The organism is Inquilinus sp. OTU3971, assembly GCF_038440215.1.
On sequence record NZ_JASATH010000021.1, the window covers coordinates 1 to 56079 of the forward strand.

Annotated in this window: 47 protein-coding genes, 1 tRNA gene and 1 riboswitch; of the genes, 24 read left to right on the plus strand and 24 right to left on the minus strand. The window is 69.3% G+C overall.

Going from position 1 to position 56079, the window contains the following annotated elements:
* Positions 1-44: 44 nt before the first annotated feature.
* The 3 genes from glmU to AAHM41_RS07720 form a co-directional block, all read right to left on the minus strand.
* Positions 45-1403, minus strand: coding sequence for a bifunctional UDP-N-acetylglucosamine diphosphorylase/glucosamine-1-phosphate N-acetyltransferase GlmU (gene glmU / locus AAHM41_RS07710; protein WP_342235945.1), 1359 nt, complete (start codon positions 1401-1403; stop codon positions 45-47).
* A 103-nt stretch (positions 1404-1506) separates the two neighbouring features.
* Positions 1507-2346 carry a DUF3108 domain-containing protein gene (locus AAHM41_RS07715; protein ID WP_342235946.1) on the minus strand — a complete coding sequence of 280 codons (840 nt, stop codon included), beginning with the start codon at positions 2344-2346 and terminating at the stop codon, positions 1507-1509.
* A 170-nt stretch (positions 2347-2516) separates the two neighbouring features.
* The gene (locus AAHM41_RS07720) at positions 2517-3494 is read right to left on the minus strand and encodes a class I SAM-dependent methyltransferase (protein WP_342235947.1); all 978 of its coding nucleotides are present in this window, start codon (positions 3492-3494) and stop codon (positions 2517-2519) included.
* 517 nt (positions 3495-4011) lie between these two features.
* Between AAHM41_RS07720 and AAHM41_RS07725 the strand changes: the two genes are divergently transcribed.
* Positions 4012-5064 (plus strand): acyltransferase family protein, encoded by a 1053-nt coding sequence (locus AAHM41_RS07725; protein ID WP_342235948.1) that lies wholly within the window; start codon positions 4012-4014, stop codon positions 5062-5064.
* A gap of 67 nt (positions 5065-5131) precedes the next feature.
* Here the strand turns inward: AAHM41_RS07725 and AAHM41_RS07730 are convergent.
* The 3 genes from AAHM41_RS07730 to AAHM41_RS07740 all read right to left on the minus strand — a co-directional run bounded on the left by AAHM41_RS07730 (position 5132) and on the right by AAHM41_RS07740 (position 7743).
* Positions 5132-5206 (minus strand) — tRNA-Val (locus tag AAHM41_RS07730).
* 80 nt (positions 5207-5286) lie between these two features.
* Positions 5287-6282 carry a tRNA dihydrouridine(20/20a) synthase DusA gene (gene dusA / locus AAHM41_RS07735; protein ID WP_342235949.1) on the minus strand — a complete coding sequence of 332 codons (996 nt, stop codon included), beginning with the start codon at positions 6280-6282 and terminating at the stop codon, positions 5287-5289.
* A gap of 54 nt (positions 6283-6336) precedes the next feature.
* Positions 6337-7743, minus strand: coding sequence for a DEAD/DEAH box helicase (locus AAHM41_RS07740; RefSeq protein WP_342235950.1), 1407 nt, complete (start codon positions 7741-7743; stop codon positions 6337-6339).
* Positions 7744-8107: 364 nt separating this feature from the next.
* Between AAHM41_RS07740 and AAHM41_RS07745 the strand changes: the two genes are divergently transcribed.
* The 6 genes from AAHM41_RS07745 to AAHM41_RS07770 all read left to right on the plus strand — a co-directional run bounded on the left by AAHM41_RS07745 (position 8108) and on the right by AAHM41_RS07770 (position 14687).
* Positions 8108-9022 (plus strand): LysR family transcriptional regulator, encoded by a 915-nt coding sequence (locus AAHM41_RS07745; RefSeq protein ID WP_342235951.1) that lies wholly within the window; start codon positions 8108-8110, stop codon positions 9020-9022.
* Positions 9023-9127: 105 nt separating this feature from the next.
* A complete protein-coding gene (locus tag AAHM41_RS07750; RefSeq protein ID WP_342235952.1) occupies positions 9128-10294 on the plus strand; it encodes an ABC transporter substrate-binding protein in 1167 nt (388 codons plus the stop codon).
* 157 nt (positions 10295-10451) lie between these two features.
* Positions 10452-11483, plus strand: a complete 1032-nt coding sequence (locus tag AAHM41_RS07755; protein WP_342235953.1) for an ABC transporter ATP-binding protein — start codon at positions 10452-10454, stop codon at positions 11481-11483.
* On the plus strand, positions 11480-12427 hold the full coding sequence (locus tag AAHM41_RS07760; RefSeq protein ID WP_342235954.1) for an ABC transporter permease: 948 nt from the start codon (positions 11480-11482) through the stop codon (positions 12425-12427). The genes AAHM41_RS07755 and AAHM41_RS07760 overlap by 4 nt, the downstream gene beginning before the upstream one ends.
* Positions 12417-13247: an ABC transporter permease gene (locus AAHM41_RS07765; RefSeq protein WP_342235955.1), complete on the plus strand. Its 831-nt coding sequence runs from the start codon at positions 12417-12419 to the stop codon at positions 13245-13247. Before AAHM41_RS07760 ends, AAHM41_RS07765 begins: the two co-directional genes overlap by 11 nt.
* Positions 13248-13259: 12 nt before the next feature.
* Positions 13260-14687 (plus strand): gamma-aminobutyraldehyde dehydrogenase, encoded by a 1428-nt coding sequence (locus AAHM41_RS07770; RefSeq protein ID WP_342235956.1) that lies wholly within the window; start codon positions 13260-13262, stop codon positions 14685-14687.
* A gap of 125 nt (positions 14688-14812) precedes the next feature.
* On the opposite strand, the gene AAHM41_RS07775 is transcribed toward AAHM41_RS07770, so the two are convergent.
* The 5 genes from AAHM41_RS07775 to AAHM41_RS07795 are packed head-to-tail and all read right to left on the minus strand — an operon-like array spanning position 14813 to position 18898.
* A complete protein-coding gene (locus AAHM41_RS07775; RefSeq protein ID WP_342235957.1) occupies positions 14813-15520 on the minus strand; it encodes a fumarylacetoacetate hydrolase family protein in 708 nt (235 codons plus the stop codon).
* Positions 15517-16275: an ABC transporter permease gene (locus AAHM41_RS07780; RefSeq protein ID WP_342235958.1), complete on the minus strand. Its 759-nt coding sequence runs from the start codon at positions 16273-16275 to the stop codon at positions 15517-15519. Before AAHM41_RS07780 ends, AAHM41_RS07775 begins: the two co-directional genes overlap by 4 nt.
* Before the next feature lie 6 nt (positions 16276-16281).
* Positions 16282-17097: an ABC transporter ATP-binding protein gene (locus AAHM41_RS07785; RefSeq protein ID WP_342235959.1), complete on the minus strand. Its 816-nt coding sequence runs from the start codon at positions 17095-17097 to the stop codon at positions 16282-16284.
* Positions 17094-17903: an ABC transporter permease gene (locus AAHM41_RS07790; protein ID WP_342235960.1), complete on the minus strand. Its 810-nt coding sequence runs from the start codon at positions 17901-17903 to the stop codon at positions 17094-17096. Before AAHM41_RS07790 ends, AAHM41_RS07785 begins: the two co-directional genes overlap by 4 nt.
* Positions 17900-18898, minus strand: a complete 999-nt coding sequence (locus tag AAHM41_RS07795) for an ABC transporter substrate-binding protein (RefSeq protein WP_342235961.1) — start codon at positions 18896-18898, stop codon at positions 17900-17902. Before AAHM41_RS07795 ends, AAHM41_RS07790 begins: the two co-directional genes overlap by 4 nt.
* Positions 18899-19074: 176 nt before the next feature.
* On the opposite strand from AAHM41_RS07795, the gene AAHM41_RS07800 reads away from it, so the two are divergent.
* Genes AAHM41_RS07800 through AAHM41_RS07810 form a run of 3 tightly spaced genes read left to right on the plus strand, consistent with a single transcriptional unit; the run spans position 19075 to position 21853 of the window.
* Positions 19075-19764: a FadR/GntR family transcriptional regulator gene (locus AAHM41_RS07800; RefSeq protein ID WP_342235962.1), complete on the plus strand. Its 690-nt coding sequence runs from the start codon at positions 19075-19077 to the stop codon at positions 19762-19764.
* Positions 19765-19820: 56 nt separating this feature from the next.
* Positions 19821-21050, plus strand: coding sequence for a TIGR03862 family flavoprotein (locus AAHM41_RS07805; RefSeq protein WP_342235963.1), 1230 nt, complete (start codon positions 19821-19823; stop codon positions 21048-21050).
* Positions 21051-21085: 35 nt separating this feature from the next.
* A complete protein-coding gene (locus AAHM41_RS07810; protein WP_342235964.1) occupies positions 21086-21853 on the plus strand; it encodes an enoyl-CoA hydratase-related protein in 768 nt (255 codons plus the stop codon).
* Positions 21854-21951: 98 nt separating this feature from the next.
* Here AAHM41_RS07810 and AAHM41_RS07815 read toward each other — a convergent pair whose 3' ends face one another.
* Together AAHM41_RS07815 and AAHM41_RS07820 are read right to left on the minus strand one after the other, a co-directional pair.
* Positions 21952-23124, minus strand: a complete 1173-nt coding sequence (locus AAHM41_RS07815; RefSeq protein WP_342235965.1) for a fumarylacetoacetate hydrolase family protein — start codon at positions 23122-23124, stop codon at positions 21952-21954.
* A gap of 147 nt (positions 23125-23271) precedes the next feature.
* Positions 23272-24801 carry a UxaA family hydrolase gene (locus AAHM41_RS07820; RefSeq protein WP_342235966.1) on the minus strand — a complete coding sequence of 510 codons (1530 nt, stop codon included), beginning with the start codon at positions 24799-24801 and terminating at the stop codon, positions 23272-23274.
* A gap of 240 nt (positions 24802-25041) precedes the next feature.
* Here AAHM41_RS07820 and AAHM41_RS07825 point away from each other — a divergent pair, with 240 nt between their 5' ends.
* The 6 genes from AAHM41_RS07825 to AAHM41_RS07850 all read left to right on the plus strand — a co-directional run bounded on the left by AAHM41_RS07825 (position 25042) and on the right by AAHM41_RS07850 (position 31691).
* The gene (locus tag AAHM41_RS07825) at positions 25042-26172 is read left to right on the plus strand and encodes a sugar ABC transporter substrate-binding protein (protein ID WP_342235967.1); all 1131 of its coding nucleotides are present in this window, start codon (positions 25042-25044) and stop codon (positions 26170-26172) included.
* 16 nt (positions 26173-26188) lie between these two features.
* Positions 26189-27739 carry a sugar ABC transporter ATP-binding protein gene (locus AAHM41_RS07830; protein WP_342235968.1) on the plus strand — a complete coding sequence of 517 codons (1551 nt, stop codon included), beginning with the start codon at positions 26189-26191 and terminating at the stop codon, positions 27737-27739.
* Positions 27736-28800, plus strand: coding sequence for an ABC transporter permease (locus tag AAHM41_RS07835; protein WP_342235969.1), 1065 nt, complete (start codon positions 27736-27738; stop codon positions 28798-28800). Before AAHM41_RS07830 ends, AAHM41_RS07835 begins: the two co-directional genes overlap by 4 nt.
* Before the next feature lie 10 nt (positions 28801-28810).
* Positions 28811-29761, plus strand: a complete 951-nt coding sequence (locus AAHM41_RS07840) for an ABC transporter permease (RefSeq protein WP_342235970.1) — start codon at positions 28811-28813, stop codon at positions 29759-29761.
* Positions 29762-29878: 117 nt separating this feature from the next.
* A complete protein-coding gene (locus AAHM41_RS07845; RefSeq protein WP_342235971.1) occupies positions 29879-30799 on the plus strand; it encodes an SMP-30/gluconolactonase/LRE family protein in 921 nt (306 codons plus the stop codon).
* A 13-nt stretch (positions 30800-30812) separates the two neighbouring features.
* Complete coding sequence (locus AAHM41_RS07850; protein WP_342235972.1) at positions 30813-31691, plus strand: DMT family transporter; 879 nt, start codon at positions 30813-30815, stop codon at positions 31689-31691.
* A gap of 3 nt (positions 31692-31694) precedes the next feature.
* Here the strand turns inward: AAHM41_RS07850 and AAHM41_RS07855 are convergent, their stop codons facing one another.
* Positions 31695-32378: a GntR family transcriptional regulator gene (locus AAHM41_RS07855; protein WP_342235973.1), complete on the minus strand. Its 684-nt coding sequence runs from the start codon at positions 32376-32378 to the stop codon at positions 31695-31697.
* A 137-nt stretch (positions 32379-32515) separates the two neighbouring features.
* Between AAHM41_RS07855 and araD the strand changes: the two genes are divergently transcribed.
* From araD to AAHM41_RS07870, 3 genes are read left to right on the plus strand one after another with little or no spacing between them, the layout of a single operon-like run.
* Positions 32516-34258 (plus strand): L-arabinonate dehydratase, encoded by a 1743-nt coding sequence (gene araD, locus AAHM41_RS07860; protein WP_342235974.1) that lies wholly within the window; start codon positions 32516-32518, stop codon positions 34256-34258.
* Between the two features lie 11 nt (positions 34259-34269).
* Positions 34270-35238 (plus strand): SMP-30/gluconolactonase/LRE family protein, encoded by a 969-nt coding sequence (locus AAHM41_RS07865; RefSeq protein WP_342235975.1) that lies wholly within the window; start codon positions 34270-34272, stop codon positions 35236-35238.
* 23 nt (positions 35239-35261) lie between these two features.
* The gene (locus AAHM41_RS07870) at positions 35262-35981 is read left to right on the plus strand and encodes a ribonuclease activity regulator RraA (protein WP_342235976.1); all 720 of its coding nucleotides are present in this window, start codon (positions 35262-35264) and stop codon (positions 35979-35981) included.
* A gap of 119 nt (positions 35982-36100) precedes the next feature.
* On the opposite strand, the gene AAHM41_RS07875 is transcribed toward AAHM41_RS07870, so the two are convergent.
* Positions 36101-37036 carry a 2-hydroxyacid dehydrogenase gene (locus AAHM41_RS07875; RefSeq protein ID WP_342235977.1) on the minus strand — a complete coding sequence of 312 codons (936 nt, stop codon included), beginning with the start codon at positions 37034-37036 and terminating at the stop codon, positions 36101-36103.
* 388 nt (positions 37037-37424) lie between these two features.
* On the opposite strand from AAHM41_RS07875, the gene AAHM41_RS07880 reads away from it, so the two are divergent.
* The 5 genes from AAHM41_RS07880 (at position 37425) to cbiB (ending at position 42656) form a co-directional block, all read left to right on the plus strand.
* Positions 37425-38819, plus strand: a complete 1395-nt coding sequence (locus AAHM41_RS07880; protein ID WP_342235978.1) for a glycosyltransferase family 2 protein — start codon at positions 37425-37427, stop codon at positions 38817-38819.
* A gap of 109 nt (positions 38820-38928) precedes the next feature.
* A complete protein-coding gene (locus AAHM41_RS07885) occupies positions 38929-40038 on the plus strand; it encodes an SPFH domain-containing protein (protein ID WP_342235979.1) in 1110 nt (369 codons plus the stop codon).
* A gap of 9 nt (positions 40039-40047) precedes the next feature.
* The gene (locus AAHM41_RS07890; protein ID WP_342235980.1) at positions 40048-41109 is read left to right on the plus strand and encodes a hypothetical protein; all 1062 of its coding nucleotides are present in this window, start codon (positions 40048-40050) and stop codon (positions 41107-41109) included.
* The gene (locus tag AAHM41_RS07895) at positions 41109-41630 is read left to right on the plus strand and encodes a hypothetical protein (RefSeq protein ID WP_342235981.1); all 522 of its coding nucleotides are present in this window, start codon (positions 41109-41111) and stop codon (positions 41628-41630) included. The genes AAHM41_RS07890 and AAHM41_RS07895 overlap by 1 nt, the downstream gene beginning before the upstream one ends.
* A gap of 57 nt (positions 41631-41687) precedes the next feature.
* Positions 41688-42656: an adenosylcobinamide-phosphate synthase CbiB gene (cbiB, locus tag AAHM41_RS07900; protein ID WP_342235982.1), complete on the plus strand. Its 969-nt coding sequence runs from the start codon at positions 41688-41690 to the stop codon at positions 42654-42656.
* A 78-nt stretch (positions 42657-42734) separates the two neighbouring features.
* Here the strand turns inward: cbiB and AAHM41_RS07905 are convergent, their stop codons facing one another.
* The 9 genes from AAHM41_RS07905 to AAHM41_RS07945 form a co-directional block, all read right to left on the minus strand.
* The gene (locus AAHM41_RS07905; RefSeq protein ID WP_342235983.1) at positions 42735-44204 is read right to left on the minus strand and encodes a cobyric acid synthase; all 1470 of its coding nucleotides are present in this window, start codon (positions 44202-44204) and stop codon (positions 42735-42737) included.
* A gap of 141 nt (positions 44205-44345) precedes the next feature.
* A complete protein-coding gene (gene cobO / locus AAHM41_RS07910; protein WP_342235984.1) occupies positions 44346-44972 on the minus strand; it encodes a cob(I)yrinic acid a,c-diamide adenosyltransferase in 627 nt (208 codons plus the stop codon).
* A complete protein-coding gene (cobN, locus tag AAHM41_RS07915) occupies positions 44969-48889 on the minus strand; it encodes a cobaltochelatase subunit CobN (protein WP_342235985.1) in 3921 nt (1306 codons plus the stop codon). Before cobN ends, cobO begins: the two co-directional genes overlap by 4 nt.
* Positions 48889-49932 carry a cobalamin biosynthesis protein CobW gene (gene cobW / locus AAHM41_RS07920; RefSeq protein WP_342235986.1) on the minus strand — a complete coding sequence of 348 codons (1044 nt, stop codon included), beginning with the start codon at positions 49930-49932 and terminating at the stop codon, positions 48889-48891. Before cobW ends, cobN begins: the two co-directional genes overlap by 1 nt.
* Before the next feature lie 9 nt (positions 49933-49941).
* Entirely contained in the window at positions 49942-50466 is a 525-nt protein-coding gene (gene cobU, locus AAHM41_RS07925) for a bifunctional adenosylcobinamide kinase/adenosylcobinamide-phosphate guanylyltransferase (protein WP_342235987.1), read from the minus strand.
* A gap of 120 nt (positions 50467-50586) precedes the next feature.
* Positions 50587-50794, minus strand: a riboswitch (cobalamin riboswitch).
* Positions 50795-50835: 41 nt separating this feature from the next.
* Positions 50836-52017 (minus strand): acyl-CoA desaturase, encoded by a 1182-nt coding sequence (locus AAHM41_RS07930; RefSeq protein WP_342235988.1) that lies wholly within the window; start codon positions 52015-52017, stop codon positions 50836-50838.
* Between the two features lie 76 nt (positions 52018-52093).
* Positions 52094-53128, minus strand: a complete 1035-nt coding sequence (locus AAHM41_RS07935) for an ABC transporter permease (RefSeq protein WP_342235989.1) — start codon at positions 53126-53128, stop codon at positions 52094-52096.
* A 189-nt stretch (positions 53129-53317) separates the two neighbouring features.
* Positions 53318-54814 carry a sugar ABC transporter ATP-binding protein gene (locus tag AAHM41_RS07940; RefSeq protein ID WP_342235990.1) on the minus strand — a complete coding sequence of 499 codons (1497 nt, stop codon included), beginning with the start codon at positions 54812-54814 and terminating at the stop codon, positions 53318-53320.
* Between the two features lie 164 nt (positions 54815-54978).
* Positions 54979-56004 (minus strand): sugar ABC transporter substrate-binding protein, encoded by a 1026-nt coding sequence (locus AAHM41_RS07945; RefSeq protein WP_342235991.1) that lies wholly within the window; start codon positions 56002-56004, stop codon positions 54979-54981.
* Positions 56005-56079: the final 75 nt, after the last annotated feature.

The following is a 56079-nucleotide window of genomic DNA, read 5'->3' on the forward strand; positions in this document are numbered from 1 at the left end:
AGCGGCGACCGGCTTGGTCCCGACGATGCCGACGATGCCGCACATCAGCCCTTCTCCTGCTCGCGCTTGGCCTTCTCGGCCTTCTTTTTCGCACGGTAGCGCGGCGCCCAGCCAGGCTTGTCCTCCTGCCGGGCGCGGCCGATCGCCAGCGCATCCGGGGCGACGTCGCGGGTGATGACGCTGCCGGCGGCGATGTTGGAGCGGTCGCCGACCGTCACAGGAGCCACCAGCACGGTGTCGGAGCCGACGAAGACCTCCGCCCCGATGCTGGTGCGGAACTTGTTGTAGCCGTCGTAGTTCGAGACGATGGTGCCGGCGCCGATATTGGTCTTCTCGCCGACCGAGACGTCGCCGAGATAGGTCAGGTGGTTGGCCTTGGCGCCGGCGGCGAGGTCGGCCGCCTTCAGCTCGACGAAATTGCCGATATGCGCCCCCTCGCCCACCACCGTGGTCGGGCGCATCCGGGCGAAGGGCCCGATCCGGGCGCCGGAGCGGATCGTCGCCCCCTCGATATGGCAGAAACCCAGGATCTCGACCCCGTCCTCGATCGTCACGCCCCGGCCGAAGAAGGTCGATGGCCCGATCAGCACGTCGCGCCCGAGCTTGGTGTCGACCGAGAGCCAGACGGTCTTCGGGTCGACCAGCGTCGCGCCGCCGAGCATAGCCTGGTGGCGCAGCCGGTCCTGCAGGATGGCCTCGGCATCGGCCAGCTCGACCCGGGAGTTGATGCCCAGCACCTCGGCCGGGTCGCCCTCGACCACGCTGCAGGCCCAGCCGCGGGCCCGCGCCGCCTCGACCGTGTCGGTCAGGAAGAACTCGCCCTTGGCGTTGTTCGGCTTCAGCGCGGCGATCAGCTCCGGCAGGCGGCGGCTGTCGAAGGTCATGATGCCGGCGTTGCACAGGCCGATCCGGCGCTCGGCGTCACTGGCCTCGGAATATTCGACGATGCGGTCGAGGCCGCCGTCGCCGGTCAGCACCAGCCGGCCGTATTGTAGCGGGTCGGCCGGGCGCATGCCGAGCACCACTACCGCCGGGTCCTCGGCGGCGCGGCGGGCCGCGACCAGCCGTTCCAGCGTCGCCGTCGTCAGCAGCGGCGTGTCGCCGAACAGGACGATGACGTCGCCCGCGAAGCCCTCGACCGCCGGCAGCGCCGCGCGCACCGCGTCGCCGGTGCCCTTCTGGTCAGGCTGGACCACGGTCGGGACCGGGGCGACGCTCCTCGCCACCGCCTCCATCCCCGGCCCCACCACCACGGCGATCCGCTCCGGCGCCAGCGCCTGGGCGGCGGCGACCACATGGCCGAGCATCGAGCGGCCGGCGATCTCGTGCATCACCTTGGGGCGGTCGGATTTCATCCGGGTGCCCTTGCCGGCGGCGAGGATGAGGCAGGCGACAGCGCTCACGGGAGCTCCACAATCACGGACCATGTCCAGCGTGGTCTGCCACGGACGCCGCGAAAGCGAAATTCAATTATTGTTGCGACCGGTTACGCCATCCCGGCTGAGATCAGGAGGCACCGACCTGGATCGCGCGGAGATGCACGATGACGCGGCCCCAGGGGGACTCGCTCTGGATCCGCACCGGCACCGCTGGCAATCTGGCGCCGGGGGAGGCCAGCCAGGTGTCGATCACGCGCTGGTCCGGCGCCCGCGAGCTGGGCTGGAGATACTCGGTCGGCCTGGTGCTGCGCCGCTCGTCGCCGAAGTTGAAATCGCCGACCATCGGCGTCAGCGACACGGTGCAGCGCCGGGTCTCGCCGCCATACATCCCCTGCTCCGCCTTCTGCAGCATCACCGTGCCGCCATCGGCCAGATCGGCGCGGTACAGCCGGCGCCCGTCGAACACCGGGACCTGGCCCTGGCAGGCCTCGGCGCCGAGATGCAGGGCCTGCAGGATCGCGACCACGCCGCTCAGCGGATCGACCGCATGGACCAGCTTTTCCGGCGGGATGGTCTGCTCGCGCTTCGGCTTCTTGCTCGGCACGATCTCGACATCCATCCGGCCGCCGCCGAGGAAGGTGATGGTGGTGGTCCTGGCGTCGTCGCCGTTGATCCGCTCGACCACGTTGCGGGCCGGGCGCACCCGGGCGCCGTCCAGCCCGCCGCTCGACTGCACGTTCGAGCGCCAGTCGCTGAAGGTGGCGGCAATGCCGACGACATGGGCCGACAGGTCGACATCATAGCGGTCGCTCGCCAGCGAGACGCCGGAGGTCACCTCCAGCATGCGCACGCCGCCGACATAGACGTCATAGGTCATGCGGGCGCTGGCACCGGCGGCCGCGGCGGGGATTGCCGCGGCCAGGAGAGCGGCCGAGACGGCGATGGCGGTGGTGAGGAGACGGGGCATGCGCGTCTTGTACCTCGCAGCGGCGACGGGGCGCCAGACTGCGAAGAAACTGGGGCGCGATCGCGGCGATAACCAGGGGGCCCGGCCAAGAGCCGGCTCACCTTTCGGCCGAGCCGCGTCTCAGCCGAGGAAATCCGAGGCCTGTTTCGACGCCTTGAACCCCGGAGCCGCTAAAGCCGTCGCATCCAAAACGAGGCCGGCTCCCGTTCGCCGCCATGATAGAGGACGGGGCATGCCTCCTTGAGCTTTTCCGGATGCCGATGCCACAACCAGTTCATCCCGCACAGCACCTCGAATTCCCGGTTGAAGCTTAGAAATGCTTCAAGCAAGTATTGCTCGTTCCACAGCCGGCGTTCCTCCAGAACCCAGTCCGACCGATAATCACGTGGCGTGAAGATGTCGTGGATGTGGACAAAGCATCCCGATGGGATAATTTGAAGCAGATACAGGTATTCATATAAAACGTCGCCTTGCGGCCGAATGACATGTGTTGAGTCGATGAATAAGATGTCGTTCGGCTCCAACTCCTTGAAAATAGCTGGATCGATTGCTTCGACCTTTTCGCGGATGACTTCGACGCCGATCCGCTCCAGCCAGGGTTGCTCATACGGCTCGATGCAGACGTGGCGGCAACGATAGTTGCTGTCGTCCTTGATATTCCGCTCTATGGCCAGCCGCGCCATCAGCGTGGACTGGCCGCTGCCGATCTCGATGAGACGCGCCGGCTTGAAATGCCGAATCATGTTGTAGAGCGTTTCGGAATCGCCGGGGCCGAAGGTGTCGTTGATATAGCCGTAGGCGTCTTCCGCCGTCTTCTCCATCGGGATGGATCGCAGTTCGTCGGCGAAGTGGAATTTCTCCATCAGCGCGAACTGGCCCTGCTCATTGAAGTCTAAGCTGGGAATCACCCGCTCCTGTTCCAAGGGCTGGGTAATATCCGCCTTTGTCACGAACGGCGAATAGTAGTGATGGCGAATCAGGCTGACACCGATCCGGTCCACGAGCCCGCGCGACCGCGGCAGCCGGTGATTGCCTTTGACCAAGGCCCATAGCACAGGCGCGGTCAGCGCCACGACCGGCAGCGCGATCAGGTCGAGCACAGGTCCGGCCCGCTTCAGCATGGTCTTCACACCAGCCACCTTCACCATCACCTCGCCTTCTGATTATTTCCAGTTCTGCGTTTTTACTTTTCACGAGAAAAGCAAGACCGGTTCAATTGCAACAGATTAACTAAGACGGCCGTTGAGGCAAGCCCGGCGACGCCGGTTCGACGAGAAATTCGGATACAACCATGCATGATTGGATTGGATCGAGGCCTTGTCGCCCCAGGGCAGGCCTGTGGCAGTGTGACCCAGGGAGCAGGGGTTCCGGCGCGGGAGGGCGGCGCGGTAGCGTTGTCGAGATGATCGACAGGCGCGGGATCGAGCGGCGGTGGGCAGCGGACGGCTCGAAACGGGACGAACGGAGCCGTCGGGTGTTCGCGGCGAGCGAGGCGCGCGGCCGGCCGCTCACCGATCGTGTCGCCGTGGCGGCAATGATCGGCACGACAACCCCGGCCACAACCGCCATCGTAGCAGTTATCGTTGCGGCGCTCTAAGTACACATTTCTTGACATCGCGTCGCCGATGCATCACTGCCTGTCTATTCCGATATGGGAGAAATTGATTGCTGCTGTCAATTCAAGCATGCAGAGGGATTGCCGCGCTGCTGGTTGTGCTCTACCATTTGAATACGGAGATATTTCATAGACAAAAATACTTTCCCGGCCGACCATTCGGACAGATATTTGATTTCAGCCATGCGGGCGTTGAGTTCTTCTTTGTCCTCAGCGGGTTTATTATTGTCTTCGCTCACGGGCGCGACATCGGTCGTGTCGATCAGCTGGCTCGCTATCTGTGGCGCCGATTCCAGCGCATCTATCCAATCTACTGGGTCGTGCTCGTCGGGGTCGCTTCGATCTATTTCACGGTTCCGTCATTCGGCAAGGGCTACGAAACCGACCCCGTTACAATTCTGTCGTCTTTTACGCTGGTCTATGCGGATGGCAACACCGTCGTCGCGGTGGCCTGGACCCTCTACCACGAGGTCCTGTTCTACGCGGCCTTTGCTGCGCTGATCTGGAACCGGACAGCCGGCCTCGTCCTCTTCGGCGCCTGGGGCGTCGGCATCGTCGTCTTCCATGCCATCTCTCCGGACGCGACATCCTTCATTCGTTTCGTGGCCTCGCCGATGAACTTGCTGTTCCCGCTCGGCATGCTGTCGGCCGTCGTCTACAGATCGGGCGTCAAGCTGCCGGCCGGGACCGTCGCCGCAGTCGGCGCCTTGGTTTTCCTGGCCTGCGGCGCCGCCGAGTTGGTCTACGGTCGCTCGAAGGCCGGACCGCTGCTCTATGGCCTCGGAAGCGCACTGCTGATCGTCGGTCTTGGGCGGCTGGAGGCGACCGCTCGGATCCGCATTCCGAGAATCCTGGTATTCCTCGGTGCGGCGTCCTACTCGATCTACCTGACGCACTTTCCGCTGCTGTCCCTGTTCGGCAAGGTCGCGGTGGCGGCCGGCCTGCGATCGGTGCCGGAGTGGTTGTCGTTCCTGCTGATCGGCGCCGTCACGGTTGCGGTTGGGTGCGCCTTCCATGCCGTCATCGAACGCCCGTTGCTGCGCTGGATCGGGAACATCCGAAAGGCGTCGGGGCCGCATCCGCAGCCGGCGCAGACACGCTGAGCACGGCCAGATCGGTGCTGGTGTCCGGGGAGGCACCGGAAGCGGTGCCGAACTGCTTGAGAAGAAATGGTGGGCGCGACAGGGATTGAACCTGTGACCCCTCCCGTGTGAAGGGAGTGCTCTCCCGCTGAGCTACGCGCCCCCGCGTCGTCGGGGCCGCTTAAGTACGAGGCGGCATCCCGGCTGTCAAGGCCGCAATGCGGCGGCCGGACCGTCTTTTCCTCAGGCCGCCCGGCGCTGCTCGATCGCGGTCTCGACCAGGTCGAGGGCGGCGCGCAGCACCTCCGGCCCCGCCCCCGGGCGATGGGCGTTCTCGGCCAGATGCCGGCGGAACGCACGGGCGCCCGGCACGGCCTGGTACAGGCCGAGGATGTGGCGGGTCATCGACCCCAGCGGCACGCCGCGGGAGCGCATCGCCTCGACATAGGGCAGGAAACCGTCGACCACGTCGCGGCGGCTGCGGACGGGCCGATCCTCGCCGAAGATCCGACGGTCGGCCTCGGCCAGCATCCAGGGGTTCTGATAGGCCTCGCGGCCGATCATCACGCCGTCGAGATGGGCGAGTTGGTCCTCGGCGGCGTCGAGCGAGCCGATGCCGCCGTTGATGGCGATGGTCAGATGCGGGAAATCGCGCTTCAGCCGGTGCACCACCTCGTAGCGCAGCGGCGGGATCTCGCGGTTCTCCTTCGGGCTCAGCCCGCTCAGCCACGCCTTGCGGGCGTGCACGATGAAGGTATCGCAGCCGGTCTCGGCGATGGTGCCGATGAACTCGACCAGCGCTTCGTAGCTGTCGCGGTCGTCGATGCCGATGCGCGACTTGACCGTGACCGGCACGTCGCAGGCGGCGCGCATCGCGGCGACGCAGGCGGCGACGGTCGCAGGTTCCGCCATCAGGCAGGCGCCGAAGCGGCCGGACTGCACCCGGTCGCTCGGGCAGCCGACATTCATGTTGATCTCGGCATAGCCCCAGTCGGCGCCGATCGCCGCGGCGCGGGCCATCGCGTCGGGATCGCTGCCGCCGAGCTGCAGCGCCACCGGCTGCTCGGCCTCGGAGAAGCCGAGGATGCGGTCGCGGTCGCCATGCAGCACCGCCCCGGTCGTCACCATCTCGGTGTACAGCCGGACGCGGCGCGAGACCTGGCGCAGGAAGAACCGGCAATGCCGGTCCGTCCAGTCCATCATCGGCGCCACGGAGAGGCGGTGGGCGTTCGAGGTCATGGCCGCAGTCTAACGAGGAGGACGCCGGGACCGAAGCCCCGGCGCATCCTTTGGTTACCGACCGACGGGCCGGCGGCGCATCGGCGCCGAGCCGCCGTCATTGGCCGGCGCCGCACGGCGGTCGCCACCCTGCTGCGCCGGGCGCTGGCCCTGCCCCTGATGGCCATGCCCATGCGGACGCTGGCCGTGCGGGCCCTGGGGCCGCTGCCCCTGGCCGTGCGGGCGCTGGCCCTGATGGCTTTGCGGGCGCTGCCCCTGGCCCTGCGGCCGGCCGCGATGCTGGCGCGGGGCCGGGCCGGCGCCGCCCTGCCGGAACGGGATGGTGGAGCGATAGGCATGCTCCTCCACCACCGGCACCGGCTGGCGGATCAGCTTCTCGATGTCGCGCAGGAAGGCCCGCTCCTCGACGTCGCAGAACGAGATCGCCATGCCGTCGGCGCCGGCGCGCGCGGTACGGCCGATGCGGTGGACATAGCTCTCCGGCACGTTCGGCAGCTCGAAGTTGATGACATGGGTGACGCCGTCGACATCGATGCCGCGGGCGGCGATGTCGGTGGCGACCAGGACCCGGACCTTGCCGTTGCGGAAGCCCAGCAGGGCCCGCTCGCGCTGGCTCTGCGACTTGTTGCCGTGGATCGCGTCGGCGTTGATGCCGGCCTGGGTCAGCTGCTTGGCGACGCGGTCGGCGCCGTGCTTGGTGCGGGTGAACACCAGGACGCGGCGGATGCTCTCGTCGTCGCGCAGGATCTCGGTGAGCAGGGAGCGCTTGTCGTCCTTCTCGACGAACATGACGCGCTGGTCGATGCGCTCGGCCGTGGTCGCGACCGGCGCGACCTCGACCCGCACCGGGTCGGTCAGCAGGCGGCCGGCCAGGTCGGAGATGTCGGCCGGCATGGTGGCGGAGAAGAACAGGCTCTGGCGCTTCGCGGGGATGGTGGCGACGATCTTCCGGATCGCATGGATGAAGCCCATGTCGAGCATCTGGTCGGCTTCGTCGAGAACGAAGACTTCGAGATCGCTGAGCCGGATGGCGTTCTGGGACATCAGGTCGAGCAGGCGGCCGGGGGTGGCGACCAGGACGTCGACGCCCTGCGCCATGGTGCGGATCTGCGGGCCCATGCCGACGCCGCCGAACACGGTGGTGCGGGTCAGCGGCAGGTGGCGGCCATAGACGCGGAAGCTCTCGGCGATTTGGCTGGCCAGCTCGCGGGTCGGGCTCAGCACCAGCACGCGGCAGCCGCGGCGCGGCGGGGTGCGCCGGTCGGCCATCAGCCGGTGCAGGATCGGCAGGGCGAAGGCGGCGGTCTTGCCGGTGCCGGTCTGGGCGACGCCCAGCAGGTCGCGGCCCTGCATCAGATGGGGGATGGACTGCGCCTGGATCGGCGTCGGGGTCTCGTAGCCTTCAGCCGACAGCGCCTTGAGAAGGAGCGGGTTCAGGCCGAGATCGGTAAAGTTGGTCAAGGGATGCTTTCGGTAACAACGACGCCGGACCACTGGACTCCGGTTCGTGCCGGGGTCGTGGCGATAAGCGCGGGATTGACGATGACGCCCCGCGCGATCTGGGCAGTCGGATGACTTCGATCGGGACCGACAGGACGCATCCCGGAGGGAGCGCTCACGCGATCGGTGGCCGACGGCTGCGTCGTGGACCAAACCACTGCAGCGCCCGGAATGTCGTTGCGCAGTGCACAAAAGTCAAGGCTTACCGCCGATCGCATTCCTGCCCTGCATGGCAAGTCAGGATATTTCGTTCGGTTTTGCCGATCCAAGGCCCCTCCCATCGATTTTTCTTGCAGCCGAGACTCGGGCGCGGGACCGTGACGGCATGAACGTCACCCTGCGCCAGATCGCCTATTTCACCGCGGTGGCGGAGGCCGGCTCGGTCTCCGGCGGCGCCGCGGCGGTCGGCATCTCGCAATCGGCGATCACCGATGCCCTGAAGGCGCTGGAGGAGCAGACCGGCGCCCGGCTGTTCGAACGCCACGCCCGCGGCGTCATCCTGACCTATCCCGGCCACCAGTTCCTGCGCCATGCCCGCACCATCCTGGCGGCGGTGGCCGACGCCCAGAACGCTCTGAAGACGCTGCCCGAGGCGGTGCAGGGCACGCTGCCGCTCGGCGTCACCACCATGGTGTCCGGCTATTTCCTGGCCGACCTGCTGGCCCGGTTCCGGCGGGTGTTCCCGAATGTCACGGTCGAGGTGATCGAGGAAGAGCGGACCTATATCGAGCATCTGATGATCAACGGCGAGATCGCGGTCGCGGTGATGATCGTCTCGACCCTGGACAACCGCGATGCGCTGGAGAGCGAGATTCTGGTCCGCTCGGAGAGCCGGCTGTGGCTGCCGCCGGACCATCGCTTCATGGGGCGCGAGGCGATCCCGCTGGCCGAGATCGTCGACGAGCCGCTGATCGCGCTGGCGGTGGACGAGATCGTCGAGGCCAGCGACCTGTTCTGGCGGGCCGCCGGGCTGATCCCGAAGCGGGTGCTGCGCACGGCGTCGGTCGAGGCCGTGCGCAGCCTGGTGGCGACGGGCACCGGCGTCGCCATCCTGCCCGACATGGCCTACCGCCCCTGGTCGCTGGAAGGCGACCGGATCGAGGCGCGGCCGATCGCCGACTCCCTGCCGACCCTCGATGTCGGCGTGGTCTGGCGCCGCGGCTCGCCGCTCTCGACCCAGGCCGAGACCTTCATCCAGGTGGCGCGCACCCATCCGGCGCCGCGCCTGCGGTCGCTGTAGCCATCGGTTTCTCCGATAGCAAATCAGGATATTTCATATTTCTCGGCGTTCCGGCAACGGACCTACCATTCTTCCCAACAACACGACACCAACGGGGAGACCAATATGGGATCGCAGCTTCGCCGGATGCTCGCCCTGGGCAGCGCCCTCGCCGTGTTCGGCACCACCACTCTTGCCGGTGCGGCGCCGCTGACAGCGGTCGGCGCGGGCGAGGGCCAGGTCGATATCGTCGCCTGGGCCGGCTATATCGAGCGCGGCGACACCGACAAGGCCTATGACTGGGTCACCGGCTTCGAGAAGGAAACCGGCTGCAAGGTCAACGTCAAGACCGCCGGCACCTCGGACGAGATGGTGGCGCTGATGAACGAGGGCGGCTTCGACCTCGTCACCGCCTCCGGCGACGCCAGCCTGCGCCTGATCTACGGAAAGCGCGTGCAGGAGATCAACACCGAGCTGGTCCCAGGCTGGAAGACGATCGACCCGCGGCTGCAGAACGCGCCCTGGTTCACCGTCGACGGCAAGCATTACGGCGTGCCCTATCAGTGGGGCCCGAACGTGCTGGCCTACAACACCGATGTGTTCAAGGAGCCGCCGAAGAGCTGGAGCGTGGTGTTCGAGCCGACCACCCTGCCCGACGGCAAGCCGAACAAGGGCCGGATCGAGGCCTATGACGGGCCGATCTACATCGCCGACGCGGCGCTGTACCTGATGAAGGCGAAGCCCGAGCTGGGGATCAAAGATCCCTATCAATTGAACGAGGAGCAGTACAAGGCCGCGCTCGACCTGCTGCGCGGCCAGCGCCAGCTGGTGATGCGCTACTGGCACGACGCCATGGCCCAGGTCGACGACTTCGTCAACGAGGGCGTCGTCGCCTCCTCGACCTGGCCGTTCCAGGTCAACCTGCTGAAGTCGCAGAACAAGGCGATCGCCAGCGTGATCCCGGAGGAAGGGGCGACGGGCTGGGCCGACACCACCATGCTGCATGTCGACGCGGCGCATCCGAACTGCGCCTACAAATGGCTGCAGCACTCGCTGAACCCCAAGCTGCAGGGCGACCTCGCCGCCTGGTTCGGCTCGGTGCCGGTGGTGCCGGACGCCTGCAAGGGCAACGAGCTGCTCGGCGCCGAGGGCTGCAAGACCAACGGCTTCGACAATTTCGAGAAGATCCACTTCTGGACCACGCCGCGCCAGCAATGCGAGGCGCATCCGGAAGGCTGCGTGCCCTATCTGCGCTGGGCCACGGACTACATCGCCGTCCTGGGCGGGCGTTAGGCTCGCGACACGCCTCTCCATCCTGTCATCGCCGGGCTTGACCCGGCGATCCAGGGGCCATGAAGACCTGCTCTTGCCGCCCTGAGTGCCCGGGTCAAGCCCAGGCATGACAGGAAGGCACAGGGCCGCGCCCTTCATTCATCACCGGGCCGATCCCATGACCGACCGCAGCACTGCCGTCCGCTTCGACCATGTCAGCCGCCATTTCGGGTCGGTGCGGGCGGTGGACGATGTCAGCTTCGAGATCCGCGACGGCGAGTTCTTCTCCATGCTCGGGCCTTCCGGCTCCGGCAAGACCACCTGCCTGCGCCTGATCGCGGGGTTCGAACAGCCGACCGCGGGGCACCTGCTGCTGCACGGGCGCGACGTCTCGGCCACCCCGCCCTATGACCGCGACGTCAACACCGTGTTCCAGGACTACGCCCTGTTCCCGCATATGAGCGTGTGGGAGAACGTGGCCTATGGCCTGATGATCCGGCGCGTGCCGAAGCCGGAGCGGCGGCGTCGCGCCGAGGAGATGCTGGCCATGGTCAAGCTCGGCGATCTCGCCGGGCGGCGGCCGGCCCAGCTGTCGGGCGGCCAGCGCCAACGCGTCGCCCTGGCCCGCGCCCTGGTCAACCGCCCCTCGGTGCTGCTGCTGGACGAGCCGCTCGGCGCCCTCGACCTCAAGCTGCGCGAGGCGATGCAGGAGGAGCTGAAGGCGCTGCAGCGCCAGGTCGGCATCACCTTCGTCTACGTCACCCACGACCAGGGCGAGGCCCTGGCGATGAGCGACCGGGTGGCGGTGTTCAACCGCGGCCGGGTCGAGCAGATCGACACCCCCTCCGCGATCTACGACCGGCCGGCCACCGCCTTCGTCGCCGGCTTCGTCGGCGCCTCCAACATGGTCGACGCCGCCACCGCCGGGAAGCTGATGGGCCAGGCCCAGCCCTTCGCCCTGCGGCCGGAGCGCATCCGCATCCTCGGCGACGGCCAGCCGGCGCCGGCGGATGCGGTCGAGGTGGCCGGCACGGTCGACGGCGTCAGCTTCCTCGGCGCCACCACCCGCTACCGCGTGGCGCTGGCCCCGGGCGGCGCCGTCGACGTGGTCGAGTCCAATCTCGACGCCACGCCTAAGACGCCGGGACAGGCGGTGCGGCTGGCTTGGCGGCGCGACCACGCCCACCCGCTAGAGGGTGTCGCGGCATGACCATGGCCGCTGCCCTCCCCGCCCCCGCGGCGGACGGAATCGGCCGGCGCGCGGCGCGGCTGCTGTACCGCAACGGCTGGCTGCTGCTGGTCCTGCTGCTGACGCCGCCGCTCTTGTGGCTCGGCGTGGTCTATCTCGGCTCGCTGTTCGCCCTGCTGCTGCAGAGCTTCTATTCGGTCGACGGCTTCACCGGGATGATCGTCCCGGAATTCACCCTGTCGACCTATGCCGACCTGCTGACCGCCGCCAATATGGATGTGGTGCTGCGCACCGCGGGGATGGCCACGGCGGTGACGATCCTGTGCGCGCTGATCGGCTTCCCGATTGCCTATTACGCGGCGCGTTACGCCCGCGGCCGGGCCAAGGCGGCCTTCTACATCGCGATCATGCTGCCGCTGTGGTCGAGCTACCTGGTCAAGGTCTATGCCTGGAAGCTGATCCTGGCGCGCGAGGGCGTGGTCACCTGGCTGGCCGCCAAACTGCACCTGACCTGGCTCCTGGACGGCATCCTGGCCCTGCCGGTGGTCGGCGGCGCGTCGCTGTCCAGCGCCTATCTCGGCACCGCCGTGGTCTTCGTCTACATCTGGCTGCCCTACATGATCCTGCCGGTGCAGGCTGCGCTGGAGCGGGTGCCGCGGTCGCTGACCGAGGCCTCGGCCGATCTCGGCGCCCGGCCGTCCCAGACCTTCCGCACCGTGATCCTGCCGCTGGCTTTCCCGGGCGTGGCCGCAGGGTCGATCTTCACCTTCTCGCTGACCCTCGGCGACTACATCATCCCCGGCATCATCGGCTCCTCCCGCCCCTTCATCGGCCAGGTGGTGCTGCAGCTGCAGGGCACCGCCGGCAACGTGCCGCTGGCCGCCGCCTTCACCGTGGTGCCGATCGTGATCATGGCGGTGTACCTGACGGCGGCGAAACGCCTGGGGGCCTTCGATGCGCTCTGACGGCAAAGCCACGGCAGGGACCAGCGCGCCGCTCGGCCTGCGCCTGATGGCCCTCGGCGGCATCCTGTTCCTGCATGTGCCGCTGCTGTTCATCCTGCTCTACGCCTTCTCCAGCGACGAGAAGACCTTCCAGTTCCCGCCGCCAGGCCTGACGCTGCAATGGTTCGCCGTCGCCTGGCTGGACCGGCCGGACATCTGGGCCGCCCTGTGGCTGTCGGTGAAGGTGGCGGCGATGGCGACGCTGCTGGCGATCGTGCTGGGCACCTGCGCCGCCGCCGCGGTCTGGCGCAGCCGCTTCTTCGGCCGGGAATCGCTGTCGCTGCTGATCATCCTGCCGATCGCCCTGCCCGGCATCATCACCGGCATCGCCCTGCGCTCGGCCTATTCGCTGATGGAGATCCCGTTCAGCGTCTGGACCATCGTCATCGGCCACGCCACCTTCTGCATCGTCGTCGTCTACAACAACGTGCTGGCCCGGTTCCGGCGCACCTCCGGCTCGCTGATCGAGGCGTCGATGGATCTCGGCGCCGACGGGTTCCAGACCTTCCGCCATGTGGTGCTGCCGAACATCGCCACGGCGCTCTTGGCCGGCGGCATGCTGGCCTTCGCGCTCAGCTTCGACGAGGTGATCGTCACCACCTTCACCGCCGGGCAGCAGCAAACCCTGCCGATCTGGATGCTGTCCGAGCTGATCAAGCCGCGGCAGCGGCCGGTGACCAATGTCGTCGCCATCATCGTCATCGTGGTGACATTCCTGCCGATCCTCGGCGCCTATTACCTCACCCGCGACACCCACGATTTCTCCGGCTCCGGTAAGTAAGGGAGAGTTTCCATGGACATCGAGCTTCTGATCGACGGCGCCCTGGCGAAGGGCGAAGGCCAGGCCGAGCAGGTGCTGAACCCGGCGACCGGCAAGCTGATCGTCGCGGTGCCGGAGGCCTCGCAGGCCCAGCTCAACGCTGCGGTGGCTGCCGCCTCCCGCGCCTTCGAAAGCTGGTCGCTGACCACCCCGGCCCAGCGCGCCGGCCACCTCCTGAAGCTGGCCGACGCGATCGAGCGCGAAGCCGAGGCCTTCGCCCGGCTGGAATCGCTGAACTGCGGCAAGCCCTATGCCCGGGTGCTGGAAGACGAGCTGCCGGCGATCATCGACACCTTCCGCTTCTTCGCCGGCGCCACGCGCTGCCTGACCGGCTCGGCCGCGGGCGAATACGTCGCCAACCACACCAGCATGATCCGGCGCGACCCGATCGGCGTGGTCGGGTCGATCGCGCCCTGGAACTACCCGTTGATGATGCTGGCCTGGAAGATCGCCCCGGCACTGGCCGCCGGCAACACGGTGGTGATGAAGCCGTCGGAGCAGACGCCGCTGACCGCGCTGAAGCTGGCCCGCACCCTGGGCGAGATCTTCCCCAAGGGCGTGATCAACATCGTCACCGGCCGGGGCGAGACCGTGGGATCCGCCCTGACCGCCCATCCGCAGGTGCGGATGGTGTCGCTGACCGGCGACATCGCCACCGGCCAGAAGGTGCTGCAGGCGGCGGTCAAGAACCTGAAGCGCACCCATCTCGAGCTCGGCGGCAAGGCGCCGGTGCTGGTGTTCGACGATGCCGACCTGGACGCCGTGGTGGCGGGCGTGCGCGCCGGCGGCTTCTACAATGCCGGGCAGGATTGCACCGCCGCCTGCCGCATCTATGCCGGGCCGAAGATCTACGACCGGCTGGTGGCCGACCTGGCCGGCGCCGTCGCCAGCCTGAAATACGGCTCGCCCGATGACGCCGCGACCGAGCTGGGGCCGCTGATCAGCGAGCGCCAGCGCGACCGGGTGGCCAGCTTCGTCGAGCGCGCGGCGGCGCAGAAGCACACCGAGATCGTGACCGGCGGCGGCAAGGCCGAGGGCGACGGCTACTTCTTCAAGCCAACCCTGGTGGCCGGCGCGCTGCAGAGCGACGAGATCGTGCGCAAGGAGGTGTTCGGGCCGGTGGTCTCGGTGACCCGCTTCGACGACCCGGACGCCGCCATCGCCTGGGCCAATGACAGCGACTACGGCCTCGCCTCCTCGGTCTGGACCAGCAATGTGAAGACGGCGCTGAAGACCGCGGCGCGGCTGCAGTATGGCTGCGTCTGGGTGAACGCCCATTTCACCCTGACCAGCGAGATGCCGCATGGCGGGCTGAAGATGTCCGGCTACGGCAAGGACATGTCGATGTACGGCCTCGAGGACTACACCGTCGTCCGCCACGTGATGCTGAATTTCAGCTGACCCCTACTCCCTTTCCTGTCATTGCCGGGCTTGACCCGGCAATCCAGGGCCACCGAGAACCGTTCTGGTCGCCCCTGGATCCTCGGGTCAAGCCCGAGGATGACAGGAAAAGGGCTGTGGGCGCCTTACACCACCGCCACCCGGATCTCGCCGACGCCGTCGACGTGGCCGACCATCTCGTCGCCGCGGACCACCGCCCCGACCCCGGCGGGCGTGCCGGAGAAGATCAGGTCGCCCGGCTGCAGCTCGAACAGGCCGGAGAGGTAGGAGATCATCTCCGGCACCTTCCAGATCATCTGGTTCAGGTCGCCCTCCTGCCGCCGCTGGCCGTTGACGTCGAGCCAGACGGTCCCGGCCGCCGGATGGCCGATCTCGGCGACGGTGCGGATCGGGCCGCAGGGCGCCGAATGCTCGAAGGCCTTGCCGACCTCCCAGGGCCGGCCGAGCTTCTTGGCCTCGCCCTGCAGGTCGCGCCGGGTCATGTCGAGCCCGACGGCATAGCCGTAGACATGGTCGAGCGCGCTCTCGAGCGGGATGTCGCGGCCGCCCGACCTGAGCGCCACCACCAGCTCGACCTCGTGATGCACGTCGGAGGTCGCCGATGGGTAGGGGAAGCGGCCGTCGCTGCGCAGGTTGGACGGGTTCTTCTGGAAGAAGAACGGCGGCTCGCGGTCCGGGTCGTGCCCCATCTCCACCGCATGCGCCGCGTAGTTGCGGCCAACGCAGTAGACGCGATGCACCGGGAACAGCCGGCCGGTGCCGAGCACGGGCAGCGCCGGGACGGGCGGCGGGGCGATGACGAACTCCGGTGTCCCGGGCGTGGCCATATTCATGACTGTCGTACTCCTGCGTAATAGGCGATGCGGTGCTCGAGCCGGGAGACCAGCCCGGAGAGGAGAAGCGCGAAGGCGAAGAGGACCAGGGTCAGGGCCCAGAACTCGGCCATCAGGAAGTTGCGGGAATAGAGCTCGAACAGCGCGCCGAAGCCGATGATCGACACCAGCAGCTGCCCGACCACCACGCCCTTGACGCCGCGGATCAGCCCGACCCGGATGCCGGCCAGGATCTCCGGCAGCGCGGCCAGCAGCAGGATCCGGCTGGCGGTCTGCCAGCGCGTCGCGCCGAAGGAGTGCGCCATCTCCACCAGCGACGGCGGCACGTGCCGGATGCCGGCGCGGGTGTCGAGCGCGATGATCCAGACGGCGAACAGGAAGACCGTGACCACGACGGTCGCGGTGCCCATGCCGAACAGCAGCATGATCACCGGCACCAGCGCCGACAGCGGCGCGCTGACGAACAGGTTGACCCACATGCCGGCGAATTGGTCGACCGCGGTGAAGCGCCCCATCAGCGCGCCGAGCGGCACGCCGACGGCGATGGCGAGCGCCATGCCGAGGGCGAAGCTGACCACCGTGATCAGCGCGGCGTCGAGGAAGCTTTGCGTCGGGACCACGGTGAACAGCGCCGCGACGACCTCGGAGAAGGGCGGGAACAGCAGGACGAGGCCGAGCCGGCCGACGACCTCCCAGACCAGGGCCCAGAGGATCAGCGACGCCATCATCGGGATGCGGTGGCCGAAGACGGTCATGACCCCCTACTCCACATAGCGCCGCAGGCCGCGCCAGATGTCCTCGACCGTGTCGATGTAGACGGGGTCGCGGCGGATCTCGTCGGGCGTGCCCTGGCGCGGAATCTCCGGCACCACGATCTCCGACACCCGGCCGGGCCGCGGCGACAGGAGGACGATGCGATCGGACAGGTAGACCGCCTCCTCGATCGAATGGGTGACGACGATGAAGGTCTTGCGCTCCTCGCGGCACAGCGCCAGCAGGTCCTCCTGGAACTTGCGCCTTGTCTGCTCGTCGACGGCGCTGAACGGCTCGTCCATCAGCAGCACCTCGGCGTCGACCGCTAGCGCCCGGGCCAGGCCGACGCGCTGGCGCATGCCTCCGGACAGCTGGTGCGGATAGCGGTCCTCGAAGCCGGCGAGGCCGACCCGGGCGATGTGGCGGCGGGCCGTGTCCTCGCGCTCCGACTTGTCCACGCCCTTCAGCTCCAGGCCGAAGGCGACGTTGCGCAGCACCGTGGCCCAGGGCATCAGGGCGAAATCCTGGAACACGAAGGCACGGTCCGGGCCCGGCGCGGTGACGGTGCGGCCGCGGACCAGAACCTCGCCGGCGGTCGGCTGCATCAGCCCGGCGATGATCTTGAGAAGGGTGGTCTTGCCGCAGCCGGACGGGCCCAGCAGGCTGGTCAGCTCGCCGGCGCGGAAGGCCAGGGAGACGCCGTCCAGCGCCACCACCTGGGTGCCGTAGCGCTTGACGATGCCACGGACCTCGACCGCGGGCTCGGCCGGTTCCGCCACCTGATGGTCCCGGGGCAACGGCATGGCGGCGCTGCTCTTGCTCATGGCTGTCCTCGTTTTTCCGGCCGGAACAGGGCGACCTCGACCCGCTGCAGCGCCCCCACGGTCACCGCGGCGAAGAGGATGATCGAGGCGATGGTGGCGTACATCTCGGGATAGTCGGCGACCGAGCGATGATAGGTGATCAGGTCGCCGATCCCGGTCGGGGTGATCAGCAGCTCGGCCAGGACCACGCCGATGAAGCCGGCCGAGATGCCGAGCCTGAGGCCGGCGAAGATCATGGGGCTGGCATCCGGGATCACGATCTTGCGCACGATCTGCCGGCGGGTCGCCATGAAGGACCGGGCCATGTCGACCAGCGACGGCCCGACATGGCGCACCGCCTGGTAGCTGTTCAGCACCATCACCGGCAGGGCCAGCATGACCACGGCGACGACCTTGGCGGTCAGGCCGATGCCGTAGACGAAGGTGGTCAGCGGGATCAGCGCCGCCATCGGCGCCGCCTGCATGACGATGAAGATCGGCGCCCCGGCCCATTCCAGGCTGCGGTTCAGCCCCATGGCGACGCCGCAGCCGATCCCGGCGACGGCAGAGATGACGAGGCCGAGCAGCAGCGGCTGCAGCGTGTCGAGATAGGCCGTCGCCAGGCTGCCATCCGCGACCAGCCGCCCGAACGCCGCGACCGTGGCGCTGAACGAGGGCAGCGCGTAGTTGACCGGGATCCGGCCCGCGATCTCCCACCCGCCGCACAAGACGACGATCGAGGCGAGGCGCCAGAACAGCGGGTCGGCGGCCAGGGCGGCGAGGAAGCCGCCCCTCCGCCCGGCTTCGGCGACGGCGGCGCTCGTCACTTCCGGCCGACCTTGTCCAGCGCCTTGTTCAGCGGCGTGAAGGTCCAGAAATCCTCGACCTTGAGCGTGGCCGGGTCGCCCTGCAGCTGGCCGGCGACGGCATAGAAGGCGAAATCGTCCTTCACCGCCGCCTCGCCGCCGCCGTTCAGCGGATACATGCCGGCGGCGACGGAGTCCTGGTAGAAGGGTACGATCTCGGGCTCCAGCTCGGCCGGCAGGTCGGCCAGCAGCTTGTGGGTCTTGCGCAGATCCCCGACGACGGCCGGGTTTGCGGCGATCTCGCGCCAGGTGTTCAGCAGCTCCTCGGCCAGGATGCCGGCGGCTTCGGCATTGGTCTCCAGGAACTCGGTGTTGGCGAAGAGCGCCTCATCGCTGGCGTTGACCTCGCCGACCTCGAGCAGCTTGAACTTGCCGCCGCCCTTCTCCTGCAGCAGCCGCCAGCCGGCGGAGTCGACAATCGTGGCCTTCACCGCGCCCTGCAGCAGGGCGCCGGCGCGGACCTCCGACCCCGGCACGTAGCTGACCTTGCCGTATTTGATGCCGCTGCGCTGGGCCATCAGCATCATGATCGCCTCGGTGCCGGAGCCGCGGGAATGCACCGCCACCTCCTGGCCGTCCAGGTCCTTCCAGTCCTGGTAGAACTCGGTGTTCACCACCGGGTAGAAGCGCAGCGTGCTCATCTGGAAGAACAGCCGGATCGGCGCCCCGACCTTCTGCAGCAGCGCGTAGGGCGTGCCGACGCCGATATCGGCCTGGCCGCTGACCACGGCCTGGGCAGCAATGTCCTCGGATTTGAAGAAGGTCAGCTCGACCGGGACGCCGCGGGCGCGGGTCCGCTCGATCGCGATCAGGAAATTCAGGCTCTCGACCGACGGGATGTCGCCGAAGGCGATCCGGACCGGATCCGCCGCCCTGGCCGACAGCGGCAAGGCCAGCACCAGGGCGAACAGGAGACCGGCGGCGCGGCGGGTGACTCGGGTGGCAAGGCACGGCATGGCTCTCTCCTCCCTTGCATCGGCGGGCTTGCGCGCCCGCGCTTTGACCAATGTCAGGATTATTCTTTAACCAATTAAAGATTGGTTAGCAGCCCGGGAGTTTCCGGTCAATCCTCGACTTGACCGTACCGGCCGGAATTCGCTAAGCCTGAACCAATATGGAAATTGGTTTGACCATGTCACTCGATCAGGACCAAGGCCAGGGGGCCCTCACCCAGCTCCGCGCCTATCTCGCCCAGCAGGCCCTGCCGACCGACGGCAGGCTGCCGCCGGAGCGCGAGCTGTGCGAGACCCTGGGCCTCTCCCGCGGCGAGCTGCGCAAGGGCCTGGCGGCGCTGGAGGCCGAGGGCCAGATCTGGCGCCATGTCGGCAAGGGCACCTTCCTGGGGTCCCGCCCGATCGAGGAGGTCGACGATGCCGCCGCGATCGCGTCGCGCACCTCCCCCGCCGCGGTGATGCGGGCGCGCCTGCTGGTCGAGCCGCAGATCGCGCAGGAGGCGGCGCTGCACGCCTCGGCCGAGGATCTGCGCAAGCTGCGGCTCGTGATCGCCAAGACCCGCACGGCGGAAAGCTGGCGGCACTACGAGACGCTCGACAACCAGCTGCATCGCCTGATCGCCGAGGCGACCCGCAACACCGTGCTGGTGGCGCTGTTCGACCTCTTGAACACGGTGCGGCGGACGGTGGTCTGGGGCCGGCTGCGCGCCGACATCCCCCGGCCGCCGGCCGACCATCACAGCTTCGCCGAGCATGACGCCATCGTCGACGCGATCGCCGAGCGCGACCTGGAGGCGGCGGGCCGCGCCATGCGCCGGCACCTGCGCTCGGTCGAGCGCAAGCTGATCGAGGCGCATCACGACGATTGAGCGGCCGGCGCGGAACAGGACTCGCCAATCCGGCGCAGGCTGCTAGGGTCCGCGCCATGTTGCAAACCATCACCATCATCGGCGGCGGCCCCGCCGGGCTGATCGCGGCGCAACGCCTGGCCGAGGCCGGGCGGCGCGTCACCGTGTACGACCGCATGCCGACGGTCGGGCGGAAGTTCCTGATGGCCGGGCGCGGCGGGCTGAACCTGACCCATTCCGAGCCGCTCGACCGCTTCGTTACCCGCTACGGCGCGGTGCAGGGCTGGATCGAGCCGCTGGTCCGCGCCTTCTCCCCGGACGATCTGCGGGCCTGGAGCCACGACCTCGGCGTGCCGACCTTCGTCGGCTCCAGCGGCCGGGTGTTTCCCGAAAGCCTGAAGGCCTCTCCCCTGCTCCGCGCCTGGCTGGTCCGGCTGGCGCAGCTCGGCGTCGAGGTCCGCACCCGGCACGACTGGATCGGCCTCACCGCCGACAACCGGCCGGTGCTGCGCGGGCTGGAGGGCGAGTTCGAGGCCGGGGCCGACGCCACCATCCTGGCGCTGGGCGGCGCCAGCTGGCCACGGCTGGGCGGCGATGGCGGCTGGGCGCCGATCCTGGCTGCGCGCGGCGTCGCCATCGCGCCGCTGCTTCCGGCCAATGCCGGCGTCGAGATCGCCTGGTCGCCGCATCTGCGCGACCGCTTCGCCGGCACGCCGCTGAAGCGCATCGCCCTGACCTTCGCCGGCCGCACCATGCGCGGCGAGGCGGTGATCGCCGCCACCGGCCTGGAAGGCGGCGCCGTCTATGCGCTCGGGGCCGGGCTGCGCGAGGCGATCGCGCGGGACGGCGGCGCGGTGCTGACGCTCGACCTGCGGCCGGACATGAATGCGGCGGAGATCGCCGACCGGCTGGCCGGCGCGGGCAGCAGCGACAGCGCCCCGAATCGGCTGCGCCGCGCCCTGTCGCTGACCGGCCCGGCCTATTCCCTGTTGCGCGAGGGCTTCGCCGCCGACGCGCTGGCGACGCCGGAGGCCATGGCTGCCGCGATCAAGGCGATCCCGCTGCGTGTCACCGGCCTCCGGCCGCTTGACCGTGCCATCTCCACCGCCGGCGGCATCCGCCTCGACGCCCTGACTCCGGCGCTGGAGCTGAAGGCCCTGCCCGGCGTCTTCGCCTGTGGCGAGATGCTGGACTGGGAGGCGCCGACCGGCGGCTATCTGCTGCAAGGCTGCTTCGCCACCGGCGTCGCCGTGGCCCGGGGGCTGGTTGGGCATCCTGCCTCGACAGAGCCCGGCACAACTGACTAGCCTGCGCCTCTCTCGCATCCTGGAAGGGTAACGCCATGGCCGACCCGGTTTTGACCGGCACCACGGGCCCGGTCGTGACGATCCGGCTCAACCGGCCGGAGAAGAAGAACGCGATCAACCGCGCCATGTACGAGGCGCTGACGGCCGCGCTGCGCGCCGCGGCCACGGCCCGGTCGGTGCGCGTCGTCGTTCTCCGGGGCGGCGACGATTTCTCCGCCGGCAACGACATCGCGGATTTCCTCGCCAGCGGCAAACCGGCCGGGATGCAGCCGGTGCTGGATTTCCTCGATGTCCTGGCCGGCTTTCCCAAGCCGCTGATCGCCGGGGTGCGCGGCGCCGCGATCGGCATCGGCACCACCATGCTGCTGCATTGCGACGTGGTGCTGGCCACGCCCTCGGCCCGGTTCCAGCTGCCCTTCGTCCAGCTCGGGCTGGTGCCGGAAGCCGCCTCCACCCTGCTGCTGCCGGCAGCCGTCGGCCGCCTGAAGGCCGTCTGGTGGCTGCTGACCGGCGAGGGCTTCGACGCCGACGCTGCGTTGTCGGCGGGGCTGATCACCAAGACCGTCGCCGAGACCACGCTCGACGCTGAGCTCAACGCCCTGGCGGCGCGCCTTGCCGCCATGCCCCCGGCCGCTGTCCGCCAGACCAAGGCCCTGCTGCAGGCGCCGCACCGCAACGCCGTGCGCGAGGCCATGACCCGCGAGGTCGAGGCCTTCGGCGCCCAGCTGAAATCCGCCGAGGCCAAGGAGGCCTTCACCGCCTTCATGGAGAAACGGAAGCCGGATTTCAGCCGGTTCGACTAACCACTGACGCAAGGTTGGGTTCGCCTTAACGAACCCAACATCGTGCCAAGGAGACGCCGTGAATGTTGGGTTCGCGAGCCGCGAACCCAACCTACGCTCTACAGCAGCCCGCGCTTCACCAGGCTGGCCATCAGCGCCCGGGCGCCGAAGGTCCAGGGTGCGATCTTGTCGCTGTGGTTCACCCGGTTGACCAGCGTCCCCAGGCTCGGCGTCGAGATGGTGACGATGTCGCCGATCTTGTGGGTGAAGCCCATGCCCGGCGCGTCGCGGTCGTCGGTCGGCGCGAACATGGTGCCTAGGAACAGCACCGCCCCGTCCGGATACTGGTGGTTCGGGCCCAGCATCTGGCCGGCGAGGTCGAGCGGGTCGCGGCTGATCTTGGAGATCGAGCTGTGGCCCTGCAGCGTGTAGCCCTCCGGCCCGTGCACCGCCATCGCCAGGTCGGCCTTGCGGATGTCGTCGATGCCGAAGCCGCCGTCGAACAGCCGGATGAAGGGGCCGATGGCGCAGGAGGCGTTGTTGTCCTTGGCCTTGCCGAGCAGCAGCGCGCTGCGGCCCTCGAGGTCGCGCAGGTTGACGTCGTTGCCCAGCGTCGCGCCCACCACCTTGCCGGTCGGCGCCACCACCAGCACGATCTCGGGCTCGGGGTTGTTCCAGGTCGAGATCGGGAGAATGCCGATCTCGGCGCCGAGGCCGACCGAGGACATCGGCTGGCTCTTGGTGAAGATCTCGGCATCCGGGCCGATGCCGACCTCGAGATACTGCGACCAGGCATTCTGCGACAGCAGTACGTCCTTGATCCGCTGCGCGTCGGCCGAGCCGGGCCGGATCGCGGCCAGGTCGTCGCCGATGATCGAGACGATGCGCTGGCGGATGGCGTCGGCCTTGGTGGCGTCGCCGCGCGCCTGCTCCTCGATCACCCGCTCCAGCATCGAGGCGACGAAGGTGACGCCCGCCGCCTTCACCGCCTGCAGGTCGATCGGCGCCAGCGGCCAAGGCTTCGACGTGTCGCGCGTGGTCTCGTCGGCATTGGCCAGCAGCTCGGCGACGCTGCCGATCACCGCGCCGTCCGCCTTGGCCAGCGCGGCCGGGTCGGCGGCCGAGATCAGGTCGGCGACGGTCGGCGCGGCCCGGGTGATGTCGATCACCTGGCCGCCGCGCAGCGCCACCACCGCCGGCCCCTCGACCCGCGGCAGCCAGACCCGGCCGACCAGCGTGGCGCGGTCGGCATCCGCCGGCAGGCAGGCCGCGACGGAGATGTAGTCCTTCATGGGTGTCCCTTCCCGCTCACACCATTGTCATCACCGGGCTTGACCCGGTGATCCAGAGTCTCTCGAAGACCGCTCCGGCGTCCCCTGGATGCCCGGGTCAAGCCCGGGCATGACAACAGGGGAACAGCCGTCTCCGGCAGCGCGCCGTCACATCACCGCGCCGATCTGCCAGGGCACGAATTCGTTGTCGCCGAAGCCCTGGGCCTCGCTCTTGGTCTGCGCGCCCGAGGCCACGGCCAGGAACATCTCGAAGATGCGGCGGCCGGCCTGCTCGATGGTCTCGTCGCCGTCGATGATGGTGCCGCAGTTGATGTCCATGTCCTCCTCCATGTGCCGGTACATGGTGGAGTTGGTGGCGACCTTGATGCAGGGCGCCGGCTTGAAGCCGGAGACCGAGCCGCGGCCGGTGGTGAAGCAGACGATCTGCGCCCCGCCCGCCACCTGGCCGGTGGCCGAGGCCGGGTCATAACCGGGCGTGTCCATGAACACGAAGCCCTTGGCCGTCATCTGCTCGGCGTATTTGTAGACCTCGACCAGGTTGGTGGTGCCGCCCTTGGCCGCGGCGCCCAGCGACTTCTCCAGGATCGTGGTCAGGCCGCCGCGCTTGTTGCCGGGCGACGGGTTGTTGTTCATCTCGCCGCCGTTGCGGCTGGTATAGCCTTCCCACCACTTGATCCGGGCGATCAGCTTCTCGCCGACCTGGCGGTTGACCGCGCGCCGGGTCAGCAGGTGCTCGGCGCCGTAGATCTCCGGCGTCTCCGACAGCACGGCGCTGCCGCCATGGCGGACGAGGAGGTCGACCGCGGCGCCCAGCGCCGGATTGGCCGAGATGCCGGAATAGCCGTCCGAGCCGCCGCATTGCAGCGCCACCATCAGCTCGCTGGCCGGCACGGTCTCGCGGCGCGCCTTGTCGGCCTCCGGCAGCATCTCCATCACCCTGGCGATGCAGTGGTCGACCGTCTTCCGGGTGCCGCCCAGATTCTGGATGTTCATGGTCTGGAACAACGGCCCGCGCTCGATCTGGTAGGCGTCGAGCAGGAAGTCGATCTGGTTGACCTCGCAGCCCAGGCCGATCATCAGCACACCGGCGAAGTTCGGATTGCGGGCATAGCCCCAGAGCGTGCGCTGCAGGTTGTCATAGCCCTCCCCCGAATCCGCCATGCCGCAGCCGGTCGAATGGGTGATCGCGACCACGCCGTCGACATTCGGGAACTGCTCGAGCACGCCGGAGCGCTCGAAATGCGCGGCGATCATCCGGCTGGTGGTGGCCGAGCAGTTCACCGACGACAGGATGCCGATGTAGTTGCGGGTGCCGACCCGGCCGTTGGCCCGGCGGAAGCCCTGGAAGGTGGCGCGTTCCGCTTCCGGCACATAGTCGGTCGGCTTGGCGTCGGCGCAGAAGGCGTAGTCGCGCTCGAAATCGCCCATGGCGCAGTTCTGGACATGGACATGCTCGCCGGTGCCGATCGCCTCAGTGGCGAAGCCGATGATCTGGTTGTAGCGGCGGATCGGCTCGCCCTGCGCGATCGGGCGGGTCGCCATCTTGTGGCCGGCCGGGATGTGACCGGCGGTGGTCACTCCCTCCTCCGGGATCGGCGTGCCCGGCGTGATGTCGGCGCGGGCGAGGACGACGTTGTCGTCGCGGTTCAGGCGGATGAAGAGGCTGGGGCTGGGCATCGGTTTTGCACGCGTTCTTGGGCTTGCCTGGCGGATCTTGGGCGGCCGCTACTTTACGTCGGACTTTTGGGCCGCGCCATCCTCCTGAAGAGATGGGAACGACGCCAGCCGGAGGGATACCGGCGCATTCAGTCTGATGAATTGACGGTGGAAGAGAATTCAGCGCAACATCGTACCTGAAAGAAATGTCGGACGAGTTTGAATCGTTCGCGGGCACCAGACCCATTCAGGGAGGACCCTATGCTGCTTCACCGTTTCGCCGCGGTCGCCGCGGCTGTCATTCTGTCCACCACGGCCCTGACCGCACCCGCGGCCGCGGCGCCGAAGACGGTGGATGGGCCGGGCTATCTGCCCGGATGCTTCGCGCCCTGGGCCAAGGACACCAAATTCTTCAAATGGGATGCCCGCCCGGGGCCGTACCGCATCGCGCTGGTCAACGGCTTCGTCGGCAACATCTGGCGCATCCAGATGATCCAGACCGCCAAGGCCTACGCCGCCCTGCCGGACGTCGCCAAGGACATCAAGGAGTTCAAGGTCGTCTCCACCGGCACCGACGCGGCGGCGCAGCTCGGCACGATCGAGGACTTCATCAACCAGGGCTTCGACGCCATCGTCACCATCGCGGTCAGCCCGACCGGCTTCGACCGGGTGATCAAGCTGGCCAACCGCAAGAACGTCGTGCTGGTGCCGTTCGACAACGTCCTCGACACCACCGAGGTGATGCAGATCAACGAGGACCAGTGGGAAATGGGGGTGATGTCGGCCAAGTTCCTGATCGACCACATCCCCAATGGCGGCAAGATCCTGGAGGTGCGCGGCCTGCCCGGCAATTCGGTCGACCGCGACCGGCATGAAGGCTTCCAGAAGACGATGAAGGAGGCGGGCAAGCCCTTCGACATCGTCGAGGTGGTCGGCAACTGGGCGCCGGGCGATTCGCAGAAGGCCACCGCCGACGCGCTCGCCGTGCACGGCCATTTCGACGGCATCTTCACCCAGGGCGGGTCGAACGGCACGGTGCAGGCGCTGATCGACGCCAAGCATCCCTTCGTGCCGATGGCCGGCGAGGGCGAGAACCTGTTCCGCCAGCAGATCGCCCAATACCAGGGCCAAGGGCTGAAAGGCCTGTCCTACGGCCAGTCCCCGGCCCTCGTCGCCATCGCCACCAAGGCGGCGATCGCCGCGCTGAAGGGCGAGACGATGCCGCAGATGGTGTCGATCCCGATCCCGGTCGCGGACTACAAGACGCTGAAGGACGGCGAGAACTACTGGTCGGAGCTGACGGTCGACTTCTTCGCGCCGAACGCGTTCGAACCCTGCGGCATCACCTTCACGGCGCCGCAGATCATGGCCCAGAGCGCCGAGAACAAGTAAGGCGGTGGCGTCGGAGATGACCGTCGCCGCGGACACGCCGCCGCTGGTGCGCCTGACCGGGGTCAGCAAGCATTACGGCGGCGTGCACGCTCTGCGCGAGGTGGAGTTCGCGGCCCGGGCCGGGTCGATCCACGGTGTCCTGGGCGAGAACGGGGCCGGCAAGAGCACGCTGATCAAGATCATCGCCGGGGTGGTGCAGCCCAGCGCCGGCGAGATGCTGATCGACGACCGCCCGGCCAGCTTCGCCTCGCCCCAGGCGGCGAACGCGGCCGGCGTCGTCTGCGTGTTCCAGGAGTTGTCGCTGCTGCCGGACCTGTCGGTCGCCGACAACATCTGCATCACCCGGCCGCCACGGCGCCTCGGCCTGATCGACCACCGGGCCCAAAGGCGGCGGGCGGAGGAGCTGCTGGCGCGGATCGGCTGTGCCGACATCGACCCGCGGCTGCCGGTCAAGGCGCTGCCCCTGTCGCGCCGGCAGATGGTCGAGATCGCCAAGGCGCTGGGGCGCGACCCGCGCCTCTTGATCCTCGACGAGGCGACCTCGGCCCTGACGGCGGCGGATGTGGAGAAGGTCTATGCCCTGCTGCACCGGCTGCGCCGGCAGGGGCTGGGGATCCTCTACATTTCCCATCGGATGCCGGAGATCAAGGCGCTGTGCGACACCTGCTCGGTGTTCCGCAACGGCCGGCACATCGACACCTTCCCCTCCGGCGCGCGCAGCGACGACGAGGTGGTGCGGATGCTGATCGGCCGCGAGATCCACAATGTCTACCCGCCGAAGCCGGTCCGGACCGAGGCGCCAGCGCCGGTGCTGGAGACCCGCGGCCTGCGCTGGGGCCAGCGCCTGACGGACATCTCCCTGACCGTCGGCCGCGGCGAGATCGTCGGCCTCGGCGGGCTGGACGGCCAGGGCCAGCGCGAGCTGCTGCTGGCCCTGTTCGGCGTGCTGCGCGGGGTCGAGGGCAGCGTGCTGGTCGACGGCCGGCCGGTGCGGATCGGCAGCCCGAGCAAGGCCAAGAGCGCCGGCATCCGCATGGCGCTGATCCCGGAGGACCGCAAGACCGAAGGGTTGCTGCTGCCGATGTCGGTGGGCGAGAACATCACCCTGGCGGCGCTGGGCGGCATGACCCGGGGCGGCGTCATCGACCGCAAGCGCGAGAGCGACAGCATCGCCCGCATGGTCGAGGCGCTGCGGATCAAGATCGGCTCCGCCGACGCCGCGGTCGGCACCCTGTCCGGCGGCAACCAGCAGAAGGTGGCGATCGCCAAATGGCTGCTGACCGAGGCCCGCATCGTCCTGCTGAACGACCCGACCCGCGGCATCGATGTCGGCACCAAGCAGGAGATCTACCAGCTGCTGCACGATCTCGCCGCGGCCGGCACCTCGATCCTGTTCTACTCGACCGATTATGACGAGCTGATCGGCTGCTGCGACCGGGTGCTGATCCTGTATGGCGGGCGGGTGATCCGGACGTTGGAGGGCGAGGCGATCACCGAGACCAACATCGTGGCCAGCGCCCTCAACCTCGAGACCAATGGCCAAGCGGCGGAGACGATGCCGGCATGACCAACCTGCTCCACCGCCTCTCACGCCAGGGCGGGCTGCTGATCGCCATCGCCCTGTTCGTGCTGTTCTACGGCCTCTACTCCTACCAGCATCCGCGCGGCGGCAGCGCCGACCTGATCGTCCAGAACGCCAACGAGACCCTCACCCTGGCCCTCGTGGCGATGGCCCAGACGGTGCCGGTGCTGCTGGGCGGGCTCGACCTCTCCGTCGGGCCGCTGATGACGATGGTGAACTGCCTGGCCTCGCATCTTCTGACCGGCAGCGGCTGGGAACTGGTCTTCGGCATCGTCCTGTGCCTCTGCGCCGGCCTGCTGGCCGGCTTCGTCAACGGCGCGCTGGTCGTCTATGGCCGGATCCAGCCGATCATCGCCACGCTGGCGACCGGGGCGGTGCTGATCGGCATCGCCCTGTTCCTGCGCCCGACCCCCGGCGGCGCGGTCGACAGCGACCTGTCCTGGGCCGCCACCAACACGCTGTTCGACGTGGCCGACACCTATGGCTGGTGGGGCGGCGACCTGCCCGGCTGGTTCCAGGCGATCCAGTCGATCCCGGTGCCGGTGATCCTGATCGTGCTGGTGGTGCTGCTGGTCTGGCTGCCGTTCAAGAACTCGGTGACCGGGCGCGGCTGCTACGCCATCGGCTCGTCCGAGCAGGCGGCCTTCATGTCCGGCGTCGCCATCGACCGGTCGAAGCTGGCGGCCTTCACCCTGGCCGGGCTGTTCGCCGCGATCGCCGGGATCTACCTGGCGCTGCAGACCGGCAGCGGCAACGCCGACATGCCGATGGCCGGCGGCTACACGCTCAACTCGATCGCCGCGGTGGTGATCGGCGGCACCTCGCTGTTCGGCGGGTCGGGCGGCGCCGTCGCCTCGATCATCGGCGTCATGGTGCTGCGCGCCATCTCCTTCTGCTTCCGCGTGGTGCCGGAGGACAGCATCGTCGGCTTCCTGGCCAACCCGCTGCTGCAACCGCTGTCCGAGGGCATCATCCTGCTGGCCGCGGTCTCGCTGGGCGCCGCCCGGGTGTTCACGGTCAAGAACCGCCTGCAGCTGTTCGGGTAGCGGAGGACCGATGCAAACCTATCTCCGCTCCATCGACCGGCCGATTCTGGTGGCCTGCGGCTTCGTCATCCTGATCCTGGCGGCGGGCACCGCCTACACCGCGATCACCCAGGGCACGGCCACCTTCCTGTCGCCGACCTATCTGCTGCAGCAGCTCAAGGTCGCCTCCTTCCTCGGTGTCGTCGCCGCCGGGATGATGCTGGTGATCCTGATGGGCCATATCGACCTGTCGGTGCCTTGGACCGTCGCCGCCTCGGGGATGCTGGCGACCGCGATCGGCGGGCCCGAGGCGATCCCGGTCGGCCTCGCCGTCGGCGCCCTGGTCGGGCTGTTCAACGGGCTCGGCGTCGCCTTCCTGCGCGTGCCGTCGATGATCTTCACCCTCGGCGTCAACACCGTGCTGCGCGGGCTGATGGTGATGCTGACCGGCGGCTTCTCGCCGACCACCATGGCCACCCCGCCGATGCAGTTCCTGGCCAAGACGGAGGTGCTGGGGATCCCGATGGCGGTGTTCGTCTGGGCCCTGTTGTCGCTCGGCATCGTCTTCCTGCTGACCCGCACGCCGATGGGCCGCTACATCTACGCCATCGGCAACCGCGAATCCGCGGCCTATCTGTCCGGCGTCAACACCCGGCTGGTCATCCTCGGCGCCTTCACTTTGTGCGGGCTGTGCTCGGCCGTGGCCGGCATCCTCCTCTCCGGCTATTCCAGCAAGGCCTATCAGGCGATGGGCGACCCCTATTTGCTGCCCGCCATCGCCGCGGTGGTGATCGGCGGCACCAACATCCTGGGCGGCCAGGGCCGCTATGCCGGCACCGTGGTCGGCACCATCCTGATCGTGCTGCTGCAGAGCGTGCTGTCGGTGATGCAGATGCCGGAGGCCGGGCGGCAGATCATCTACGGCCTGGTGATCATCCTGATGCTGGTGCTGTACGGACGGGGCGGCCGGTCGGCGGCCTGACCGATTTTTCATCCGCCGAATCGTTGACGGCCCTTTCGCCGGGCGCAACACTCCGGCCAGTTATGTCCGATCAATGGGACCGTCCGGGCCAAGCCCGGGCCAAGGGAGGAAACCGGGATGCTCGACCCCTGTTTCGAGGTGCTGGACAAGCGCTTCGCGGGCTATGTCATGGGCAATGTCCATATCGACGTGCTGGCCAGCGACATCGGCCTGCGCTGGTCGGAAGGGCCGGTCTGGTTCGGCGACGGCCGCTACCTGCTGTGGAGCGATATTCCGAACAACCGCATCATGCGCTGGGACGAGACCGACGGCAGCGTCAGCGTCTATCGCAACCCGTCGAACTACACCAACGGCCACACCCGGGACCGCCAGGGCCGCCTGGTGTCCTGCGAGCATGGCGGCCGCCGGGTCAGCCGCACCGAACATGACGGCCGCGTCACCGTCCTGGCCGACAGCCACAACGGCAAGCGGCTGAACTCGCCGAACGACGTGGTGGTGAAGTCGGACGACACGGTGTGGTTCACCGACCCGTCCTACGGCATTCTGTCGGAATACGAAGGCCACCAGTCCGAGCCCGAGCAGGATGGCTGCCACGTCTACCGCTTCGACCCGAAATCGGGGACGCTGAAGGCGATCGCGACCGATTTCGACAAGCCGAACGGCATCGCCTTCTCGCCGGACGAAAAGCTGCTCTATGTCGCCGACACCGGCGCCACCCATACCCCTGACGGACCGAAGCATATCCGCCGCTTCCAGGTCCGCGACGACGGCACGCTGGCCGGCGGCGAGGTCTTCGCCGACTGCACCTTCGGCCTGTTCGACGGCTTCCGCCTGGACCATCACGGCAACATCTGGACCAGCGCCGGCGACGGCGTGCATTGCTACGCTCCGGACGGCGCGCTGATCGGCAAGATCAAGGTGCCGGAGGTGGTAGCCAATGTCTGCTTCGGCGGCGTCAAGAAGAACCGCCTGTTCATCTGCGCCACCACCTCGCTGCGCTCGGTCTACCTGAACACGCGGGGCGTGCAGACGCCCTGACGCCCCGCAGCCCATGACCGCCCTGCCGCGGACCGCGGCCACCCCCGCCGCCGGCATGCTGCTCATGCTGGCGGCGATGGGCAGCTTCACCGCCATGGACACCGTGTCCAAGGTGCTGACCGACGACTACGACCCGGTCCAGGTGACCTGGGCGCGCTACACCTTCCATGCGCTGCCGATGCTGCTGATCGCAGGCCCGGCCAGCATCCGGCGGATGGTGGCGACGACCCGGCCGGCGTTGCAGCTGGCGCGCGCCCTGGCGCTGCTGGCCTCCGCCGTACTTGCGATCGTCGGCTTCAGCCTGATGCCGCTGGCCGACCTGTTCGCGATCAACTTCATCGCACCGCTGCTGGTGATCGTGCTGTCGGTGCTGTTCCTGGGCGAGCATGTCGGCCCGCATCGCTGGGCCGCGGTGGCGGCCGGCTTCATCGGCATGCTGATCATCGTCTGGCCCAGCGGCGACGGCGTCGGGGTCCTCGGCGGCTTGGTCGCCTTCGGGGCGGCGCTGTTCTGGGCGATCGGCTTGGTCGCCACGCGGCGCCTGGACGGCGAGGATCCGCGCACCACCCTGTTCATCACCGCGCTGGTCGGGACGGTGCTGCTGAGCCTGGCGCAGCCCTTCGTCTGGACGCCGCCCGACGCCGCCGGCTGGGGCCTGATGCTGGCCATCGGCCTGCTGGGCCTGCTGTCGCACACCCTGCTGATCGCCGCCTTCGGCCAGGCCCCCGCCTCCACCCTGGCGCCGTTCCAGTACAGCCAGCTGATCTACGGCCTGGTCTTCGGCTGGGTGGTGTTCGGCGACGTGATCGGCGCCCGCCCGCTGCTGGGCTGCGCCGTCATCGTCGCTGCCGGCGCCTATGTCTGGTGGCGCGAGCAGAGGATTCTGGACTGAGTCCTACCCCCTCACATAATCCGGGAAGCGGGCGCGGATCTCGTCGACTTGGGCCAGCGTCCCGGACAAGTGCTGCCGCAGCGCCTCCTCCGCCCGGCCCGCGTCGCCCGCAGCGATCGCATCGAGGATCAGGCCGTGGTCGTCCAGGATCGACTGGGCCTTGCCTGGCGCCGGCAGATGCAGCCGCCGCAACCGGTCGAGATGGCCGCTGCGGTTGCGGATCAGGGCCCACAGGTCCGGCACCTCCGCCGCCTCGCAGAGCTGGCGGTGCAGCGACTGGTCGGTCTCGGCGAAGGCCTCGAAATCCTGGGCGTCGAGCATGCCGCGCTGGCGGGCGATCAGCGCCTGCAGCCGCGGCACGAAGGACCGATCCTCGCGCTGCGCCAGGCTGCGCACCACCTCGAGCTCCACCGACCGGCGCAGGAAATGCGCCTGCCGCGCCGCCGGCAGGTCGATCGGGCTGACCACGGTGGCGTGCTGCGGGAAGATGTCGACCAGCCCCTCCTCCGCCAGGCGCAGCAGGGCGTCACGGATCGGCGTCTGGCTGACCCCGAACTGCGCCATCAGCTCGTTGCGCGCCAGCAACGAGCCCGGCGCCAGGGCCAGCGCGATGATCTGCCCGCGCAGCCGCTCATAGACCTGCGGCGCCGCCTGCCGGGCGCGGTCGAGCGGAATCGCCATGGTCATGTTGCGAAGGATCCTCGTTCGCGTCTCTGCCGACGATGATCATACCCGCCTGGATGCCGGTGCACTAATGCATTAGTGTGGCGACGACCCGAGTCCATCCTGCCCCAGCCACCGATCCCTCCAGACGGCAGCGAGCCATGACCGACACGCCCCGCAAGACGCCCGACACCCTCCGCAGCGCCCGCTGGTTCGCGCCCGACGACCTGCGCGCCTTCGGCCACCGCTCCCGCGCCATGCAGATGGGCTACGGGCCCGACGACTGGGTGGGCCGGCCGGTGATCGCGCTGATCAACACCTGGTCCGACGCCAATCCCTGCCACGCCCATTTCAAGCACCGGGTCGAGGATGTGAAGCGCGGCGTGCTGCAGGCCGGCGGCTTCCCGATCGAGCTGCCGGCGCTGTCGCTGTCGGAGAGCTACGTCAAGCCGACCACCATGCTGTACCGCAACCTGCTGGCGATGGAGGTGGAAGAGCTGCTGCGGTCCCATCCCGTCGACGGCGCGGTGCTGCTGGGCGGCTGCGACAAGACCACCCCCGGCCTGCTGATGGGCGCGACCAGCGCCGGGCTGCCGACGATCTACCTGCCGGCCGGGCCGATGCTGCGCGGCAACTGGAAGGGCAAGGTGCTCGGCTCCGGCTCCGACGCCTGGAAGTTCTGGGACGAGCGCCGGGCCGGCAACATCAGCGACCAGGACTGGCTGGACATCGAGGGCGGCATCGCCCGCAGCTACGGCCACTGCATGACCATGGGCACGGCCAGCACCATGACCGCGATCGCCGAGGCGATCGGCATGACGCTGCCCGGCGCCTCCTCGATCCCGGCCGCGGATGCCGGCCACATCCGCATGTCCTCCGCCTGCGGCCGCCGCATCGTCGAGATGGTGTGGGAGGACCTGGTCCCGGCCCGGATCCAGACCCGCGCCGCCTTCGAGAACGCGATCGTGGTGGCGATGGCGATGGGCTGCTCGACCAACGCCATCATCCATGTCGTCGCCATGGCGCGCCGGGCCGGCCACGACATCGGCCTCGACGATTTCGATGCCGCCAGCCGGGAGGTGCCGGTGATCGGCAATGTCCGTCCCAGCGGCGACCAGTACCTGATGGAGGATTTCTTCTACGCCGGCGGCCTGCCGGCGCTGATGACCCGGCTGCGCGACCACCTGAAGCTCGACGCGCTGACCGTCAGCGGCCGGACGCTGGGCGATAACATCGCCGGCGCCGAGATCTACAACGAGGACGTGATCCGGCCGATCGACAACCCGGTCTATGCCGAGGGAGCGCTGGCGGTGCTGCGCGGCAACCTTGCGCCGGACGGCTGCGTCATCAAGCCCAGCGCCTGCGAGCCGCGCTTCCTGAAGCACAGCGGCCCGGCCCTGGTGTTCGACGACTACCCGGCGATGAAGGCGGCCATCGACAGCGACGACCTCGACGTCACGCCGGACCATGTGCTGGTGCTGCGGAATGTGGGTCCCCAAGGCGGACCGGGCATGCCGGAGTGGGGCATGCTGCCGATCCCGAAGAAACTGGTGAAGCAGGGCATCCGCGACATGGTCCGCATCTCCGACGCGCGGATGAGCGGCACCAGCTACGGCGCCTGCATCCTGCACGTCTCGCCCGAATCCTATATCGGCGGGCCGCTGGCGCTGCTGCGCACCGGCGACATCGTCACCCTCGACGTCGCCGCCCGCCGCATCGGCATGGAGGTTTCGGACGAAGAGCTGGCGCGCCGCCGGGCCGAGTTGCAGCCGCCGCAGCCCCGCTACGAGCGCGGCTATGGCTGGATGTTCAACCGCCACATCCGCCAGGCGCATGAGGGCTGCGATTTCGACTTTCTCGAGACCGGCTTCGGCGCCCCGGTGGGCGAGCCCGACATCTTCTGAGGAGACCGGCGATGAGCGGACAGGATGAGGTTCGGGGCGGATGGGCGCCCTCGCCCCGGTATCCCGACCCGGCGGTGCAGGTGCTGGACCCCAGCTTCGCGCCCTATCGGATCTTCAGCGCCGCGGTGGAGCGCATCGCCACCGGCTGCCGCTGGGCCGAGGGACCAGTCTGGTTCGGCGACCACCGCAGCCTGCTGTGGAGCGACATTCCGAACGACCGGATCCTGAAATGGGACGAGGAGACCGGGGCGGTCAGCGCCTTCCGCAAGCCGTCCAACAACGCCAACGGCAACACCCGCGACCGCCAGGGGCGGCTGGTCACCTGCGAGCATCTCGGCCGCCGCGTCACCCGCACCGAGTATGACGGCACCATCACCGTGCTGGCCGATAGCTTCGACGGCAAGAGGCTGAACTCCCCGAACGACGTGGTGGTGAAGTCCGACGGTTCGGTCTGGTTCACCGATCCGCCCTTCGGCATCACCGGCAACTATGAGGGCCGCAAGGCGGATCCGGAGCTGCCCGGCAACGTCTACCGGATCGATGCGGAGACGGGGGCGCTGACCGTCGTCGCCGAGGACGTCAAGGGGCCGAACGGCCTGTGCTTCTCGCCCGACGAGGCGATCCTCTACCTCGTCGAATCCCGCGCCGTGCCGAACCGGCTGATCGTCGCCTATGACGTCGTCGACGGCGGCCGGCGCATCGCCAACCGGCGGGTGGTGATCGACGCCGGCCCTGGCACGCCGGATGGCATGCGCGTCGATGTCGACGGCAACCTCTGGTGCGGCTGGGGCATGGGCAGCGACGAACTGGACGGGGTGATGATCTTCAACCCCGACGGCAAGCCGATCGGCCGGATCGCCCTGCCCGAGCGCTGCGCCAACCTGTGCTTCGGCGGCGAGATGCGCAACCGCCTGTTCATGGCCTCCAGCCAATCCGTATACGCGCTCTATGTGGGCACCCAGGGCGCCGTCGGCGGCTGACCCTTCCGAACGAGGATGATCGAATGACCGGATTGAAGCCCGAGACCCGGGACAAGCTGAAGACCGTCAGCACCGCCACCCTGACCACCGCCCTGTTCAAGCGTGGCCTGCGCAACCAGTTCATCCAGGACGTGCACCCGCTGAACCCGGCGGGCGCGCCGATGGTCGGCGAGGCCTTCACCCTGCGCTACATTCCGGCGCGCGAGGATCTGAACCCGCTCAGCGTGTTCCAGGACCGCGCCCATCCGCAGCGCAAGGCTGTCGAGGATTGCCCGCCCGGCGCCGTCTTCGTCATCGACAGCCGCAAGGATCCCCGCGCCGCCTCGGCCGGGTCGATCCTGGTGGCGCGGCTGATGAAGCGCGGCGTCGCCGGCGTGGTCACCGACGGCGGCTTCCGCGATTCGCCGGAGATCGCCAGGCTCGACATCCCTGCCTATCACAACCGCCCGGCGGCCCCGACCAACCTGACCCGCCACCAGGCGCTGGACATCAACGTGCCGATCGGCTGCGGCGACGCGCCGGTGTTCCCCGGCGACATCGTGGTCGGCGACGGCGAGGGCGTGGTGATCATCCCCGCCGGCATCGCCGACGAGATCGCCGACGAGGCGGTGGAGATGACCGCCTTCGAGGATTTCGTCACCGAGGAGGTGATGAAGGGCCGCTCGATCCTTGGCCTCTACCCGGCGACCGAGGAGCAGACCAAGCTCGACTTCGCCGCCTGGCGCAAGGCGAACGGCCGCTGAGGCCAGATTCCCTCTTCCATCGTCATCCCCGCGAAAGCGGGGATCTCTTGCCGTTCGAGGTGTAACGAGATTCCCGCTTTCGCGGGAATGACGAGTTTGGTTGGACGTGAGGCTGCCGGTCACACCACCGGCGTCAGCAGCGGCTGGCCGGCGAAATGGGCCAGCAGGTTGCGGACGACGAGGTCGGCCATGGCGTTGCGGGTCTCGACCGTGGCGCTGCCGACATGCGGCTGCAGCACCACATTGTCGAGGCCGTACAGCGCCTCCGGCACCTTCGGCTCGTATTCGAACACGTCGAGCCCCGCGGCGCCCAGGCGGCCCTCGACCAGGGCCGCGACCAGCTCCGGCTCGTCCACCACCGTGCCGCGGGCGATGTTGACCAGGATGCCCTCGGGACCCAGCGCCTCCATCACCGCCCGGTTGACGATGTGGTGGGTCGCGGCGCCGCCCGGGCAGCACAGCACCAGCACGTCGCTGTCCCGCGCCAGGGCCACCAGGTCCGGATAGTAGGGAGAGTCGATCTCTGGCTTCGCCCGCGGCCCGTGCCAGGCGATCGAGAGGCCGAAGACCTTCGCCCGCTCCGCCACCGCCTGGCCGATCCGGCCCATGCCGACCACGCCGAGGCGCTTGCCGCGCAGGCTGCGGGCCAGCGGCAGGCCGCCCTGGGTCCATTTGCCGGCGCGGACGAAGCGGTCGCCGACGCAGAGCCGGCGCGCCGTCGCCAGCATCAGCAAGAGGCCGAGATCCGCCACCTCGTCATCGAGCACGCCGGGGGTGTTGGTGACGCGGACGCCGCGGCTCTTGGCATGGGCTGTGTCGACCTTGTCGTAGCCGACGCCGAAATTGCCGATGATCTCCAGCGCCGGGAACCGGTCCATGAGCTCTGCCGAGACACCGGGGCCGGTGACGATGCCGCGGACCTCCGGCGCCACGCGCTTGATCAGCGCCTCCCGATCCTCGGCCTCCCACAGCCGGTGCACAGTGCAGTTCGCCTCCAGCTCGGCGAAGGGGCCCGGCATCAGGCCGGCCAGGGCGAGGACGACGGGTTTGGTCATGGTGGCGGTTTCCTCTTGCGCCCCCGGGACGGCGGGCCGGTGCCCAGCCTATCGTACAAGTCCGACGATTCAAGGCCTTCCGACGGCCGTTTTCACCGGCCGCCCGATGGCTGCCATGCTGGCGCCACGTTCCGCTGCGCTTGATGTCGCATGGGTGCCGATACGGTACTATGACGGAACAACGACATGAGTCGGCTGTTTTGAGTTCTGAATATACGCAAGAAAAGGCCGGGCCATCTTGACCCCCTTGGAGATCTTCGAATTCAGCGTCTACGGTCTACTGGCCATCGCGCTGACGCTATTGTGCCTCCTGTCATGCAATCTCCTCTGGCTCGCGATCACCTTCTGGCGGCATCAGTCGCAGGGGCAGAGCCTGCCGAATCAGGGGATGGCCCCGACCCCGGACGCTGACCTGCCCAGGGTCCTGATCCAGATTCCGGTGTTCAACGAGCGGCACGTGGTGCGCCGCATCCTCGGCGCCGCCGCGGCCCTCGACTGGCCGCTGGACAAGCTGACGATCCAGCTGCTCGACGACAGCATCGACGAGACCCGCGAGATCGCCGAGGCGGCGGTGCAGGAGCTGTGCGCCGCCGGCGTCGACGCCCACCGGCTGCACCGGGTCGACCGCACCGGCTTCAAGGCCGGGGCGCTGCACGCCGGGCTGGGCGTCACCGACCACCCCTATGTCGCGATCTTCGACGCCGACTTCATCCCGCGGCCGGACTTCCTGCGCCGCACCGTCGGCGTGCTGGAGAACGACAAGCGCCTGGCCTTCGTGCAGGGCCGTTGGGAGCATCTGAACGGCGACGAGAACCGCCTGACCCGCGCCCAGACGCTGATGCTGGACGCGCATTTCGGCATCGAGCAGCCGGCCCGCAGCATGACCGGCCTGCCCCTGCCCTTCAACGGCACCTGCGGCATCTGGCGCCGCGCCGCGATCGAGGATGCCGGGGGCTGGAAGGCCGACACGCTGACCGAGGACCTCGATCTCAGCCTGCGCGCCCATCTCAAGGGCTGGCGTGCCCGCTACCTGTCCGACATCACCGTGCCGGGCGAGCTGCCGTCGAGCATCGCCGCCTGGCGGGTGCAGCAGTTCCGCTGGACCAAGGGCTTCGCCCAGGTCGCCTGCAAGCTGCTGCCGACGGTTTGGCGCTCCGCCCTGCCGCGCAAGACCAAAATCGTGGTCAGCCTGCAGCTGCTGCAGTGCCTGTTCTACCCGCTCGGCGCGCTGGCGATGGCGAACACGCTGATGTTCCTGAGCGTCGGCTTCGACCAGCCGGTGGCGCTGACCGCCCTCGGCGTGGTCTCCACCGTGCTCGGCATCTCCGGCACCGCTGCCTTCCTGATCTCCGGCCGCTGCGCCGTGCGGCGGGAGCGGCTGGGCCAGGCCGCGATGGACATGCTGGCCACCATGGCGCTGAACGCCGGCCTGTCGCTGTCCAACTCGGTGGGCGTGATCGAGGCCTTCATCGGCCGGCGCAGCGGCTTCGTGCGCACACCGAAGAAGGGCAGCTCGCGCCGGTCCGGCTACCGCAGCGGCGCCGGCAGCGGCATCCCCGAGACGGCGGTGGGCGTGGTGCTGCTGGGCATGGTGCTGACCGACCTGGCCTGGTACCTGCCGTTCCTGGTCGTCTCCGGCACCGGGCTCTTGATCATGGGCACCGCGCTCCTGGCCGAGCGCTACGACCTCAGGCTCGACCCGCGCGCCCTGCCCCGCACCATGCCGGGCGTGAAGCTGGCGCCGCCGGCGGCCCGCGCGCCGCAGCCGCACTCGCGCAGCTAGCATCGCGGCGGGCCGGGGCGATCCGTCCCGGCCCGCCTCTTTTTCGTCGCAAGCTGATACTATCGTTCCCGCGCGATCCGGCCCATGAGGCCCGCGGATGGAGGGGACCATGGCCCTGTGGGACAAGATTGCCGGCGAATTCATCGACATCATCGAATGGACCGATGATACCCAGGACACCATCGTCTACCGCTTCGAGCGGCACAACAACGAGATCAAATACGGCGCCCAGCTGACGGTGCGCGAGAGCCAGGTCGCGGTCTTCGTCAACGAAGGCAAGGTGGCCGACGTCTTCCAGCCCGGAATGTATACGCTGGAGACCCAGAACCTGCCGATCCTGTCGACGCTGCAGGGCTGGAAATACGGCTTCGCCAGCCCGTTCAAGGCCGAGGTCTATTTCCTCAACACCAAGCGGTTCACCGACCTGAAATGGGGCACGATGAACCCGGTGATGCTGCGCGACCCGGAATTCGGGCCGGTGCGGCTGCGCGCCTTCGGCACCTACGCCATCCGGGTCAAGGACCCGGCCGCCTTCATCCGTGAGATCGCCGGCACCGACGGCCGCTTCACCACCGACGAGATCACCGACCAGCTGCGCAACCTGATCGTCACCAGCTTCGCCGGGGCGGTGGCGACGTCGGGCATCCCGGTGCTGGACCTGTCGTCCAACTACGACAAGGTCGGCCAGGTGATCCGCGACGCCATCCAGCCGGAGTTCGACGCCTACGGCCTGGAGGTGGCGACGCTGCTGGTCGAGAACGTCTCGCTGCCCGAGGAGGTTGAGCAGGCGCTGGACCGCCGCAGCAGCATGGGCGTGGTCGGCGATCTCGGCCGCTACACCCAGTTCCAGACCGCCGAGGCGATCAAGGCCGCTGCCGAAAACCCGGGCGGCGCCGCCGGCATCGGCATCGGCATGGCGACTGCGGGCGGCCTCGCCTCCGCCATGGGCGGCGCGGTGCGGCAGGGCGCCCAGCAGACCCCGGCCGCCGGGTCGGCACCACCGCCTTTGCCCGGAGCCGAGGCCTATCACGTCGCCATAGGCGGCAAGCAGTCCGGCCCGTTCCCGGCGGCCGAGCTGCAGGGGCTGGTGCGCGACGGGCGCCTGACCCGCGACAGCCTGGTCTGGACCCCGGGCATGGCGAGCTGGAGCAAGGCCGGCGAGGTCGCTGGCCTGGCCGCGCTGTTCGCCGACCAGCCGCCGCCGCTGCCGCCGGCCTGATCCCGGACCATGGCGGACATGGCTTTCGCCTGTGCGTCCTGCGGCGCGCAGCTCGAATACGCGCCCGGCACCCGGACGCTGAAATGCCCCTATTGCGGGCATGAGAACCCGATCGAGGCCGGGGCGGCCTCGGCGGTCGAGGAGATCGATTACGCCTCCGGCCTGGCCGAGGCCGAACAGTCGGCCCCAACCGAGACGGTGTCGGTGGTGGCCTGCCAGCGCTGCGCCGCGGAGTTCCAGCTGGACCCCGCGATCCAGGCGTCGCGCTGCCCGTTCTGCGGCACGCCGATCGTGCTGGAGCCGCGCGCCCTGACCCATCTGCGGCCGGGGGCGCTGCTGCCCTTCGGCTTCGACGCCAAGGCGGCGCGGGCGAAATACGAATCCTGGCTGTCCGGCCTGTGGTTCGCGCCGAACGACGTCAAGCGCCTGGCCAAGACCGATGCCGGCTTCATCGGCATGTATGTGCCGTACTGGACCTTCGACGCCGCGACCCGCACCGACTACACCGGCCAGCGCGGCATCAACTACACCAGGACCATCCGCGACGGCGGCAAGACCCGCACCGTCGTCGAGACCCGCTGGACCAGCTGCAGCGGCGAGGTGGCCCGCGACTTCGACGACGTGACGGTGGTGGCCAGCCGGTCCCTGCCCGAGGGGTATCTCGACAAGCTCGAACCCTGGGATCTCGGCGAGCTGCTGCCCTACGACCCAAGCTATCTGCGCGGCTTCGGCGCCCAGCACTACCAGCTCGACCTCGCCGGCGGCTTCGGCCGGGCGCAGGAGAAGATGGCGCCGCCGATCCGCCGCGACATCTGCGCCGATATCGGCGGCGACAAACAGGTCGTCAGCAGCCAGGAGACGAGCTATTCCGGCGTCACCTTCAAGCATGTGCTGCTTCCGATCTGGCTGAACAGCTTCCGCTACGGCGCCAGGACCTACAGCTTCGTGATCAACGGCCGCACCGGCGAGGTGCAGGGCCAGCGGCCCTGGAGCTGGACCAAGATCGGCCTTGCGGCGCTGGCCGCCGCCGCGGTGGTGCTGGCGGTCGTGATGCTGATGGACAAGGGCTGATGGAGGCCCTGCGGATCGTCCTGTTCGGCCTTGGCGCTGCCATCGCCTACGGCATCCTGCACGATCAGGTGACCGCCCATCTCTGCGTCGAATACTTCACCATCGCCCATCCGCCGGTATTCCCGACCGAGTCGCCGTGCCTGCTGGCGATCGGCTGGGGCGTGCTGGCGACCTGGTGGGTCGGGCTGCCGCTGGGGCTGATGCTCGCCGCCGCGGCGCGGCTGGGCCGGGGCAACCGGCTGAGCCTCGCTGACCTCCGCCCCGCGATTCTCCGGCTGCTGGCCGTGATGGCGCTGTGCGCCGCGGCCGCCGGGGCGTGGGGTGCCTGGTCGGCGGCGTCGGGATCGCCCGTGCCCGGCGGCTGGGGGCCGCTGCTGCCGGCCGAGATCCATGTCGCCTTCTCCGCCGCCGCCTGGGCCCATCTGGCCAGCTACGTCACCGGCATCCTCGGCGGCCTCGGGGTGATCGTCTGGACCGTGTGGCGGCGGTTGCAGCCGCCGCCGGCCAAAGCCATCGCCTGACCGCCGCTCCGTCAGGCCGGGCTTGACCGCAGCGCCTGGGACGGCCAGAGCGTGGGGATGTTCGACGTCTCCCATCATCTCTGGATCCTGGCTGCGGCCCTGCTGCTCGACGCCGTGGTCGGCGACCCGCCCTGGCTGTGGCGGCGGCTGCCGCATCCGGTCGCCCTGGCCGGCCGGCTGATCGGCTGGCTGGATCGCCGGCTGAACCATGACGGCGATGTTCCGGCCCGGCGCCGCGCTGCCGGCATCGCCGCGACGCTGTTGCTGGTGGTGCTGGCCGGCGGCATCGGCTGGGGCCTGTCCGTACTGCTGCGCGTGCCCTTCGGCTGGGTGCTGGAGATCGTCCTTGCCGCCATCTTCCTGGCCCAGCGCAGCCTGCACGACCATGTCGCCGCTGTGGCCGCCGCCTGCGAGCTGGAGGGGCTGGAGGGCGGGCGCCGCGCCGTGTCGATGATCGTCGGCCGCGACCCGCAGAGCCTGGACATGGCCGGGGTGTGCCGCGCCGCGATCGAGAGCGACGCCGAGAACTATTCCGACGGTGTGTTCGCGCCAGCTTTCTGGTTCGCGCTGCTCGGCCTGCCCGGGATCCTGGTCTACAAGGCGGTCAACACCGCCGACAGCATGATCGGCCACCGGACGGCCCGGCACGAGGCCTTCGGCTGGGCCTCGGCGCGGCTGGACGATCTCCTCAACCTCGTCCCTGCCCGGCTCTGCGGCGCCCTGCTGGCCCTGGCTGCGCCCTTCGGCGGCGGTCGCATCGCCGCGGCGTGGCGGGCGATGCTGCGCGACGCGCCGAAGCACCGCTCGCCCAATGCCGGCTGGCCGGAGGCGGCGATGGCCGGCGGCCTCGGCCTCGCCCTGGCTGGGCCGCGGCAATACCACGGCTCGGTGGTGCCCGACGCCTGGATGGGCGATGGCGGCCGGGCGGAGGCAACGCCGCGCGACATCCGCCGGGCGCTCGCCGTCACCAGCGGCGCCGGGGTGATCCTGGTCCTGGCGACGGTCGCGATAGCACTGATTCTGTAGGTTGGGTTCGCGACGCGAACCCAACGTTCCAGCCGCGAGATCGACGTCGAAATGTTGGGTTCGCCTTGCGAACCCAACCTACGCCGCAAGCCCCGCGATCCGCGCCAGCGCCGCCATGTCCAGATGCCGCTCCAGATGGTCGGCCAGCCCGTCCAGCGTGGCGTCGACCGTGGCCTCATAGGCCAGGCCGACCTCGGCGCGCGGCCCGAGCCCGGCCAGGAAGGCGGCACGGAAGCCGTCGGCGGCGAACAGGCCGTGGACGTAGCAGCCGGCGACGCGGCCATCGGCAGAGACGGCGCCGTCCGGCCGGCCGTCGAGGTCGAGCAGCGGCCGGGCCAGGGCCGGACCCTCGGTGCGGCCGACATGCATCTCGTAGCCGCGGATCGCCGTTCCGGTCGGCAAATGCGTGCCGGCGACGGCGACAAGGCTTTTCTCCGGCGTCATCACGGTCTCGAGGTCGAGCAGGCCGAGCCCGTCGGCCGAGCCCGGCGGGCCGTCGATGCCGTCCGGATCGTGCAGCCTTCGGCCCAGCATCTGGAAGCCGGCGCAGAGGCCCAGCACCCGCCCGCCGCGCCGGACATGGGCGGCGATGTCGATGTCCCAGCCCTGGCCGCGCAGGAAGGCGAGGTCGCCGATGGTCGATTTCGACCCCGGCAGCAGCACCAGGTCGGCGTCGCCCGGCAGCGCCTCGCCCGGCGGCACCATCCGCACCGCCACGTCGGGCTCCAGCCGCAGCGGGTCGAGGTCGTCGAAATTGGCGATGCGCGACAGCACCGGCACGGCGACGGTGATCGCCCGGCCGTGCGGCATCTCGATCTCGGCCAGGGCGTTGGCGTCCTCGGCCGGCAGCCGGGCGGCCTGCGGCCAGTGCGGCACGATGCCGAGACCGCACCAGCCGGTGCGGTCCTCGACGATCCGCACGCCATCGGCGAACAGCGCCGCGTCGCCGCGGAAGCGGTTGACGATGAAGCCCCGGATCCGCGCCGCCTCGGCCGGCGCGATCACCGCATGGGTGCCGACCAGGCTGGCGATGACGCCGCCGCGGTGGATGTCGGCGACCAGCACCACCGGCAGGTCGGCCGCCTCGGCGAAGCCCATATTGGCGATGTCGCCGGCGCGGAGATTGACCTCGGCCGGGCTGCCGGCGCCCTCGACCAGCACCAGGTCGGCCTCGGCCGACAGGCGGGCGAAGCTGTCCAGCACCGCCGCCAGCAACTGCGGCTTGTGGGTGGCGTAGTCGCGGGCCTTCAGCGTGGCGATGCGGCGGCCCTGGACGATCACCTGGGCGCCGGTCTCGCTCTCCGGCTTCAGCAGCACCGGGTTCATGTGCACGGTCGGGTCGACGCCGCAGGCCCGCGCCTGCAGCGCTTGGGCCCGGCCGATCTCGCCGCCATCCGCCGTCACCGCGGCGTTGTTCGACATGTTCTGCGGCTTGAACGGCCGCACCCGCAGGCCGCGCCGAGCGAACACCCGGCACAGCCCGGCGACGATCAGCGACTTGCCGACATCGGAGCCGGTGCCCTGGACCATCAGGGCGGGGACTTTCATGCCCCGTTCCCCCTTCTGTCATGCCCGGGCTTGACCCGGGCATCCAGGGAGGCCGGGAACCGCCTGCGCTCGTGGCCCCTGGATTGCCGGGTCAAGCCCGGCAATGACAGAAGAAAGGAAGCCATCAACACGGCATGACCATCAGAACTCGATCCCGGCCTGCGCCTTCACCCCGTCGCGGAACGGGTGCTTGATCAGCGTCATCTCGGTGACCAGGTCGGCGATCTCGATCAGCTCATCCTTGGCGTTGCGGCCGGTGACGATGACATGGGTGTCCGCCGGCTTCTCGTCGCGCAGGAAGGCCACCACCTCATCGATCGGCAGGTAGTCGTAGCGCAGCACGATGTTCAACTCGTCCAGCAGCACCAGGCGGTAGGACGGGTCGCGGATCATCGCCTTGGCGGCCTCCCAGGCGGCGCGGGCGGCGGCGATGTCGCGCTCGCGGTCCTGAGTCTCCCAGGTGAAGCCCTCGCCCATCGCGGCGATGGTCACAAGGTCGGGGAACCGCTCCAGCACATGGCGCTCGCCGGTGTCCCAGCTGCCCTTGACGAACTGGACCACGCCGGTGCGGAAGCCGTGGCCGATCGACCGCAGCACCATGCCGAAGGCGGCGGTCGACTTGCCCTTGCCCTTGCCGGTGTGGACGATCAGCAGGCCCTTCTCGATGGTCTTGCCGGCCAGCATCCGGTCGCGCACCGCCTTCTTCTTCGCCATCTTCTCGGCGTGGCGGGCGTTGATCTCGTCCTCGGTCATGCCGTCGGTGTTCATGAGAGGGGCTCCTTCGTCATCAGGTCGAGCTCATGGGTGACGGCATTGGCGCGCGGCTGCCACAGGCCGCGGTCCAGCGCCTCCTGCAGCCGCTCCGCAATCTCGCGCGCCGCGGCCGGGTTGGCCTGCTCCAGGAAGGTCCGCACCTCGGGGTCGCCGAGCATCGCATCATAGACCAGGTCGAACTGGTGGTCGGCCACGGCGTCGGTGGTGGCGGCGAAGGCGAACAGGTAGTCGACCGTCGCCGCCATCTCGAAGGCGCCCTTGTAGCCGTGGCGCATCACGCCGCGGATCCATTTCGGGTTGACAACCCGGGCGCGGACGACGCGGGCGATCTCCTCGCGCAATGTCCGGATCACCGGCCGCTCGGGGCGCGAATGGTCGTTGTGCCACACCGTCGGCCGCGCGCCGGAGAGGTGGTGGATCGCCGCCGCCAGCCCGCCTTCGAACTGGTAGTAATCGTCGGAATCGAGCAGATCGTGCTCGCGGTTGTCCTGGTTGTGGACGACGGCTTCGACCTTCTGAAGCCGGCGGGCGAACAGGTCATGCGCCGCCGCGCCCTCGGCCCCGTCGCCATAGGCCCAGCCGCCCCATTCCAGATAGGCGCGGCCGAGATCGGCCTCGTCCCGCCACAGCTTCTCGTCGACCAGCGCCTGCAGCCCGGCGCCATAGGCCCCCGGCTTCGAGCCGAAGACCCGGAAGCCGGCGCGGCGGCGGGCCTCGGCCTCGGGCATCCCGCCCTCGACCAGCGCCGCCGTTTCGGCCCGGACGCGGGCTGCCAGCGGGTTCGCCGCCTCCGGCTCGTCCAGCGCGGCGACGGCGCGGACGGCGCTGTCGAACAGGTCGATCTGGCTCGGGAAGGCGTCGCGGAAGAAGCCGGAGACGCGCAGGGTGACATCCACCCGTGGCCGGCCCAGTACCCCTTCCGGCATGACCTCGAAGCCGGTGACCCGACGGGACGCCGGGTCCCAGCGCGGCTGCACGCCGAGCAGCGCCAGCGCCTGGGCGATGTCGTCGCCGCCGGTGCGCATGTTGCTGGTGCCCCAGGCGCTGAGCGCCATGGTGCGCGGCCAGTCGCCATGCTCCTGCCGGTGCCGCTCGACCAGCAGCGAGGCGGATTTCCAGCCGAGATGCCAGGCGGCGGGGGTCGGCACCGTGCGGCTGTCGACCGAGTAGAAGTTGCGGCCGGTCGGCAGCACGTCCAGCCGGCCGCGGGTCGGCGCGCCGGAAGAGCCGGCCGGCACGAAGCGCCCATCCAGGCCGCGCAGCAGCCCGTCGATCTCGGCGGCGCCGGAGCGGTCGACGGAGGGCGCAACCGTGGTTTCGATCTCGCCGAGGACGGCGGCAGTGGCGGCCCAGCCTGGCTCTGGTGCCCGCGCACCGGCGACGAGGTCGCGAGCCAGCCCCTCCAGCCGCTCGACCGTGTCGCCACAGGTGCGCCAACCCGTCTCCGGCCCCAGCACCGCCGGCCGCGGCCCGGCCCAGGCGTCGCCGAAACGGCAATCCAGCGGATCGAAGCCGAGGCCGAGATCGGCCGCCAAGGCGCGGATCAGCGAGGCGTCGCCGCCCTGCCCCGTCCCGCGCGGCACCCGGGTCAGCGCCACCAGCAGGTCGGTGCGCTGGTCGCCCTCCGGCGAGCAGCCGAAGATGTGCAGCCCGTCGCGGATCTGCATCTCCTTCAGCTCGCAGAGATGGTTGTCGATCTGCGCCAAAGCGGAGTCGGAATCGGCGTCGGCCGCCACGCCGCAGTCGCGGTCCAGCCCGGTGGAGCGGGCGAGGTCGAGGATGCGGTCGCGCAGATGGGCCAGCCGGCGCGGATCCATGCCGGCGGCCTCGTAGTATTCGTCGACCAGCGCCTCGAGGTCCTTCAGCGGGCCGTAGCTTTCGGCCCGGGTCAGTGGCGGCGTCAGATGGTCGATGATGACGGCGGCGGTCCGGCGCTTGGCCTGGGTGCCCTCGCCCGGGTCGTTGACGATGAAGGGGTAGAGATGCGGCACGGGGCCGAAGGCGGCCTCCGGGAAGCAGTCCTGCGACAGGGCCAGGGCCTTGCCCGGCAGCCATTCCAGGTTGCCGTGCTTGCCCATATGGACGATGGCCTGCGCCCCGAAGTCTCGCCGCAGCCAGGCGTAGAAGGCCAGATAGCCGTGCGGCGGCACCAGCGCCGGGTCGTGATAGGTCGCCTGCGGGTCGATATTGTAGCCGCGTGCCGGCTGCACGCCGATGAGGACATGGCCGAAGCGGTGGACGGCCAGGCGGAAGGCCTCGCCCTCAACGAAGGGATCGGCCTCGGGCTCGCCCCAGCGGGCCGTCACCGCCATGCGCACGGCCCCGGGCAGGCCGTCGAAATAGGCGCGATAGTCGGCCAGGGGATAGGACACGCCGCCGGCCCGGTCGGCACGGGCCTCCAGCGCGTTGGTCGGTCCGGCGGAGACCCGGGCCATCAGCGCCGCCGAATCCGCGGGCAGATCCGCGACGGCATAGCCGGCAGCCGCCAGCGCGCGCAGAACCTCGACCGTCCCGGCCGGGGTGTCGAGGCCGACGCCGTTGCCGAGGCGGCCGTCGCGGTTCGGGTAGTTGGCCAGCACCAGCGCGACCTTGCGCCCGGCCGGCGGCGTGCGGCGCAGCCCGGCCCAGGCGGCGGCGAGATCGGCCACGAAATCGATGCGGTCGGGCACCGGGCGATAGGACACCACGGTGCATTCGGTCAGCTTGTCCCAGCGCGCCTCCGACTTGAACGACACGGCGCGGGTCAGCACCCGGCCGTCGATCTCGGTCAGGGCGACGTTCATCGCCAGGTCCTGGGCCGACAGGCCGCGGGTGCCCTCGCGCCACGCCGCCTCGGCCCCGCCGGAGAACACCACCTGCAGCACCGGGCAGTCCGCCGCGTCGAACGGCGTCGGCTGGGCCGGGCCGCCGGGGCTGGAGACGGCGAAGCTGGTGGCGTTCAGGATCACCGAAGGCGGGTGGCGGGCGAAGGCGTCCGCCACCAGCTCGGCCGAGACCGCGTCCTTGAGGCTGGAGACGAAGACCGGCAGCGGGTTCAGCCCGCGCTGCCGTAGCGTCGCGACCAGCGCGTCGACCGGCGCCAGGTTCCCGGCCTGGACCAGGGCGCGATAGAAGACGAGGCCGATGACGGGGGCCGACTCGGCATGTGGAACGGCCTCCTCAAATCCTCCCCCTCCCCATGCGGGTGGGGGTAGGGGGTGGGGTTTGTCGACGAGGGGATCAGGCTCATCCCCGTCATTCGGCTCTTTCGGCGCGAGCCCCCTCCCCCTGCCCCCCTCCCGCAAGGGGAGGGGGAGAGTGTTTGGCAAGGGCTGAGCCGCTTCGCTCCACCGCCGCTCGATCTCCGCGAACGACGGATGCCTCAGATCCGGCCAGTACAGCCCCGCGCGCAGCAGCGGCCGGGGCTCGGCCCAGGGCAGGTCGTGGCCGGCCAGGGTCGCGGCATAGGCCAGGAAGCTGCGGGCGTTCTCAATCCCGCCTTCGACCAGGTACCGCCATAGCCGGCCCCGCGCCTCTGCCGGCAGGGTCGAGAGGTCGTCGAGATCGGCATCCGGCTTGTCGTCGCCCGGCAGCACGGCCAAGGCGATGCCCTCGCGCCGGCAGGCGGCGTGCACCTGCTCGATGCCATAGCGCCAGTAGCCGGCGCCGCCCAGCAGCCGCACCACCACCAGCTTCGCCCGGCTGACCACGTCGTCGACATAGGTGTCGACCGACAGGTGGTGGCCCAGCTGCAGCAGGTTGGCCAGGCGCAGCCGCGGGAACTCCTCGCCGAATCCGGACCGCGCCGCCGACAGGCAGGCGAGCTCGGTGTCCGCCGCGGTCAGGACGACGATGTCGCCCGGACTCTGGCCCAGATCGACCGCCTCCGACCCGTCGGCGATGCTGCCCGGCTTGGCGGCGAGAAGATGCATCAGGCCGCCAGCGCCGCGGTGATGGCGGCGCGGTCGAGGCCGCGCTCGCCGATCACCACCAGGGTGGTGCCGCGGACCTCGTCGGCGCGCCAGGCGCGGTCGTAATAGTGCTGGATGCGGCCGCCGACCGCCTGCACCACCAGCCGCATCGGCTTGCCAGCGACCGCGGCGAAGCCCTTCAGCCGCAGGATGTCATGCGCCTCGATCACCGGCTTCAGCTTGCGCGCCAGGGCATCCGGGTCGGCGACGGTGCCGAGATCGACATGGAAGCTCTCGAAATCATCGTGGTCGTGCTCCTCCTCCGCATCGTGATGCGAGGGGCGCGCCGCCAGGTCGTCCTCGGCCGCGGCGCCGAGGCCCAGCAGCACCCCGGCGTCGATGGCGCCGTGCCGGGCCTTGACCACCTTGACCCCCGGCCGCAGCTGGGCGGCGAGGCCGGTCGAGACGGCGGACAGCGACGAGTCGTCCAGCAGGTCGGTCTTGTTCAGGATCACCATGTCGGCGCAGGCCAGCTGGTCCTCAAACAGCTCCTCCAGCGGGCTGTCATGGTCCAGCGCCCCCGCTGAACCAACTGGGGCGGCCGCGCGCTGAGCCGCCAGGGCCTCCTCGTCCGGCACGAAGCGGCCCTCGGCCACGGCGGCGCCGTCGATCACGGTGATGACGCCGTCGACCGTCACCCGGGTGCGGATCTCCGGCCAGCCGAACGCCTTGACCAGGGGCTTCGGCAGGGCCAGGCCGCTGGTTTCGATCACGATGTGCTCCGGCGGCTCGGCGCGGGCCAGCAGCTTCTCGATCGTCGGGATGAAGTCGTCGGCCACGGTGCAGCAGATGCAGCCATTGGCCAGCTCCACCACATCCTCCTCGCGGCAGGTGGCGTCGCCGCAGCTGCGCAGCAGGTCACCGTCCACGCCGACATCGCCGAACTCGTTGATGATCAGCGCCAGCCGGCGGCCGTTCGCGGTCTGCAGCAGGTGGCGGATCAGCGTGGTCTTGCCGGCGCCGAGGAAGCCGGTGACGACGGTGGCCGGAATCTTTGCGGGCATTCGGGGTCCTCAGGCGGATTTCAGGGTCAGGGGAAGGCCGGCGGCGACGAAGACGACCGAGGGCACGACGGCGGCCACGGCCTGGTGCAGGCGCCCGGCATGGTCGCGGAAGGCGCGGGCCAGGGCGTTGTCGGGGACGATGCCGAGCCCTACCTCGTTCGACACCAGCACCACCGGGCCGGGCGGCGCCGCGAGCCAGCGCACCAGCCGGTCGGTCTCGGCGGCGATGTCGCGGTCGGCATGCATCAGGTTGGACAGCCAGAGCGTCAGGCAGTCGACCAGCACGGCACGGCCGGGACCGGCGGCCTGGCCCAGCGTCTCGACCAGGTCGAGCGGCGCCTCGACGGTGCGCCAGCGCGAGCCGCGCTGCGCCTGGTGGTGGGAGATGCGCTCCACCATCTCGGCATCCCAGGCCTCGGCGGTGGCGAGGTAGATGCAGTCGCCGGGCTGGCTCTCGACCAGCGCCTCGGCATGGCGGCTCTTGCCCGACCGGGCGCCGCCCAGCACCAGCGTCGCCGCCGGGAGCTCAGCCATGAATCGGTCGGTGCAACATGCCCTCGCCCTTCGCTCGGCCGGACAGGGCTTGGACGCCGGAGACGGTGCCCGAGAGGCGCCGCGCATCCCGCGCCACCGGTTCACCCCGCCCGGCGGTTCGCACGCATCGCCTCGCCGGCAGGTCTCCTGGCTCGCGGGTCATCGCCTGCCTCCGCCTTCCCGGCCATCGGCCAGTGGCTGTCGGAGGTGGGCTCGCCGCCTACAGTTGCGGGGGCAGCCGCGGATCAGGCCAAGGATCGGCCATCCCGCGTTCCCTTTTCACCCCTCGGGCGTCCGCCTTCGGGGAACCGGCTGCGCGATGGCGGCACAGTAGGCGGCGTATCGCGGGCGGTCAATCGATGCCGCGGCTCAGGCCGCGGCCAGGCGCCGGCCGACGGCTTCCAGGACCAGGCGGTGGGCCCGCTCGACGATGTCCTCCATCGACCGGGACTTCGCGAACATCGCCGCCGCCCGCAGCCGGACCTCATCCCGCGTCGGAAAGCTCGGGAGATGCGCCTTGGCCAGCAGGTCCACGGTCTTGTGCTGCGCGGTCGCCAAAGCGTCGCGGAGGTCGGCCAAGGTCGGCGCATGGGCATGGGCCAGCGCCTCGTGCAGCGCCGCCGCGATCCGCTCGGTCGGGAAGCTGGCCGCCAGCTCGGCCGCTGCGCGCTCGATGATCTTGGTGCCGAGCCGCTGCTCGTTGCGCAGCACGGCCTCGGGCGGAGTTTTGAGGTTCCAGACCACGCCGCACCAGGACAGGGCCTTCAGGATGTAGAAGGTCGGGTCGACCTCCCACCATCTGAAGCCCTGGCGCACGCTGCTCTGATAGGCATGGTGGTTGTTGTGCCAGCCCTCGCCCATGGTCATCAGGGCGAGCAGCCAGTTGTTGCGGGAATCGTCGCCGGTGACATAGCGCTTGCGGCCATGCACATGGGCCAGGGAGTTGATGCAGAAGGTGCCGTGATAGACCAGCACCGTGCTCCAGACGAAGCCGACAACCAGCCCGGGCCAGCCGCCGATCAGGAAGGTGATCGCGGCCAGGATGACGGCCGGGGTCAGCTCGTATTTGTGCAGCAGCATCAGCTCGGGGTAGCGCGCGAAATCGGCGATCTTGCTCAGATCCGTCGTACGGTGGCGGGTCGAGAAGATCCAGCCGAGATGGGCATAGACGAAGCCCCGGTGCCGGGGCGAATGCACGTCCTGCTCGGTGTCGGAATGAAGGTGGTGGTGCCGGTGCTTGGCGGCCCACCACAGCGTGCTCTTCTGCGCCGTGCTCTGCGACAGGAAGGCCAGGATGAACTGGAACACCCGGCCGGTGGAATAGGCGCGATGGGCGAAATAGCGGTGGTAGCCGGCCCCGATCGCGAAGATTCGCAGGAAATACAGGACCATGCAGATCGCCACGGACTGCCAGGTGACGCCGGTCCAGATCGCCGCGAAGGCGGCGAGGTGGAGCAGGACGAACGGACCCGCCTCCGGATACAGGATGTCCTCGTGCTCGTCCGTAGGCGCGACCGGGCCGGTCTGCGAGGTGGCCATGGGCTCCGTCATATATGCTCGTCTCTGGTGCATCGACCTCGACGAAAGGGCGCCGGGCGTCCCCTAGATAGGGATCGGCGCGGCGCCGTCAAGCGGACGTAGCGCCGCGCACCGTCCGCAGGCGCTGAGCGTAGACGTTGATCACCAGGGCCGCCAGCAGGATCAGGCCGCGGATCAGGATCTTCAGGAAGCTGTCGATATCGACATGGTCCAGGCCGTTGTTCAGCACGCCCAGGATCAGCACGCCAACGATGGTGTTGCCGATGCCGCCACGGCCGCCGAACAGGCTGGTGCCGCCCACCACCACCGCGGCGATGGCGTCGAGCAGGAAGGTGTCGAACTCGTTCTGCTGGGCGCTGCCGAAATAGGCCACGCCGAGCATGCCGGCGAGGCCCGAGCACACCGCCGAGATCACCATCACCGCGCCGATGACGACCCGGACATTGACGCCGGAGAACTCCGCCGCCTCGCGGTTGCCGCCGACCATGTAGACGTAGCGGCCGAAGCGCGTATAGGTCAGCACCAGATGGGCGATCAGCAGCGTGATCCCGGCCACGATCACGATCCAGGGAACGCCGCCGATCGACCCCGAGCCCAGGGTGACGAGGATCGGCGGCACGGCATAGGCGATCTGGCCGCGCACCAGCATGGCGCAGATGCCGGCGCCGATCTGCATCATCGCCAGCGTCATGATGAAGGACGGGATGCCGATCCGGGTCACGCCGAAGGCATTGATCAGGCCCAGCACGGCACAGCTCGCCAGCGCCACCAGGATCGCGGCCCAGCCCGGCAGCGGCACATTGGCGATGTTCACATAGGATTCCTGCACCGTCAGGAAGGCGACGACGATGCCGGCGGCGTTGGCGATGGCGGCGACCGACAGGTCGATCTCGGCACACAGGATGACGAAGGTCAGGCCGACGGCGATAATCGCCGTGACCGACACCTGGTTCAGGACGTTGCTGAAATTGTCGACCGTCAGGAAGGACGGGCTGGCGACGCCGAAGAACACCAGCAGGGCGATCAGCGTGATGAAGGGCGCGATGTTGCGCAGCTGGCTGCCCAGCATCGCGCCGAGCCTGGCGCCGGTGCTGCGGGTGGTCTGTGTGGTCTGCGCGCCCATCAGGTTTCCGCCCCTATAGCGATCCGAAATACAAAGTCGTCACGGCGAGCCCCGAAGGGGCGTGGCCATCAGCGGCACCGGCCCCTGGATGGCCACGGCGCTCCGCGCCTCGCCATGACGGGGAAAGGACCGAGGAGTCCATCTCAAAGGTCATTGGTATGACATGCAAAGAGATGCCCGACATTCCTGTCACGCCGCCTCGAGCAGGCGGTCCTTGCTGACCGTGCCGTCCGCGAATTCACGGGCGATCTGGCCCTTGCGCATCACCAGGATGCGGTCGGCCAGCGCCAGCACCGTCTCCGGCTCGGCCGAGACCACCACGACACCGATGCCCTGGTCGCGCAGGCCGCGGACGATACCGACCACATCCTCCTTGGCGCCGACATCCATGCCGCGGGTCGGCTCGCTGAGGATCAGCACGCGCGGTGGGTAGGTCAGCCACTTGGCCAGCGCCACTTTCTGCTGGTTGCCGCCCGACAGCGCGCCGAGCTCGGCATCGACATGCGGGGTGCGGATGCGCAGCGTCTCGACGTGCTTCCGGGCGATGCCGCGCTCGGATTCCGGCTTCAGCAGCCAGCGCGAGATCCGGTCGAGGATGGCGATCGAGACGTTCTTGTAGATCGGCTCATGGTGGAACAGCATCGCCCGTCGGCTCTCCGGCACGAAGGCGATGCCGGCCCGCCGCGCCTTGGCGGTGCTGGACAGTCGCGCCGGGCGCCCGGCGACCGAGATCCGGCCGCTGTCGGATGGCAGCTTGCCGAACAGGGTGCGCGCCAGCTCGAGCTGGCCGCAGCCCATGAAGCCGTAGATGCCCAGCACCTCGCCGGCCCGCACCTCGAGCGAGATGTCGCGGTAGCGGCCGGCCAGCGACAGCCTGTCGACCGACAGCACCACCGGATGGCCGGGCTTCGGGTCGAGCCGGAACTCGCCGGTGTAGCTCTCCTCCAGCTCGTCATGGCCGGCGCCGATCATGCGGTCGATCAGCATCATCTTGTCGGTCTCGGCGGCCGGCGCGCTCATGACCCGCTGGCCGTTGCGGAACACCGTCACCGAATCGGAGATCCGCAGGATGTCGTCGAGGAAATGCGAGATGAAGACGAAGCTGCGCCCCTCGTCGCGCAGCCGCCGCAGCACGCCGAACAGCCGCTCGATCTCCGGCGGCGACAGGGCGGAGGTCGGCTCGTCCAGGATGATGATGCGGGCGCCGGAGAACAGCACGCGGGCGATCTCGATCAACTGCTGCAGCCCGATCGGAAGCGCGCCGGCCGGGGTGCGCGGGTCGAGGTCGATGCCGAGGCGGCGCAGCTGCTCCTCCGCCGCGCGCCGCATGCCGGCCCAATCGACCAGGCCGAGCCGGGTCAGCGGCTGCGCGCCAAGGAACACGTTCTCGGCGACGCTGAGGTCCGGCACGATGCTCAGCTCCTGATGCACCATGCCGACGCCGGCGGCCAGCGCGTCGCGGGCCGAGCGGAATCGGACCTCCCGCCCGTCGATCTGCATCCGGCCCTCATACCCGGAATGCACGCCGGCGATGATCTTCATCAGGGTCGACTTGCCGGCGCCGTTCTCGCCGACCAGGCCATGGATCTCGCCGGCCTTGAGCGCGAAGTCGACATCGCGAAGGGCTCGGACGCCGCCGAACGCCTTCGAGATGCCGCTGAGCTCGAGCACAAGGGTCTGGGTCATCGTCCGGGTCTGTTCAGCGTTTCCAAGCGTCCGCCCTCGTCGTCATTGCGAGGAGGCGCAGCCGACGAAGCAATCCAGGGGCCGGTTCGCTTGGCCCTGGATTGCTTCGCTGCGCTCGCAATGACGGTTCCGGAAATCCTGAAATACCTCTCCTACCGATGGGATCAGATCAGGAAGTGGTCCTGCATCCACTGCATCCCGGCCGCGTTCGCCTTGGTCACGACCGGACCGTCGGTGACCACGGATTTCGGGATGCCGCCCTCGCCGCTCTTCTCGCCGGCAGTCACGGCCGCGACCCCGGCGATCACCGCGCCGCCATGGATGCGGCAGGACGGGTTGCGCACGGTGGCGTACATGCGCCCATCCGCCACCGCCTGGATCGCCGGCGGCATGGCGTCGACGCCGCCGATCAGGATGTCGGTCCGGTTGCGGGCCTTCATCACGTTGTAGGCGGCCAGCGCCATGTCGTCATTGTGGAAGAAGGCGGCGCTGATCTTCGGGTACTTGGTCAGGTGGGTTTCCCAGATGCGCGCCGTCTTCGACACGTCCCAGTCGGCCGGGTCGGTGTTCAGCACCTCGATCTTCGGGAACTGCTTGACCACCGATTCGAAGCCGCGGGCCCGGCCCTGCGCCCCGGTGTGCCCGAGCGCGCCCTGGGTCATGATGATCGTGCCCTCGCCATTGATGGCGTTGCACAGCGCCTGGGTCACGGCCCCGCCCATGAACTCGTTGTCCGGGGCCAGGAAGGAATGGACATTGAGCTGGTCCAGCGGCGCGATCAGCGTGTCCATGTCGATCACCGGGATGCCGGCGTCGATCATCTTCTGCACCGGCTGGGTCAGGGTGCCGATGCCGAAGGCCTGGATCGCCACGAAATCCCATTTCTGGGACGCCATGTTGTCGATCGCGGCGCGCTGCTTCGGCGCCGCCAGCTCGCCGTCGAACCAGGTGATCTCGACGTTGAACAGCTTGCCCCAGTATTCCGCCGCCTGCTTGCCCTGGGCGCACCAGGTGGCCTGCAGCCCGGCGTTGGAGAAGGCCGCCTTCAGCGGCTTTTCGGACCGGCCCGCGGCTTCCGCCGCCTGGGCCGCCATCTTGAAATCCAGCCCGCCGAGCGCGGCTGCCGCGCCGGCCGTGGCCGCAGCGGCCATGATGAAATCACGCCGGCTGCGATGCTCGCGATCGCCCATGAACGTCCTCCCAAAATCGTGCTGTCGAAACGCAGTCACCCGAGGCTTCTTCCGAGCCCCGGCGAAACTCTGGCA

What these genes read in the sequence shown, in the direction of transcription:
- AAHM41_RS07715 (WP_342235946.1), bottom strand. Translation starts at nt 2,346, where the DNA reads ATGCCCCGTCTCCTCACCACCGCCATCGCCGTCTCGGCCGCTCTCCTG.
- AAHM41_RS07720 (WP_342235947.1), bottom strand. Translation starts at nt 3,494, where the DNA reads ATGGTGAAGGTGGCTGGTGTGAAGACCATGCTGAAGCGGGCCGGACCT.
- dusA (WP_342235949.1), bottom strand. Translation starts at nt 6,282, where the DNA reads ATGACCTCGAACGCCCACCGCCTCTCCGTGGCGCCGATGATGGACTGG.
- AAHM41_RS07745 (WP_342235951.1), top strand. Translation starts at nt 8,108, where the DNA reads ATGAACGTCACCCTGCGCCAGATCGCCTATTTCACCGCGGTGGCGGAG.
- AAHM41_RS07750 (WP_342235952.1), top strand. Translation starts at nt 9,128, where the DNA reads ATGGGATCGCAGCTTCGCCGGATGCTCGCCCTGGGCAGCGCCCTCGCC.
- AAHM41_RS07755 (WP_342235953.1), top strand. Translation starts at nt 10,452, where the DNA reads ATGACCGACCGCAGCACTGCCGTCCGCTTCGACCATGTCAGCCGCCAT.
- AAHM41_RS07760 (WP_342235954.1), top strand. Translation starts at nt 11,480, where the DNA reads ATGACCATGGCCGCTGCCCTCCCCGCCCCCGCGGCGGACGGAATCGGC.
- AAHM41_RS07765 (WP_342235955.1), top strand. Translation starts at nt 12,417, where the DNA reads ATGCGCTCTGACGGCAAAGCCACGGCAGGGACCAGCGCGCCGCTCGGC.
- AAHM41_RS07770 (WP_342235956.1), top strand. Translation starts at nt 13,260, where the DNA reads ATGGACATCGAGCTTCTGATCGACGGCGCCCTGGCGAAGGGCGAAGGC.
- AAHM41_RS07775 (WP_342235957.1), bottom strand. Translation starts at nt 15,520, where the DNA reads ATGAATATGGCCACGCCCGGGACACCGGAGTTCGTCATCGCCCCGCCG.
- AAHM41_RS07780 (WP_342235958.1), bottom strand. Translation starts at nt 16,275, where the DNA reads ATGACCGTCTTCGGCCACCGCATCCCGATGATGGCGTCGCTGATCCTC.
- AAHM41_RS07785 (WP_342235959.1), bottom strand. Translation starts at nt 17,097, where the DNA reads ATGAGCAAGAGCAGCGCCGCCATGCCGTTGCCCCGGGACCATCAGGTG.
- AAHM41_RS07795 (WP_342235961.1), bottom strand. Translation starts at nt 18,898, where the DNA reads ATGCCGTGCCTTGCCACCCGAGTCACCCGCCGCGCCGCCGGTCTCCTG.
- AAHM41_RS07800 (WP_342235962.1), top strand. Translation starts at nt 19,075, where the DNA reads ATGTCACTCGATCAGGACCAAGGCCAGGGGGCCCTCACCCAGCTCCGC.
- AAHM41_RS07805 (WP_342235963.1), top strand. Translation starts at nt 19,821, where the DNA reads ATGTTGCAAACCATCACCATCATCGGCGGCGGCCCCGCCGGGCTGATC.
- AAHM41_RS07810 (WP_342235964.1), top strand. Translation starts at nt 21,086, where the DNA reads ATGGCCGACCCGGTTTTGACCGGCACCACGGGCCCGGTCGTGACGATC.
- AAHM41_RS07815 (WP_342235965.1), bottom strand. Translation starts at nt 23,124, where the DNA reads ATGAAGGACTACATCTCCGTCGCGGCCTGCCTGCCGGCGGATGCCGAC.
- AAHM41_RS07820 (WP_342235966.1), bottom strand. Translation starts at nt 24,801, where the DNA reads ATGCCCAGCCCCAGCCTCTTCATCCGCCTGAACCGCGACGACAACGTC.
- AAHM41_RS07825 (WP_342235967.1), top strand. Translation starts at nt 25,042, where the DNA reads ATGCTGCTTCACCGTTTCGCCGCGGTCGCCGCGGCTGTCATTCTGTCC.
- AAHM41_RS07830 (WP_342235968.1), top strand. Translation starts at nt 26,189, where the DNA reads ATGACCGTCGCCGCGGACACGCCGCCGCTGGTGCGCCTGACCGGGGTC.
- AAHM41_RS07835 (WP_342235969.1), top strand. Translation starts at nt 27,736, where the DNA reads ATGACCAACCTGCTCCACCGCCTCTCACGCCAGGGCGGGCTGCTGATC.
- AAHM41_RS07840 (WP_342235970.1), top strand. Translation starts at nt 28,811, where the DNA reads ATGCAAACCTATCTCCGCTCCATCGACCGGCCGATTCTGGTGGCCTGC.
- AAHM41_RS07845 (WP_342235971.1), top strand. Translation starts at nt 29,879, where the DNA reads ATGCTCGACCCCTGTTTCGAGGTGCTGGACAAGCGCTTCGCGGGCTAT.
- AAHM41_RS07850 (WP_342235972.1), top strand. Translation starts at nt 30,813, where the DNA reads ATGACCGCCCTGCCGCGGACCGCGGCCACCCCCGCCGCCGGCATGCTG.
- AAHM41_RS07855 (WP_342235973.1), bottom strand. Translation starts at nt 32,378, where the DNA reads ATGACCATGGCGATTCCGCTCGACCGCGCCCGGCAGGCGGCGCCGCAG.
- araD (WP_342235974.1), top strand. Translation starts at nt 32,516, where the DNA reads ATGACCGACACGCCCCGCAAGACGCCCGACACCCTCCGCAGCGCCCGC.
- AAHM41_RS07865 (WP_342235975.1), top strand. Translation starts at nt 34,270, where the DNA reads ATGAGCGGACAGGATGAGGTTCGGGGCGGATGGGCGCCCTCGCCCCGG.
- AAHM41_RS07870 (WP_342235976.1), top strand. Translation starts at nt 35,262, where the DNA reads ATGACCGGATTGAAGCCCGAGACCCGGGACAAGCTGAAGACCGTCAGC.
- AAHM41_RS07875 (WP_342235977.1), bottom strand. Translation starts at nt 37,036, where the DNA reads ATGACCAAACCCGTCGTCCTCGCCCTGGCCGGCCTGATGCCGGGCCCC.
- AAHM41_RS07880 (WP_342235978.1), top strand. Translation starts at nt 37,425, where the DNA reads ATGGCCCCGACCCCGGACGCTGACCTGCCCAGGGTCCTGATCCAGATT.
- AAHM41_RS07885 (WP_342235979.1), top strand. Translation starts at nt 38,929, where the DNA reads ATGGCCCTGTGGGACAAGATTGCCGGCGAATTCATCGACATCATCGAA.
- AAHM41_RS07890 (WP_342235980.1), top strand. Translation starts at nt 40,048, where the DNA reads ATGGCGGACATGGCTTTCGCCTGTGCGTCCTGCGGCGCGCAGCTCGAA.
- AAHM41_RS07895 (WP_342235981.1), top strand. Translation starts at nt 41,109, where the DNA reads ATGGAGGCCCTGCGGATCGTCCTGTTCGGCCTTGGCGCTGCCATCGCC.
- cbiB (WP_342235982.1), top strand. Translation starts at nt 41,688, where the DNA reads ATGTTCGACGTCTCCCATCATCTCTGGATCCTGGCTGCGGCCCTGCTG.
- AAHM41_RS07905 (WP_342235983.1), bottom strand. Translation starts at nt 44,204, where the DNA reads ATGAAAGTCCCCGCCCTGATGGTCCAGGGCACCGGCTCCGATGTCGGC.
- cobO (WP_342235984.1), bottom strand. Translation starts at nt 44,972, where the DNA reads ATGAACACCGACGGCATGACCGAGGACGAGATCAACGCCCGCCACGCC.
- cobN (WP_342235985.1), bottom strand. Translation starts at nt 48,889, where the DNA reads ATGCATCTTCTCGCCGCCAAGCCGGGCAGCATCGCCGACGGGTCGGAG.
- cobW (WP_342235986.1), bottom strand. Translation starts at nt 49,932, where the DNA reads ATGCCCGCAAAGATTCCGGCCACCGTCGTCACCGGCTTCCTCGGCGCC.
- cobU (WP_342235987.1), bottom strand. Translation starts at nt 50,466, where the DNA reads ATGGCTGAGCTCCCGGCGGCGACGCTGGTGCTGGGCGGCGCCCGGTCG.
- AAHM41_RS07930 (WP_342235988.1), bottom strand. Translation starts at nt 52,017, where the DNA reads ATGACGGAGCCCATGGCCACCTCGCAGACCGGCCCGGTCGCGCCTACG.
- AAHM41_RS07935 (WP_342235989.1), bottom strand. Translation starts at nt 53,128, where the DNA reads ATGGGCGCGCAGACCACACAGACCACCCGCAGCACCGGCGCCAGGCTC.
- AAHM41_RS07940 (WP_342235990.1), bottom strand. Translation starts at nt 54,814, where the DNA reads ATGACCCAGACCCTTGTGCTCGAGCTCAGCGGCATCTCGAAGGCGTTC.
- AAHM41_RS07945 (WP_342235991.1), bottom strand. Translation starts at nt 56,004, where the DNA reads ATGGGCGATCGCGAGCATCGCAGCCGGCGTGATTTCATCATGGCCGCT.